The organism is Roseibium sp. (genome assembly GCF_965232425.1).
GTDB lineage: Bacteria > Pseudomonadota > Alphaproteobacteria > Rhizobiales > Stappiaceae > Roseibium.
The window spans coordinates 6083635-6139440 of the sequence record NZ_OZ246971.1; the positions used below are offsets into that span (position 1 = coordinate 6083635).

Annotated in this window: 55 protein-coding genes and 1 riboswitch (2 of these 56 cut by a window edge); of the genes, 21 read left to right on the plus strand and 34 right to left on the minus strand. The window is 59.8% G+C overall.

The features are described 5' to 3' along the window. The 6 genes from ACO08A_RS27755 to ACO08A_RS27780 all read right to left on the minus strand — a co-directional run. Nucleotides 1–715, minus strand: the 5' portion of a protein-coding gene (locus ACO08A_RS27755) for a PQQ-binding-like beta-propeller repeat protein (RefSeq protein ID WP_422039079.1). 638 nt of this gene lie to the left of the window's left edge; 715 of the gene's 1353 nt are visible here — the first part of the coding sequence; its start codon is at nucleotides 713–715; its stop codon lies off the left edge, out of view. Beyond that, nucleotides 712–1392, minus strand: coding sequence for a tetratricopeptide repeat protein (locus tag ACO08A_RS27760; protein WP_422039080.1), 681 nt, complete (start codon nucleotides 1390–1392; stop codon nucleotides 712–714). The genes ACO08A_RS27755 and ACO08A_RS27760 overlap by 4 nt, the downstream gene beginning before the upstream one ends. A gap of 194 nt (nucleotides 1393–1586) precedes the next feature. Continuing rightward, nucleotides 1587–2168, minus strand: a complete 582-nt coding sequence (locus ACO08A_RS27765; RefSeq protein WP_422039081.1) for an NnrU family protein — start codon at nucleotides 2166–2168, stop codon at nucleotides 1587–1589. A gap of 158 nt (nucleotides 2169–2326) precedes the next feature. After that, nucleotides 2327–2737, minus strand: coding sequence for a Fur family transcriptional regulator (locus tag ACO08A_RS27770; RefSeq protein ID WP_422039082.1), 411 nt, complete (start codon nucleotides 2735–2737; stop codon nucleotides 2327–2329). 37 nt (nucleotides 2738–2774) lie between these two features. Further along, nucleotides 2775–3593, minus strand: coding sequence for a metal ABC transporter permease (locus tag ACO08A_RS27775; RefSeq protein WP_422039083.1), 819 nt, complete (start codon nucleotides 3591–3593; stop codon nucleotides 2775–2777). Then, nucleotides 3583–4443, minus strand: a complete 861-nt coding sequence (locus ACO08A_RS27780; protein ID WP_422039084.1) for an ATP-binding cassette domain-containing protein — start codon at nucleotides 4441–4443, stop codon at nucleotides 3583–3585. Before ACO08A_RS27780 ends, ACO08A_RS27775 begins: the two co-directional genes overlap by 11 nt. A 178-nt stretch (nucleotides 4444–4621) precedes the next feature. Between ACO08A_RS27780 and ACO08A_RS27785 the strand changes: the two genes are divergently transcribed. Both ACO08A_RS27785 and pcaF read left to right on the plus strand, forming a co-directional pair. Beyond that, nucleotides 4622–6010 (plus strand): mannose-1-phosphate guanylyltransferase/mannose-6-phosphate isomerase, encoded by a 1389-nt coding sequence (locus ACO08A_RS27785; protein WP_422039085.1) that lies wholly within the window; start codon nucleotides 4622–4624, stop codon nucleotides 6008–6010. Nucleotides 6011–6106: 96 nt separating this feature from the next. After that, nucleotides 6107–7312, plus strand: a complete 1206-nt coding sequence (gene pcaF / locus ACO08A_RS27790; protein ID WP_422039087.1) for a 3-oxoadipyl-CoA thiolase — start codon at nucleotides 6107–6109, stop codon at nucleotides 7310–7312. On the opposite strand, the gene ACO08A_RS27795 is transcribed toward pcaF, so the two are convergent. From ACO08A_RS27795 to puuE, 4 genes are all read right to left on the minus strand, one after another. Beyond that, nucleotides 7279–7671, minus strand: coding sequence for a hypothetical protein (locus ACO08A_RS27795; protein ID WP_422039088.1), 393 nt, complete (start codon nucleotides 7669–7671; stop codon nucleotides 7279–7281). The genes pcaF and ACO08A_RS27795 overlap by 34 nt on opposite strands. A gap of 182 nt (nucleotides 7672–7853) precedes the next feature. Then, nucleotides 7854–8237: a winged helix-turn-helix domain-containing protein gene (locus tag ACO08A_RS27800; protein ID WP_422039089.1), complete on the minus strand. Its 384-nt coding sequence runs from the start codon at nucleotides 8235–8237 to the stop codon at nucleotides 7854–7856. Nucleotide 8238: 1 nt separating this feature from the next. After that, nucleotides 8239–8814 (minus strand): hypothetical protein, encoded by a 576-nt coding sequence (locus ACO08A_RS27805; protein WP_422039090.1) that lies wholly within the window; start codon nucleotides 8812–8814, stop codon nucleotides 8239–8241. A 517-nt stretch (nucleotides 8815–9331) separates the two neighbouring features. Next, nucleotides 9332–10243, minus strand: coding sequence for an allantoinase PuuE (puuE, locus tag ACO08A_RS27810; protein WP_422039091.1), 912 nt, complete (start codon nucleotides 10241–10243; stop codon nucleotides 9332–9334). 328 nt (nucleotides 10244–10571) lie between these two features. Between puuE and ACO08A_RS27815 the strand changes: the two genes are divergently transcribed. Further along, nucleotides 10572–10700, plus strand: coding sequence for a hypothetical protein (locus ACO08A_RS27815; RefSeq protein ID WP_421982567.1), 129 nt, complete (start codon nucleotides 10572–10574; stop codon nucleotides 10698–10700). Nucleotides 10701–10705: 5 nt separating this feature from the next. Here ACO08A_RS27815 and ACO08A_RS27820 read toward each other — a convergent pair whose 3' ends face one another. Next, entirely contained in the window at nucleotides 10706–11092 is a 387-nt protein-coding gene (locus tag ACO08A_RS27820) for a hypothetical protein (RefSeq protein ID WP_422039092.1), read from the minus strand. Nucleotides 11093–11407: 315 nt separating this feature from the next. Here ACO08A_RS27820 and ACO08A_RS27825 point away from each other — a divergent pair, with 315 nt between their 5' ends. The 5 genes from ACO08A_RS27825 to ACO08A_RS27845 all read left to right on the plus strand — a co-directional run bounded on the left by ACO08A_RS27825 (nucleotide 11408) and on the right by ACO08A_RS27845 (nucleotide 19869). Next, nucleotides 11408–11959, plus strand: a complete 552-nt coding sequence (locus ACO08A_RS27825; protein WP_422039094.1) for a PadR family transcriptional regulator — start codon at nucleotides 11408–11410, stop codon at nucleotides 11957–11959. A 24-nt stretch (nucleotides 11960–11983) separates the two neighbouring features. Continuing rightward, entirely contained in the window at nucleotides 11984–13087 is a 1104-nt protein-coding gene (locus ACO08A_RS27830) for an efflux RND transporter periplasmic adaptor subunit (RefSeq protein WP_422039095.1), read from the plus strand. Next, nucleotides 13084–17052, plus strand: coding sequence for an efflux RND transporter permease subunit (locus ACO08A_RS27835; RefSeq protein ID WP_422039096.1), 3969 nt, complete (start codon nucleotides 13084–13086; stop codon nucleotides 17050–17052). Before ACO08A_RS27830 ends, ACO08A_RS27835 begins: the two co-directional genes overlap by 4 nt. Before the next feature lie 833 nt (nucleotides 17053–17885). Next, nucleotides 17886–18794 (plus strand): fatty acid desaturase family protein, encoded by a 909-nt coding sequence (locus ACO08A_RS27840; protein ID WP_422039097.1) that lies wholly within the window; start codon nucleotides 17886–17888, stop codon nucleotides 18792–18794. A gap of 124 nt (nucleotides 18795–18918) precedes the next feature. Next, nucleotides 18919–19869 (plus strand): GNAT family N-acetyltransferase, encoded by a 951-nt coding sequence (locus ACO08A_RS27845; RefSeq protein ID WP_422039098.1) that lies wholly within the window; start codon nucleotides 18919–18921, stop codon nucleotides 19867–19869. Between the two features lie 12 nt (nucleotides 19870–19881). Here ACO08A_RS27845 and ACO08A_RS27850 read toward each other — a convergent pair whose 3' ends face one another. From ACO08A_RS27850 to ACO08A_RS27885, 8 genes are all read right to left on the minus strand, one after another. After that, the gene (locus tag ACO08A_RS27850) at nucleotides 19882–20406 is read right to left on the minus strand and encodes a GNAT family N-acetyltransferase (protein ID WP_422039099.1); all 525 of its coding nucleotides are present in this window, start codon (nucleotides 20404–20406) and stop codon (nucleotides 19882–19884) included. A gap of 119 nt (nucleotides 20407–20525) precedes the next feature. After that, nucleotides 20526–21179: a GntR family transcriptional regulator gene (locus ACO08A_RS27855; protein WP_422039100.1), complete on the minus strand. Its 654-nt coding sequence runs from the start codon at nucleotides 21177–21179 to the stop codon at nucleotides 20526–20528. A gap of 115 nt (nucleotides 21180–21294) precedes the next feature. Next, nucleotides 21295–22098: an aspartate dehydrogenase gene (locus tag ACO08A_RS27860; protein ID WP_422039101.1), complete on the minus strand. Its 804-nt coding sequence runs from the start codon at nucleotides 22096–22098 to the stop codon at nucleotides 21295–21297. 445 nt (nucleotides 22099–22543) lie between these two features. Next, a complete protein-coding gene (locus tag ACO08A_RS27865; RefSeq protein ID WP_422039102.1) occupies nucleotides 22544–23566 on the minus strand; it encodes a helix-turn-helix domain-containing protein in 1023 nt (340 codons plus the stop codon). A gap of 100 nt (nucleotides 23567–23666) precedes the next feature. After that, on the minus strand, nucleotides 23667–24479 hold the full coding sequence (gene ehuA / locus ACO08A_RS27870) for an ectoine/hydroxyectoine ABC transporter ATP-binding protein EhuA (RefSeq protein WP_422039103.1): 813 nt from the start codon (nucleotides 24477–24479) through the stop codon (nucleotides 23667–23669). Beyond that, nucleotides 24479–25147, minus strand: coding sequence for an ectoine/hydroxyectoine ABC transporter permease subunit EhuD (gene ehuD / locus ACO08A_RS27875; protein ID WP_422039104.1), 669 nt, complete (start codon nucleotides 25145–25147; stop codon nucleotides 24479–24481). Before ehuD ends, ehuA begins: the two co-directional genes overlap by 1 nt. A gap of 4 nt (nucleotides 25148–25151) precedes the next feature. Next, a complete protein-coding gene (ehuC, locus tag ACO08A_RS27880; protein WP_422039105.1) occupies nucleotides 25152–25817 on the minus strand; it encodes an ectoine/hydroxyectoine ABC transporter permease subunit EhuC in 666 nt (221 codons plus the stop codon). Between the two features lie 54 nt (nucleotides 25818–25871). After that, on the minus strand, nucleotides 25872–26714 hold the full coding sequence (locus ACO08A_RS27885; protein ID WP_422039106.1) for a transporter substrate-binding domain-containing protein: 843 nt from the start codon (nucleotides 26712–26714) through the stop codon (nucleotides 25872–25874). A gap of 366 nt (nucleotides 26715–27080) precedes the next feature. On the opposite strand from ACO08A_RS27885, the gene ACO08A_RS27890 reads away from it, so the two are divergent. The 4 genes from ACO08A_RS27890 (at nucleotide 27081) to ACO08A_RS27905 (ending at nucleotide 31112) form a co-directional block, all read left to right on the plus strand. Beyond that, a complete protein-coding gene (locus tag ACO08A_RS27890) occupies nucleotides 27081–28238 on the plus strand; it encodes a M24 family metallopeptidase (RefSeq protein ID WP_422039108.1) in 1158 nt (385 codons plus the stop codon). Between the two features lie 50 nt (nucleotides 28239–28288). Then, the gene (locus ACO08A_RS27895; RefSeq protein ID WP_422039109.1) at nucleotides 28289–29440 is read left to right on the plus strand and encodes a M24 family metallopeptidase; all 1152 of its coding nucleotides are present in this window, start codon (nucleotides 28289–28291) and stop codon (nucleotides 29438–29440) included. 61 nt (nucleotides 29441–29501) lie between these two features. Continuing rightward, nucleotides 29502–29705 carry a hypothetical protein gene (locus tag ACO08A_RS27900; protein ID WP_421982550.1) on the plus strand — a complete coding sequence of 68 codons (204 nt, stop codon included), beginning with the start codon at nucleotides 29502–29504 and terminating at the stop codon, nucleotides 29703–29705. After that, complete coding sequence (locus ACO08A_RS27905; RefSeq protein WP_422039110.1) at nucleotides 29706–31112, plus strand: amidase; 1407 nt, start codon at nucleotides 29706–29708, stop codon at nucleotides 31110–31112. It abuts the gene before it with no gap. A 9-nt stretch (nucleotides 31113–31121) separates the two neighbouring features. On the opposite strand, the gene ACO08A_RS27910 is transcribed toward ACO08A_RS27905, so the two are convergent. The 4 genes from ACO08A_RS27910 to ACO08A_RS27925 form a co-directional block, all read right to left on the minus strand. Further along, entirely contained in the window at nucleotides 31122–31871 is a 750-nt protein-coding gene (locus tag ACO08A_RS27910) for an SDR family oxidoreductase (RefSeq protein WP_422039111.1), read from the minus strand. Between the two features lie 101 nt (nucleotides 31872–31972). Continuing rightward, nucleotides 31973–32779 carry a CDP-alcohol phosphatidyltransferase family protein gene (locus ACO08A_RS27915; protein ID WP_421984456.1) on the minus strand — a complete coding sequence of 269 codons (807 nt, stop codon included), beginning with the start codon at nucleotides 32777–32779 and terminating at the stop codon, nucleotides 31973–31975. A 74-nt stretch (nucleotides 32780–32853) separates the two neighbouring features. Further along, nucleotides 32854–33558 (minus strand): phosphatidylserine decarboxylase, encoded by a 705-nt coding sequence (locus tag ACO08A_RS27920; RefSeq protein WP_422039112.1) that lies wholly within the window; start codon nucleotides 33556–33558, stop codon nucleotides 32854–32856. Nucleotides 33559–33737: 179 nt separating this feature from the next. Beyond that, on the minus strand, nucleotides 33738–34655 hold the full coding sequence (locus ACO08A_RS27925; RefSeq protein WP_422039113.1) for a LysR family transcriptional regulator: 918 nt from the start codon (nucleotides 34653–34655) through the stop codon (nucleotides 33738–33740). 95 nt (nucleotides 34656–34750) lie between these two features. Here ACO08A_RS27925 and ACO08A_RS27930 point away from each other — a divergent pair, with 95 nt between their 5' ends. Next, nucleotides 34751–34942, plus strand: coding sequence for a hypothetical protein (locus tag ACO08A_RS27930; protein WP_422039114.1), 192 nt, complete (start codon nucleotides 34751–34753; stop codon nucleotides 34940–34942). Nucleotides 34943–35018: 76 nt separating this feature from the next. Continuing rightward, a riboswitch (FMN riboswitch) is annotated at nucleotides 35019–35162 on the plus strand. 70 nt (nucleotides 35163–35232) lie between these two features. Then, a complete protein-coding gene (locus ACO08A_RS27935; RefSeq protein WP_422039115.1) occupies nucleotides 35233–35667 on the plus strand; it encodes a 6,7-dimethyl-8-ribityllumazine synthase in 435 nt (144 codons plus the stop codon). Between the two features lie 43 nt (nucleotides 35668–35710). On the opposite strand, the gene ACO08A_RS27940 is transcribed toward ACO08A_RS27935, so the two are convergent. The 3 genes from ACO08A_RS27940 to ACO08A_RS27950 form a co-directional block, all read right to left on the minus strand. Further along, nucleotides 35711–37663: an ABCB family ABC transporter ATP-binding protein/permease gene (locus ACO08A_RS27940; protein WP_422039116.1), complete on the minus strand. Its 1953-nt coding sequence runs from the start codon at nucleotides 37661–37663 to the stop codon at nucleotides 35711–35713. A gap of 37 nt (nucleotides 37664–37700) precedes the next feature. Continuing rightward, entirely contained in the window at nucleotides 37701–38093 is a 393-nt protein-coding gene (locus ACO08A_RS27945; protein ID WP_422039117.1) for an ArsR/SmtB family transcription factor, read from the minus strand. Nucleotides 38094–38229: 136 nt separating this feature from the next. After that, entirely contained in the window at nucleotides 38230–39972 is a 1743-nt protein-coding gene (locus tag ACO08A_RS27950) for a LysM peptidoglycan-binding domain-containing protein (RefSeq protein ID WP_422039118.1), read from the minus strand. Nucleotides 39973–40161: 189 nt separating this feature from the next. Here ACO08A_RS27950 and ACO08A_RS27955 point away from each other — a divergent pair, with 189 nt between their 5' ends. Together ACO08A_RS27955 and ACO08A_RS27960 are read left to right on the plus strand one after the other, a co-directional pair. After that, nucleotides 40162–40797, plus strand: a complete 636-nt coding sequence (locus tag ACO08A_RS27955) for a TIGR00730 family Rossman fold protein (RefSeq protein WP_422039119.1) — start codon at nucleotides 40162–40164, stop codon at nucleotides 40795–40797. A gap of 149 nt (nucleotides 40798–40946) precedes the next feature. Next, nucleotides 40947–42188: a GGDEF domain-containing response regulator gene (locus ACO08A_RS27960; RefSeq protein ID WP_422039120.1), complete on the plus strand. Its 1242-nt coding sequence runs from the start codon at nucleotides 40947–40949 to the stop codon at nucleotides 42186–42188. Between the two features lie 30 nt (nucleotides 42189–42218). On the opposite strand, the gene rarD is transcribed toward ACO08A_RS27960, so the two are convergent. From rarD to cysS, 4 genes are read right to left on the minus strand one after another with little or no spacing between them, the layout of a single operon-like run. After that, nucleotides 42219–43130 (minus strand): EamA family transporter RarD, encoded by a 912-nt coding sequence (rarD, locus tag ACO08A_RS27965; protein WP_422039121.1) that lies wholly within the window; start codon nucleotides 43128–43130, stop codon nucleotides 42219–42221. Nucleotides 43131–43157: 27 nt separating this feature from the next. Continuing rightward, on the minus strand, nucleotides 43158–44753 hold the full coding sequence (gene cimA, locus ACO08A_RS27970; protein WP_422039122.1) for a citramalate synthase: 1596 nt from the start codon (nucleotides 44751–44753) through the stop codon (nucleotides 43158–43160). A 28-nt stretch (nucleotides 44754–44781) separates the two neighbouring features. Further along, complete coding sequence (locus ACO08A_RS27975; RefSeq protein WP_422039123.1) at nucleotides 44782–45303, minus strand: GFA family protein; 522 nt, start codon at nucleotides 45301–45303, stop codon at nucleotides 44782–44784. Beyond that, complete coding sequence (gene cysS, locus ACO08A_RS27980) at nucleotides 45300–46715, minus strand: cysteine--tRNA ligase (RefSeq protein ID WP_422039125.1); 1416 nt, start codon at nucleotides 46713–46715, stop codon at nucleotides 45300–45302. Before cysS ends, ACO08A_RS27975 begins: the two co-directional genes overlap by 4 nt. Nucleotides 46716–46990: 275 nt before the next feature. Here cysS and ACO08A_RS27985 point away from each other — a divergent pair, with 275 nt between their 5' ends. The 3 genes from ACO08A_RS27985 to ACO08A_RS27995 all read left to right on the plus strand — a co-directional run bounded on the left by ACO08A_RS27985 (nucleotide 46991) and on the right by ACO08A_RS27995 (nucleotide 49392). Further along, a complete protein-coding gene (locus ACO08A_RS27985; RefSeq protein ID WP_422039126.1) occupies nucleotides 46991–48649 on the plus strand; it encodes a L,D-transpeptidase family protein in 1659 nt (552 codons plus the stop codon). A 139-nt stretch (nucleotides 48650–48788) separates the two neighbouring features. Further along, nucleotides 48789–48977, plus strand: a complete 189-nt coding sequence (locus ACO08A_RS27990; RefSeq protein WP_421982534.1) for a sugar transporter — start codon at nucleotides 48789–48791, stop codon at nucleotides 48975–48977. Between the two features lie 73 nt (nucleotides 48978–49050). Next, on the plus strand, nucleotides 49051–49392 hold the full coding sequence (locus ACO08A_RS27995; RefSeq protein WP_422039127.1) for an ArsR/SmtB family transcription factor: 342 nt from the start codon (nucleotides 49051–49053) through the stop codon (nucleotides 49390–49392). Nucleotides 49393–49684: 292 nt separating this feature from the next. On the opposite strand, the gene ACO08A_RS28000 is transcribed toward ACO08A_RS27995, so the two are convergent. Next, complete coding sequence (locus ACO08A_RS28000) at nucleotides 49685–50200, minus strand: CreA family protein (RefSeq protein WP_422039128.1); 516 nt, start codon at nucleotides 50198–50200, stop codon at nucleotides 49685–49687. Nucleotides 50201–50349: 149 nt separating this feature from the next. Further along, nucleotides 50350–51582: an MBL fold metallo-hydrolase gene (locus ACO08A_RS28005; RefSeq protein WP_422039130.1), complete on the minus strand. Its 1233-nt coding sequence runs from the start codon at nucleotides 51580–51582 to the stop codon at nucleotides 50350–50352. 370 nt (nucleotides 51583–51952) lie between these two features. Between ACO08A_RS28005 and ACO08A_RS28010 the strand changes: the two genes are divergently transcribed. Together ACO08A_RS28010 and ACO08A_RS28015 are read left to right on the plus strand one after the other, a co-directional pair. Beyond that, nucleotides 51953–52453: a MarR family winged helix-turn-helix transcriptional regulator gene (locus tag ACO08A_RS28010; protein WP_422039132.1), complete on the plus strand. Its 501-nt coding sequence runs from the start codon at nucleotides 51953–51955 to the stop codon at nucleotides 52451–52453. A gap of 148 nt (nucleotides 52454–52601) precedes the next feature. Beyond that, nucleotides 52602–53918 (plus strand): DUF2865 domain-containing protein, encoded by a 1317-nt coding sequence (locus ACO08A_RS28015; RefSeq protein ID WP_422041828.1) that lies wholly within the window; start codon nucleotides 52602–52604, stop codon nucleotides 53916–53918. On the opposite strand, the gene gltX is transcribed toward ACO08A_RS28015, so the two are convergent. Both gltX and ACO08A_RS28025 read right to left on the minus strand, forming a co-directional pair. Beyond that, nucleotides 53881–55242: a glutamate--tRNA ligase gene (gene gltX / locus ACO08A_RS28020; protein WP_422039133.1), complete on the minus strand. Its 1362-nt coding sequence runs from the start codon at nucleotides 55240–55242 to the stop codon at nucleotides 53881–53883. The genes ACO08A_RS28015 and gltX overlap by 38 nt on opposite strands. A 49-nt stretch (nucleotides 55243–55291) precedes the next feature. After that, a protein-coding gene (locus ACO08A_RS28025) for an MFS transporter (RefSeq protein ID WP_422039134.1) crosses the window boundary here: on the minus strand, nucleotides 55292–55806 show its 3' end. It continues 706 nt past the right edge of the window; 515 of the gene's 1221 nt are visible here — the last part of the coding sequence; the start codon falls outside the window, past its right edge; its stop codon occupies nucleotides 55292–55294.

The window sequence follows — 55806 nt, forward strand, 5'->3', positions numbered from 1 at the left end:
AGGTCCACGCAACCGCTCCGTCAGACTGCGACAGGGCATAGACTTCATTCGATTGCGAAACCACGAAGACATGACCGGCACCGGCGACCGGTGCACCGCGCGCAGGCGTGTCCAGATCCGCCGTCCACAGGACCTGTCCGGAGCCGGCATCAAGCGCGATCAGCTGACGATAACTTGTCGCGGCATAGACCACCCCGTCCGCGACGGTCACACCGCCACCGGGGCCCACATCGCGCTCGCCTTCGGGCCGCAGGTTCTGGGTCCAGACGCGTCCGCCACCGGTCGACAGCGCAACAACTTCGCCGTTGGGCTTGTAAATGTAGATCTTGCTGCCGTCGCTCACGGGACGCGCGGACAGTCTGAGCGCAGCGGAGGTCAGTCCCCGCCCGGATGTTCCGACGTTGGAGCGCCAGGACTGGCTGCCGGACACCGAGACCGCGACATTCCCCGGATCGTTGGTCAGCCCGCCACCGCTGGTCGTCCAGGTCTGGCCACCGGTGGCCGGACCGACCTTCGCGGTCTGGCCAAGTGCACGGGCCGCGGGATCAGCACCGTCAAAAACGGGCTGACGCTCACCTGGCAGGATCTTTTCGCGGGAAAACGGATTGATGGAATCGCCAAATTCGCTCACCGAACCGCATCCGGTCAGCGTGAGGGAAAGTGCGAAGAGACCCAGCAGGGTGTTTCTACGGGCTGCGACTGCTGCAAAGATCACTGGTTGCTTCCTTCGCCGGCCGTTGCACCGCCGTCATTTGCGCGGATCACCTCACCCAGAAGCGACGCCCTGCGGCTCACGTCAACCGGCGTTTCCGGATCGTCTTCAAGCGCGGTAATCCAGCGGCTGGCGGTTTCAAAGTCGCCGTTTTTCCAGGCGCTCAAGGCAAGCAGTTCGCGCGCGGCTGCCCGAAACGGACCGGTGTCTCCGGTCAGGCCTTCGACCCGGTCAGCGACTGCAGTGTAGTCTTCCGTATCCACGGCCACATAACCTGCCCGCAGCGCGGCGACGTTCCGCATCGCCTCCATGAGCGTGTTGTCGCGTGAAAGGGCGTCAAATGCATCGAGCGCTTCCTGAGACTGTCCGGAGTTGGCCAGATCCGTGGCTCTGCGAAACTTCGCTAGCGCAGGATAACCGCCGACGGTGTTCTCAAGTTCACTATAGATTTCAGCGGCTTCCTGGTATTGCTGCTGTTCAGACAGCGCGACGGCATCGAAGAACTTGTCCCCGGCGTTTTGCGACTGCGTTTCTTCATATCCCAGCCAGAAGCGGTATCCGGCCGTCCCGACAACAATCAGCACCGCGACGCCGATAATCCACATACCGAACTTGTTCCAAAGCCGGCGGTATTTCTCCTGGCGGATGTCCTCGTCGACTTCACGAAAAATATCAGACATGCGTGTCTATTTCCTGCATTGATCTCAGCGGCCCGTTCACGTGCTGAGCTACCACCCTGTTTCGAGTGGCGCACATTATCCATTTGATCCGTCTTGGGCAATTCCCTGCTGGGGCTTTAAGCCCCCCTTCATGGCGCAAGTGGGGCAATCCGTCCCGAATTGACAAAATCCCGAGGGATTTTTGTCGCGCAAGCCTATCCGACAGGGACACCAATCAGGAGTACATGCAGCTTCCAGACAAAAAGGCCGTACAACGCCAGTCCGATGAGAATCACCCAGACGTCGGAATAGCGGCCTGGCTCCCCCGCAGTGACAGGCCCCTGGCTCGCAAGCGGTCCGCGCCGCTTTACCGAAATGCGATCGAGCACCGCCCACAGGAAAAATCCTCCGAACAGCAAGACCGACGCCAGGTCCCCGTTCGCCAGAAGGTGGGACAGCGCCCAGAGCTTCACCGCGACCAGCATGGGGTGCTTGAGGACTTTCTTGATCTTGCAAGGCACGTAGGCCGCAACGAGGAAAATGAACACCGGGACCATGAGCAGCATGGTCACGTGGCGGAGCCACAGCGGCGGGTCGTAGAGCACGGGCGCCCCTTCGAAGCGGGCGTCTCCGTAGCCGTAGATCGTCAGGGCCAACCCGGCGAAAGACACCAGACTGAAAAGGCCCTTGTAGCCGTTTTCGCCCAGTTTCCCGACCAGGTTGCCGCGCAAGGCCGGCAACATGGGCACGGCATGAATTCCCAAGAACAAAACCAAACCGGCCAGCAGCAGAGCCATACCGTTCTCCCTCAGTTTGCCCGCCAACCGTCAAATGAAGGGCTGGTCAGTTTCCCGCGTTCGCGGACCATAAGAGGCGAACGCCCGGCCTGCAACATGGCCGGGCGTTTGATCGCAAAATTCAACTTTCGAGCATGCAGAAAGGGGCTTGTCCGGGTTCAGACGGCCGCCTCGAGACACTTGCCGCAGGTTCCGCGCAGTTCGATCGTCATGCGGGCAAGCTTGAAGTTCTGTGTCCCGGTCCACTCCTGCAGCGCCCTGATCGCTTCGTCGGGGGTGAATTCGCGGACATCACCGCACTGTTCGCAAATGGCAAAGGCCGCCGTCCCGTGGGCTGAACACCCGGTATGTGCACAGGCAACAAAGGCATTCAGACTTTCAAGCCGATGAACCATGCCGTATTCGACCAGCTTGTCGAGCGCCCTGTAGACCTGTAGCGGGGCGCGGAACCCGCTTTCACGAAGCAGATCCAGGATCGCATAGGCCGTCAGCGGTCCGCCCGCGTCGGACAGGGAACCGAACACAAGCGACTGGTTTTTCGTCAATTCGGGATGCGTATGCGCAGACACGGACGGTCTCCTGATTGCTTTGGGCCGGGACGCGATATCATCGGTCTGGACCTGTTTTTATTTTTCTCACAAGTCCCCCCGCCGGGACAAGGCTGACGACGAACAGCAACAACGCCGCGACGACGATGGACGGTCCGGACGGCGTGTCATAGGTCAGGGAGCCATAGAGCCCGCCGACAACGGAGACCGCTCCGAGCACCGCAGCAAGACAGGCCATCTGCTCCGGAGACGCGGACATCCTGCGTGCAGCGGCGGCCGGAATGATCAAGAGCGCAGTGATCAGCAATGCACCGACAATCTTGAGCGAGATCGCGATCACAACCGCCGTGAGCAGCATGAATACCAGCTCCATCCTTTCGGGTTCCAGGCCTTCTCCTCCGGCAAGGTCCGGGTTGACCGTCGCCGCGAACAGCCGTCGCCACACTACAACCAGGACGAACAGAACAAAAGCACCACCACCATATATCATGGCAATGTCGACGCGGGTCACTGCGAGGATGTCTCCGAAAAGGAGGCCGAGGAGATCGACGCGCACCCACGTCATGAACGCCAGACAAACAAGGCCAAGCGCGAGCGCGGAATGCGACAACAGCCCGAGCAACGCGTCCGACGAGAGGATCTCGCTTCGGCGCAGGGACAGAAGGATCAAGGCAAGTGCGACCGATGTGCCGCCGACGGCCAGCGTCGTGTTCAGGTCAAACAGCAGCGAGAGCGCGACGCCCAGCAACGCCGCGTGAGACAGGGTATCGCCGAAATAGGCCATGCGCCGCCAGATGACGAAACAGCCAAGAGGGCCAGCCACAAGGGCAACGCCCACGCCGGCGACGAGCGCTCGCGTGAAAAAGTCATCCAGCATGCGTGGTTCCGCCCGGCGTTTCGCGCATCTTCCCGGAAACGTCGGCCTGCCCGTGATCATGGTCATGATGTTCGCCGGGACAGTCTTCGCATACGCTTCCGTCCGCATGCCTGACCGATCCGTCGGGCAGATGGACGTGATCATGCTTGTGCTCATAGACCGCGAGCTCGGCGCTTGCTCTGGTCCCGAACAGGGCCTGATAATTGTTGTCCTTGCTTACGTCCGACGGCGTGCCCCGGCAGCACACATGCCCGTTCAGGCAGATCACCTGGTCGGCCGCTGCCATAACCACGTGAAGATCGTGCGAAATCATCAGGATGCCGCATCCGAGCGCATCCCTGATCTGTGAAATGAGGGCGTAAATAGCGATCTCACCGGCATAATCGACACCCTGGACAGGTTCGTCCAGCACAAGAAGATCCGGTTTTCGGGCAATCGCCCTGGCCAGCATGACGCGCTGCAGCTCGCCGCCCGACAGGGTGCGCATCTCGGCGTTGAGCAAATGCTTCGCACCGGTCTGTTCAAGAGCCTGGAAACACGCGTCATCGGTCAGGGCATTGGTCAGGCGCATGAAGCGTCGAACCGTCAGAGGCAATGTCCAGTCAATTGCAAGTTTCTGCGGCACATAGCCGACCTTCAGCCCCTTCTTGCGCCGGCTTGACCCTTCCGAGGGCTTCAATATGCCGAGCGTCATTTTCGCGGTCGTCGATTTGCCGGATCCGTTCGGCCCGATCAGGGTCACGATTTCACCCGGAGAAACCGACAGGTCGACACCCCTTACGAGCCAGCTTCCACCTCTGCGTACCCCTGCCCTCTCGAGGTCCGCCAACTTGTCGTTTTCAAGCACCATTTCACAAGCCTGTACCGAATATGCCGGATTTTCCAGCAGAAAACCGGAAGTCGCGTTATATTATTACATGAACTTCAGTCAAGCCAGAATCCCGTCCGCCGATCGCCAACGTTAATCAAATCGGATGCATTGACGTGTATAAGCGGACACGCTTTCGTTTCTGTACAGGGTTCGCTCGATGATTTTTCCATGCATTTTGTCCGGCGGTGTCGGCTCACGCCTTTGGCCGCTTTCGCGCAAGGACCGGCCCAAGCAGTTCCTGCCCCTGTTTGAGGGTGAGAGCCTTTTCCAGAAAACTTGCAAAAGGGTGCGCCAGCCCGGGTTTGCCGATCCGATCGTGATCGGCAGCAATACCCACCGGTTCCAGATGGGCGAACAGCTCGCGGAACTCGGAATGGCGGCAACCAGCATCCTGCTTGAACCGGTCGGCCGGAACACGGCACCACCTGCGCTCATGGCCGCGATCATCGCCGCGGAGGCCGACCCGGATGCACTTATTCTCCTGCTGCCCTCAGATCATCTGATCCGCAAGGAAGACGTCTTTCTCGGCACCGTGCGTGCGGCTGAAGGCGCTGCCCGGGACGGATCGATTGTCACATTCGGCATCACGCCCACAGAGCCGAACACAGGCTACGGATACATCAAGGTCGCGCCCGGCGAGGCTCCTGTGCGGTCTGTCGAAAAATTCGTCGAGAAACCGGACATTGATCGCGCAAAAGCTTTCCTTGAGGACGGCAGCTATGTCTGGAACGCAGGCATCTTCCTTTATTCCGCGGACACCATGATCACCGCGTTCAAGACCCATCAGCCAAAGCTGTTCCAGGCCGTCAGCGACGTCATGGAGACCCGGCGCAGCGACCTGGACTTCACACGGCTTGACGAAGCCAGCTTCGAAAAGCTCGACGATATCTCCATCGATTACGCCATCATGGAAAAGGCGCAGAACGTTTCCTGTGCACCGGTGGCTCCCGAATGGGACGACCTCGGGTCCTGGTCCGCCATCTGGACCGTGCTCGACAAGGACGAACGCGGCAACTCCGGGCTCGGCGACACGCGCTTTCTGGAAAGCAACAACTGCCTCGCCTATTCACAGCAGGGTCTTGTGTCGGTGATCGGGCTCGAAGACGTAATGGTGATCGCAACCAGCGACAGCGTGCTCGTCGCCCACAAGGACAGCGCGCAGGACGTCAAGAAGGTGGTCGATCAGCTGAAGGCCGAAGGCCGCGACGAGGTCGACCGTCATACGCGCGCCTACAAGCCGTGGGGATACACGGAGCGCATCAACGCCGGCGACCGCTTTGCCGTTCAATCGATGATGATCAAGCCCGGACAACGGGTCAGTCTGCAAAGCCATCTGCATCGTACCGAGCACTGGATCGTGGTGTCGGGAACCGTTGAAATCACGATTGACGGCCAGACCAGCCTGCTGACGGAAAACCAGTCCGCCTACGTCCCGCTCGGCGCGCGGCACACCTTGCACAATCCTGGCAAGATCCCCGTGCGGATGATCGAGGTTCAATCCGGCACCTATCTTGCCGAAGACGACATCGTCCGCCACACGGACTGAGCGACGCTTCGGACATTCGCGGGAACTGCACTTGCAATCGATGCAAAGGTTGTCCAAGACCTTGTTCCAGAAACCGCGTTTTCCGGGACCATCGACATGCATCACGTCTTTCTTTGCGACTACGTCCGAACGCCGATCGGACGCTACGGCGGCGGATTGTCCTCGGTCCGCGCCGATGACCTCGGCGCCATTCCGATCGAATCGCTCATGGAGCGGAACCGGGACATGGACTGGGCGCAGCTCGATGACGTCTTTTTCGGGTGCGCCAACCAGGCCGGCGAAGACAATCGCAACGTTGCAAGAATGTCGGCTCTCCTGGCCGGACTGCCCGACACGGTGCCCGGATTGACTTTCAACCGGCTGTGCGGATCCGGCATGGACGCCGTGATGACGGCCGCAAGGGCCATCAAGGCCGGTGAAATGGACGTCGCGATTGCAGGCGGTGTGGAAAGCATGTCACGGGCACCGCTGGTCATGCCGAAGGCCGATACCGCGTTTTCACGAAAAGCCGAGATCTACGACACGACGATCGGCTGGCGCTTCGTCAATCCGCTCCTGAAACGTCAATACGGCATCGATTCCATGCCCGAAACGGCCGAGAATGTCGCCGAAGACTTCTCCGTGTCGCGCTCGGATCAGGACGATTTCGCCTTCAACAGTCAGCGGAAGGCCGAAACTGCGCAGAAAAACGGCCGTCTGGCTGAAGAGATCGTTCCTGTCATGATCCCTCAAAGAAAGGGCGATCCGGTTCTGATCTCGCAGGACGAGCACCCCAGACACGGCACGACGCGCGAAGCGCTCGCAGCACTCAAGACGCCGTTCCGGGAAAACGGGACCGTGACCGCAGGGAACGCGTCTGGTGTCAACGATGGTGCCGCCGCTCTCTTGCTGGCTTCCGAGACTGCGGTCGGCAAGTACAACCTGTCTCCCGTTGCCCGTTTCCTAGGTGGCGCGACCGCGGGTGTACCGCCCAGGATCATGGGCATCGGCCCTGCCCCGGCAACACGCAAGCTCTGCCAGCGTCTTGGCCTGTCACCGGGTGAATTCGACGTCGTGGAACTGAACGAGGCATTCGCCGCTCAGGCCATCGCCGTGTGCCGGGATCTCGGCTTGCCCGAAGACAGCGACACGCTCAACCCGAATGGCGGCGCCATCGCGCTTGGGCATCCGCTCGGCATGTCCGGGGCGCGTATTACAGGCTCAGCCGCGTTTGAACTGAAAAACCGCGGCGGCAAGCTGGCCCTCGCGACCATGTGCATCGGTGTCGGTCAAGGCATCGCACTCGCCATGGCATCCGCTTGACCGAAGGCCAGCTGCCGTTCCGTCTCCGCTCGCGGTGTCAGCCCAGACGCGCCCTGCGCGCGCTTGGAGATGTCATCATTGAACTTGTCCAGCCGATCAGCAAGTCGCTCGAACACCAGCGAAGGCATGCGCATCGCCGTGACATACATGGTTACGAATTCGTCGCAGGCCGCGCGCCAGTTGTAGTCGCGCAACTCCCGATACGCACCGGTTGCCAGCATTTTGACCTCGCGCGCGTCTTCCACCAGAGGGCGAGCGATCTTCTCCGCGCGCCCGGGATCGGTTGCAATCCAGGCCGCGGAGAACAGTGAAACGCAAGCAAAAACAATTATATGAAAATTCTTCAACACGAACCGCATCTCAACCTCAAGCTTTAATTAACAAAATGTTAAGCTCTTGCGGTGGTATGCGATACACGCGAAACAGGCAATACGAATTGCTCAGTTTTAAGTTGTATTTTAGCTGGTAAGGTTAACTTTACGCGCGACATCGGGCGGGCGCACCAGGGCACACCCGCCGATCACGCTAACCGTCAGTTCATTCACTCGGGACGCGTGGACGCAGACCGGATTTTTTCCTTGGTCTCATCGTCGAGCCTGTAGCCCATTCCGACCAGCCAGCTGATGTTCACACCATGCGGTTTCAGCTTCTTGCGAAGCAGGCAAATGTGCACCCGTATGTTTTCCAGTTCCGGTCCGCCATCATCACGGTCCGCGTAGAGGAACGCATGCATCTGCTCTCTGTTGGCGAAGTTCCGCTTCAACAGAAATCTCAGGATGCGGGTCTGGATGCGCGTCAGATCCCAATCCGGTGGAAAGACGACCTGCTGGTCCGCGATCAATCGCTCCAACTCGGCAATCCTGGCCTCTTTTTGCTCGAGTTGTTCGCGCAGGTGTACAATTTCGTAGTCAAGCGCAAGGCTCATATCAAAGCCCCCCGCAGTTCTTCGTGGCAACGCAGTCAGTTCGCGCTGCCAGCGTTGACGTTCCGACGAGGATCATGCTTTCCGGACAGATCCTGTTTTGCCCACAGTCTTTCAATGTCTGCCGCATTAGTGGTTTCATGGAGTTTCGTTCTCTCTTTGCCGCGACATTCGGCTCATCCGCCTGGCGGAACTCGCCGGCACAGATGTCGCGATCTTCGGTTCTGTTTTCTTTGAGAAACGCTGTTTGATCCATTCTGGAGTGACGCGAGGTACGTGCGTCAAACAGCGACGACGCGCGTGCCTTACAGGACACATCATCTTCTTCGGAGATGCGTCTTGCGGAACCAGTTTCAGAGGGCTTGACCTTGTTATCTTTCAAAGCCGCCGTTGCTGCCTCAAGCGGAGATCCGCTTTCTGCAATCCCGGCCGGCGAAAGACCATCGAAGCAATCCCGGTAGACACACACATTCCGGAAAAGCGGGGATCCCGCGTGTTTCAGCACACGAAGCCGATAGTCAAATACGCTGTCTGCCACAGTACGTATCGTTGAGAGATTCACAGTCTGTTTGCCCGACATCCACCTGGTTCAACACAAGCCGGCGAACCGGCCTTGCATTTGAGCGAACCGACGGGCCCCAAACCCATCCGTTCTACTCCCCCACCGTCTGCAAAACCCGCAAGGCGCAATTCCCTTCCCGGGAAAACGTCGAAATTCACAGCTTTTCGTATCATTTTGATACAAACTTCAGAACATTCAACGATTTCAGGACCATGTATTTCGTTGCCGCCGGGCCAGGATGCCGGCTCGGCGACGGGCCGCGCGTCAGCCGAGGTCAATTCGGCCATGTGCGGATTGCCTGACGGCAAACCGCGCCAAAAGTTCTGCCCAGCCGGACGCAAAACGTTAAGCATCCTGCAAGATTACAAGCAGATTTAAATCTTAAGGTTAAATTTAACGAACTGTTTACTTACGTTACGAAATGCGATTTCTAGACGTTGTTGCGAGCAGAAATTTTCATTGCCCCGTCAGCCGCCCGGGAAACGGCTGTCGGGGTTAATTTATTTCAGGCGTAGTACCCGCCTGCCTGATGCCTTTAGACGCGTCCATGATGCGCGTGCCAGTGCCAGGCGATGTCGATGCGGCGCGTAATCCAGACATCGGCATGACTGGCGATGTAGTCGAGGAAACCAGCCAGCGCCGCAACACGGCCCGGCCGGCCGACCAGCCGGCAATGAAGGCCGACATTCAGCATCTTCGGCGTTCCGCGCCGGCCTTCGTCATAGAGCGTGTCGAAAGCGTCTTTCAGATAGGCAAAAAACTGGTCGCCCGAGTTGAAGCCCTGCGCCGACGCAAACCGCATGTCATTTGTATCGAGCGCATAGGGTATGACGAGATGATCCCCGTCGGGCCCGTCCACCCAGTAGGGCAGATCGTCCGCGTAACTGTCGGAATCGTAGAGAAAACCGCCCTCCTCCAGCACCAGCTTCTGTGTTTGCATGGAACACCGGCCGGTGTACCAGCCGAGCGGGCGCGCACCGGTCACCTCCTCGTGGACCCGGATCGCTTCGCGGATCTGACGGCGTTCCTCGGCTTCCTCCATGTCACCGTGCTCGATCCACTTCAGACCGTGCGATGCGATTTCCCAATCGGCCTCCTTCATGGCTGCGACCGCCTCGCTGTTGCGCATCAGCGCGGTTGCCACGCCGAAAACGGTGACCGGGAGGTTTCGCTCGGTGAACAGGCGCCATAACCGCCAGAATCCCGCTCGCGATCCGTATTCGTAGATGGATTCCATGTTCCAGTGCCGCCTGCCCGGCCAGGGCTGGGCGCCAACAATTTCCGACAGGAAGGCTTCGGATGCGGAATCGCCGTGGAGAACATTGTTCTCGCCGCCTTCCTCGTAGTTCAGGACGAACTGGACCGCGAGTTTCGCACCACCTGGCCACTTCGGATCTGGAGGGGTCCGCCCGTACCCGACCATGTCGCGTGGATAGGTGTCATTCATGTCTTGCTCCATCATTGCCGCCATGGATTGAAACGGCCGGTGTCCGGATCGCCCGTGACGCGAAACGCGCGATGCCCGAGATCAAGCCCAAGATCGCTGGCCGTTCCCGCTGGCAATCCTGACGCGATTGAAAATTGCCACTCAAATCAGGTGCTTTCAAAAGACCGCAACATGTGATCAAGCGCAACCTATCGCCCGCGCAGGCGGTAAAAAAAGCGCGATCGGTAAAATTTTATACACGTGATTATCGGCGTTTTAGAGCCTTGCAACTTATCCAGTGTCTCGCGGACAGTGCTGGGGGACGGCCACGATCGCAAGGATTAATGTGATGAAACTGTCATCAGCAGGCCTGCTCCTGTTGCTCACGGCCGCCGCCATGACCCTTTTTTCAGATACCCGCCCCACCCGCTCGGCAGATGCAAGCGCGATCGCCTTTGTTCACATTCCCGGAATGTAGATGTTTCAATGCGTTGCGCCACGGGCCCGGCTGCGGTTCGGTGCGGCGCTCACATAGGCGGGTGCTCTCTGCGGGCCCGCTGTCCAGGCAAGGAAAGGTTTGCCGCCTCGTGGGCCACCGCTCCGATTATTCCTGCCGACAAGCATGATCGCCGAACCGATGACTACGGAACCGAGCGTGATGACAAGCGCGAACGCCAGCATCAGAACGGGCAGAACCGGGTCTTCCGCTCCGGCGACGAGAACACGCAGGTTGCCGATATTGGTCCAGAAGATGCCGCCCATGACCAGCATGGCGACACCGACGCCTGCCACACCATTGATCGCGATGAGCCGCATAAGCGGATCCTGGCTCAGATTGCGCGTCGCGCTTGCCTGTTGCTGGTCCGGCATCTTCAACTCCCATGCGGCTTGCCGTTTACCGGAAAGAAGATAAAGCACGGGGCGCAAGCGGCAAGGTGACAAAATGCACAGGCCCCTTGCCCCCTGCCTGTCCGGCCGCCTGCGAGGATTGACGCAATTCGTCACAGCTCCAAATAATTGTGCAGCGCACCCTTGATTCATTTCAGGATGATATATATTAGTCCGATATATCGAACCAACATATACCCCTTTTCTGCGCCACAGCCGGAGATAACATCCGGCGACGAGTTTGCCGCGTAGACAAGCCGTCAATCCGAAGGGACGCCTTCGGGAACGGAGAGACCGATGAGTGTACGCAGTCTGTGCCTGGCGATCCTGTCTTTCGGCGACGCGACCGGATACGAGATCCGCAAGGAGTCTACCGACGGACGGTTCAGCTATTTCGATGACGCGAGTTTCGGTTCGATTTATCCCGCACTTGCACGACTGGAATCGGAGGGTCTCGTTACCGTCCGCGAAGAACCGCAGGCGGGAAAGCCTGCCCGGAAGGTTTATTCCATCACGGAGGCGGGCCATGCGGAACTCATCGACTATCTTTGCGAACCGCAGGCTCCCGACACGTTCAAGTCCCCGTTTTTGCTGATCGCCCTCAATGCTGCCCAGTTGCCACCCGACGTCATCCGCCGTGCGCTTGAAAGGCGCAAGGCGCAGGTGCTCGAGGAACTGCGCCTGCTGACGGAATCCGATGAAGAATGCAGCCACCCTGGTTCCAACTGGACCAGGAGCTACGGCATCGCCTGCATGAATTGCACGCTGGCCTACCTTGAAGAACACGGAAATGCGCTCGTGAAGATTGCAGAAGACGCGGCAAAGCCCGTGTCGGACGCCGCCGAGTAAGTTTGAGTTTCGGAGTGAAGACCCATGAAAGTTAAGTTGTCCTATATCATGGCGGTGGGCCTTGCCGCAGGCATAGGCTACTGGATGTCGGGCGGCACCGTTGTCATTGGCGGTGTCGGCGACGGCGAGAACGCAGTGCCGCCGCCGGCGGAACGCGTTGCCGAAAACGCAGACACCACGTTCCGGGTGCAGGTTCTGAAGCTGACGGCACAGGACCGCCAGGCCATTCTGGAAGTCCGTGGACGCACCGAGGCAGAGGCCAAGGTTGCCGTCATGTCGGAGACCAAGGACGACGTGGTCAGGCGCCCCGCACGCGAAGGGGCACGTGTTGCCGCCGGCGATGTCCTGTGCGAACTGGATCGCGGTTCGCGCGAAGCCGGCGTGCTGGAAGCGAAGGCTCTGCTCGCACAGGCCGAACTCGACCACTCTGCCGCGACGAAACTTGCCGACAAGGGCTTCACGGCGCAAACCCGGGCGGCTGCGACCCAGGCCGGTCTCGATGCGGCGCGCGCGCGTGTCAAAGAGGCGGAACTGGAGCTTGAACGCACGGTCATCCGGTCGCCGATCGATGGCGTCATCGAAAGCCCGATGGCGGAAATCGGAGCCCAGCTGGACAATGGCGGCATTTGCGCAACCGTCGTGAATTCCGATCCGATGATTGCAATCGGGCAGGTCTCCGAACTCAATATCGGCCAGATCTCCATCGGCATGCCGGCTGAAGTCAGGCTCGTCACCGGAGAAACAATGACGGGCAAGGTCCGCTACGTCTCTCCCTCCTCGGAGCCCGATACACGCACGTTCCGTGTCGAGGTCGAGCTGCCGAACCCGGAGGGCATTGCACGCGACGGTGTGACCGCCGTGACGCGCCTGGCGTTGCCGATCGAAAAGGCACACAAGATCTCGCCTGCCATCCTGACCCTGAGCGATGCGGGGATCGTCGGTGTGCGCGCCGTTGTCGAGGACGACAAGACCGCATTCTACCCGGTCAAGGTGCTCGGTGGCGAAAGTGACGGCCTGTGGGTCGGCGGACTTCCGGAGGAAGTGACCGTGATCGTGGTCGGACAGGAATATGTCGGTGACGGCGAGACCGTCCAGCCGGTCTTTGAAACTGCGGGGCTCACCCAATGATAAACATGCTTGAAGGCGTCCTGAGACGTCCCAAGACGGTCTTCGTGCTGATGCTGGCACTCCTGGTTGCCGGGGTCTTCAGCTATATCAGCATTCCGAAGGAAGACAGTCCCGACATCGACGTTCCGGTCTTCTATGTGTCCATCGTTCAGCAGGGGATCTCCCCCGAGGACGCCGAAAGGCTTCTCGTGCGCCCGATGGAAACGGAGCTTCGCGGTCTCGACGGCTTGAAGGAAATCACGGCAATCGCGTCGGAAAGCCATGCCGGGATCATTCTGGAATTCGACATCTCCTTCGACAAGGACGAAGCGCTCGCCGATGTCCGCGACAAGGTGGATGCCGCCAAGGGCGAACTGCCCGCGGACGCCGAAGAACCGACTATTTCGGAAACAAACTTCGCGCTCGTACCGACGATCACGATTGCGCTCTCGGGCAGCGTGCCAGAACGCACGCTCTATCAGCATGCGCGCCGCCTGAAGGATCAGGTCGAGGCGATCGACACCGTGCGCTCGGCCGACCTGACAGGTCACCGGGAAGAACAGCTCGAAGTTCTGATCGATTCGGAAAAACTGGGATCCTACGCCATCACCCAGCAGGAACTCCTGACCTCGCTGTCGAACAACAACCAGCTTGTGCCGGCCGGTTACATCGACGGCGGCCAGGGGCGTTTCAACGTCAAGGTTCCGGGCCTCGTCGAGAATGCGCTCGACGTCTATTCCCTGCCGATCAAGCAGGCCGGTGAAGGTGTCGTCACCCTGAGCGACGTCGCCGAGATCCGGCGCACGTTCAAGGATGCCGATTCCTACACGCGCGTGAACGGCAGCCCGGCCATCGCGCTGAACGTCACCAAGCGCATCGGCACCAACATCATCGAGAACAACCTCGCCATCCGCGCGGTTGTCGACGAAGCGACGAAGGACTGGCCGGAGACGATCCAGGTCGATTACATGATCGACATGTCCTCGAACATCTTCGAGGTGCTCGGTTCGCTTCAGTCGTCGATCCTGACGGCGATCTTCCTCGTGATGATCCTGGTGCTGGCGGCCCTTGGCCTGCGTTCGGCCCTGCTTGTCGGTCTCGCTATCCCGACCTCCTTCATGGTCGGCTTCCTGATCCTGTCGGGTCTCGGCTACACCGTGAACATCATGGTCATGTTCGGGCTCGTGCTGACGGTCGGGATGCTCGTCGACGGCGCGATCGTCATGGTCGAATATGCCGACCGCAAGGTGAGCGAGGGCATGGAGGACCGTGAAGCCTACATTCGCGCTGCGCGCCTGATGTTCTGGCCGATCGTTTCCTCGACAGCGACCACCCTCGTTGCATTCCTGCCCATGCTGCTTTGGCCCGGCGTTGCCGGCGAGTTCATGAGCTACCTGCCGATCATGGTCATCATCGTTCTGACCGCGGCGCTCCTCACCGCGATGGTGTTCCTGCCGGTGACGGGCGGCATCTTCGCGATGGTGACGCACTGGATCGAACGCAGAGCGGCCTTTGTTCTTGCGGTCCTGTTTGGTGCGATCGCCGCTGTTGCGACGCTGGGATCTTTCGGTGCCGCTCCCGGTTCGCCAGCCTTCCTTGAGGCGCTTGCCGCTTCTCCCATGGCTGTACCGGCGGCAGGTGCTGCCGGTCTGGTCACGCTCATCGTTGCCTATCTCATTCTGCGACCGTTCGTGCGCTGGAGGCGCGAACGCGCGGCAACTCAGGTCGAAGAGGAAAACCGGAAACCCGCCAAACAATACCGCTCCGTGACGTTTGTCTCGCTGATCTTTGAAGTAATTGCGGTCGGTTTCGCGGCCTATTTCGCCTATTTCCTGGCGACAACGCGTCCGCCGGTCGTCACCGACACGATCAACTCCGTGTTCGCATCGATCGCGGGTCTCGGGCATCCGTTCACGGTGTTTTCCCATCCGATCGCACTCAACACGGGGTTCTTCCTGGTTGTCTTCGCGCTTGCGCTCATTGCCGTTTGGGCGGCCTACAAGGCCATCTCGCCGCTGGTCCATTCAATTGAGTGGGTCTTCGACGGCCTGCGCAAGCGGCTCGGGTTCGGTACGCGAAACGGAAGCAGCGAAAGCGACAAGCCCGAGGAACTCCGCTTCGAGGCCAGCACCGTCAAGGGCTTTACCGGTCTCTATGTCCGGCATCTGAAACTGCTGGCGGGCAACCCGCTCGGCAACATCCTGACGCTGGTCGCGGTTCTGGGAACCTCCTTCCTGATCTTCACGTCTTTCGCGTCTAATCCGACCGGTGTCGAGTTCTTCGTCGACGAGGAGCCCGACCAGGCCGTCGTCATGGTGTCCGCGCGCGGCAACATGTCCGCAGCGGAGTCGCTTGAGATCGTCAAGCGGGTCGAAGCGGAAGTGCTCAAGACGGCCGGCATCCAGAATGTCATCACCTCCGCCTATCCTCCGGGAGGCGGAAGCGGCCCCGATTTCATCGGCGGCGTTCAGGACAAGCCGGGCGATCTCATCGGCGAAATGACGCTGGAACTGGCTAAATACTGCTGCCGCCGGAAGGCCTCGGAGATCTTTGCCGAGATCCGCGACAGGTCCGCGGACATCCCCGGAATCCGCGTGGAGACGCGCAAGATCGAGGGCGGTCCCCCGACAGGCAAGGACATCCAGCTTGAGGTCACGTCCACCGATTATGACACCATGGTGGAGCAGGTTGCGCGTATCCGGACGCATCTGGACACGATGGATCACCTGATCGACCAGGAGGACGACCGTCCCCTGCCCGGCATCGAATGGCAGATCGACATCGACCGTGAACAGGCCGGGCGCTACCAGGCCGGTATCGGCTCGGTTGGCAACATGGTCCAGCTGGTCACCAACGGCGTTCTGATCGGCAACTACCGGCCGACGGATTCCGAGGACGAGGTCGACATCCGCGTCCGGCTTCCAGCCGACGAGCGGACGCTCGACCGCTTCGACCAGCTGCGTCTGCAGACGCCGCTCGGTCTCGTTCCGATCGCGAACTTCATCGACCGGTCGCCGGAGCCGAAAGTGTCTTCGATCACCCGCCGCGACGGCCTCTATTCGATGATGCTGAAGGCAACCGTCGACAAGACGGCGGTCGACGCGGACGGCAAGCCGCTGACGGTCGACGCGAAGGTCCAGGAACTCAGCGAATGGCTGGATACCCAGACCTTCCCGGACAATGTCTATCTGCAATTCCGGGGTGCGGACGAGGACCAGAAGGAATCGGGTGAATTCCTGATGCGGGCCATGATGGCCTCGCTGTTCCTGATGTTCCTGATCCTGCTGACCCAGTTCAACTCGTTCTACCAGACCTTCCTGACCCTCTCCACGGTGGTCATGTCGGTGATGGGCGTGTTGCTCGGCATGATGCTGACGGGCCAGAAGTTCTCGATCATCATGACCGGAACCGGTGTCGTGGCGCTTGCCGGGATCGTGGTGAACAACGCCATCGTTCTGATCGATACCTACAACCGCTTCCGGCATGACGGCTTCGATCCGCTCGATGCGATCCTGAAGACGTCCGGTCAGCGTATCCGTCCGATCCTGCTGACGACGGTGACGACGATCGTCGGCCTGGTGCCCATGGCGACCGCCGTCAATCTGGACTTCTTCTCCAAGACGATCGCGGTCGGCGGGATTACGGCGATCTGGTGGATCCAGCTGTCGACGGCAGTGATTTCGGGTCTCGCCTTCTCGACGATCCTGACGCTTATCCTGATCCCGGTCATGATTGCCCTGCCCAACACCTGGGCACGGAGCTACACCGCGACCTGGAACTGGTTTGCGGGCCGCGCGACGGCACGCCGTGAAAGAGCAGCGGCCAGAACAGCGGAAGTCGAACCGGAAACGGATGCGGATCAGGACGTCGAGTGGACCGACCCGGATCTGGAGAAGGAACGTCCGGCCGCCAAGGTTGTCTCGATGCCCAAACCGGCACCGCCCAAGGTGCCGCCGCAGGACGAACAGCCGCTCGCGGCCGAGTGATCCGAGGCCATACCGAATAAGATCAAAAGGCCGCGCTCCGCGCGGTCTTTTTTGTTGCTGAATCCAAGCAAACTCCAAACGTCATTCCGGACAAGTGAGGCAATGACGAGCGCCGATCTGGAATCCAGAAATCAGCGTGAGCGAAGCGAACACTCTTGTCGAAACCACCGGAACAAGCCGCGCCTTCGGCGCGAAATACATCTGGTTTCCGGATCGGTGCGCAGCTGACGCTGCACTTGTCCGGAATGACGGTTTCTTCCAGCCGTTTGTCATCCCGGACGCAGCGCAGCGGAGATCTGGGATCCACTCGTTTCCAGAGCCCTCGAGTGGAACACCGAAAAGCGAACACAATCGCCCGATGCGGCAAGCCGACAGGCGAGTAGGCCCCGGATCCGCGCTGACGCTTGTCCGGGGTGACGCAGACGCGGTTGGACGGCAAAAATGTTCACCTTGCGCATGCATGCGCTCAAGCCTCTCCCTCATCCTGAGGAAGTGCGCGAGCGCTGTCTCGAAGGATGAGGTCGTGCGGAAGTAAGGTTGGCCCCGAGAGCTCGGCCTCTTCCCGTCACCCCGGACGCAGTGCAGCGGAGATCCGGGATCCACTCGTTTCCAGAGCGTCTGTCGTTCGACCGAAAGCAGGACCGCCGCGCCCTGCCCGCAACACGCAATTGGACGCAAAGTGGATTGGATCCCCGATCAAGTCGGGGATGACACCCGGGAGGAGGCGAAGCCAATACCTGCCGAGTGGCATCGACGCATTTGACGCGACAAGGTGACGAGGGCGCGCCACGCTCACGCTCTTTCCATGCCGTCACATGTGATATGAAAACCTGATGGATCATCGATCATTTCTTGCCGGTCTGACGGCGGCGCAGAGAACCGAACTGACGGAAACGTCGGACCGCAAGGGCCTTGCAGCGCTTGCGGTTCATTTCGGATCGATTGCGATTTTGGGAACAATGATCGCGCTGGAAGTCCCCGGCTGGGCCTTGCTGATGGTTCCACAGGGCATCCTGATCATGTTCCTGTTCACCACGCTCCACGAGACCGTCCACAGAACCGCTTTTCGGTCGGCGTGGCTCAACGACCTTGTTGCAAGGATCTGCGGTTTCCTCATCCTGGTGCCGGCGGACTGGTTCCGGTATTTCCATTTCGCCCACCACCGGCATACCCAGGACCCGGAAAATGACCCGGAACTTGCCGGAGCAAAGCCTGAGACGTTTCGGCAGTATATCGTTCATGTCAGCGGTCTGCCGACCTGGTGGAGCGAACTGAAAACGCTCTTCCGGAACGCCTCGGGCCGCTGCACCGATCCGTTTGTCCCCGCAAACGGGAAGAAAAAAGTCCGGCGTGAGGCGGCACGATCGATTGTCCTCTATGCAGCGCTGGCCGCGCTGTCATTCATGGCGGCGTCGGACGTTCTCCTGTTTGTCTGGGTTGTCCCCTGCCTCCTCGGGCAGCCTTTCCTGCGTCTATATCTTCTTGCCGAACATGGCCGCTGTGCCTTTGTCGCGAACATGCTGGAAAACAGCCGGACAACTCATACCAACAGGCTTGTCCGTACACTCGCCTGGAACATGCCCTACCATGCGGAGCATCATAGCTATCCCACGGTTCCATTTCACAGGCTCCCCGATCTGCACCGGCTCACGAAAGCACATCTCGGTGCGACCTCCGAAAGCTACCGATCCTTCCACAAGGACTATCTGGGCAGTCTGAAAGACCTGCCCGGTACCGGCTGACCTGCCCCACCCCTTCCCTTTGGTGGATTTCGATATTTCCCGGCCGTTGAATGTGTTTCGGGCCGCTTGCCATTTCCGCGCGCCGATCATATAGTTGCATTATACAACTATATTCAGGTAACCCATGACCGACATCTCCACCTCGCTCGTTCAGGACATCCGCTCCGCCTCCCGTCAGCTTGTCCGGGAGTTCGGGTTTCTCGACAAGACGATCGCGGGCACGGACCTTTCGGGCTCGGGCGTTCACGCGATCATGGAAATCGGGCTGCACCCCGGCGTGACGGCCAAGGATCTGGCAACCCGGCTGAAGCTCGAAAAATCCACGATCAGCCGGCTTCTCAAAGCGCTGGAAATCCGCGGTGACATCCTCCAGACGCGCTCCGAACAAGATGGCCGCGTCTTCGGCCTGAGCCTCACAAATTCCGGCTGGAAAACCTTCGCCGAGATCGACACATTCGGCGATCAGCAGGCCCGCACGGCCCTGTCGAGGGTTAGAAACGGCTCGGCGCGCTCGATTGCCGATGCCCTGACCACCTACGCCGATGCCCTGGCCGACTCGGATCAGAGCGCCAACAAGACGGGGCACCGCTTTGAGATCCTCGAAGGCTATCAGACAGGAATGATCGGTGACATAGCCGCGCTGCATGCCAGGACGCATGGCGCGATTGTCGGCATGGGACCGACCTTCGAGAGTGTCGTCTCCCAGGCAATGGCCGACTTCATGCAGCGCGTCGGCAGCCCGCTGAACAACAGCTGGAGCATTCTGGAAAACGGCGAGATCATCGGCTCGATCAGCATCGACGGTGAGGACCTGGACGGCAACATTGCCCACCTGCGCTGGTTCATCCTGTCGGAGAAACTTCGCGGCCTCGGCCTTGGCAAAACACTGCTGCTCAAGGCCCTCGACCACTGCGACGCACACGGCTTCGACGAGATTCACCTCTGGACACTGAAGGGTCTCGATGCAGCCCGAAGCCTCTACGAGCGGAACGGCTTTATCCTTGCCGACGAATATGTCGGCGATCAATGGGGCAAGTCTGTCACCGAACAGATGTTCGTTCGCAAGCGGTGCTGAAATACACGCATCTCAATCAGACCAAAGAGATGGATCATTCCAGGCATCGGGAACAATCAGGCGTCCGGTGATGACGGTGCTGCCGTCATCAAGTCGTACGGACTGCCAGGCATCCTTCCACTCAGAAGGGATCGGACAGGGTGTTTCGACAAGGTGATCAGGCTTGAACCCGAAACGGGCGTAATATTTCGGATCACCGAGAACAAACACGCAGCCAACCGCCGTTTTCAGGTGATCGAAACCTGACCGCACCAATGCGGAACCGATCCCGCTTTGCTGAAGTTCAGGTGTCACGCAGAGCGGACCGAGCAAGGCAACGCCGAAGTCACCGGGCTCCACCGTGCACCGTGTGAAAATGACATGCCCGGCAAGTGCCCCGCCGGAAACGGCCACGAGCGACGTCACCGGTGCAGTGCCACCAAGCAGGCTCGAGACCAGGGGAAACAAGTCTTCGTCCGGAAAAGCGTCGACATAGAGTTGGCGCAGAGGTTCCAGGTCGCGCGTTTCTGTGCATCTGAACTCGATTTCGGGCGTCACTCGCTGCTCCCGCTTTTCCCTCGGCGGTCACTTGCCGCCGGACGCTTGAAACACTGCAGGCTTTCCCGCCGGACTTCATTGACACCTGTCAAGCGACGCAGATGCCACCGCACACGCGCTCAAGAGGAGGCGCCGGAAGCGGCGTTCCGCTGCCTGATGGATGAGAGGACCAATGCCAGATGGGCCTTGTGAATTTCAGCGGCGAGTTTCACGTCCCGAAGCGCAATCGCACGGCGGATCATCGAGATCTCGTCAATCAGCGCCTGCACCTGTTCGGCAAAATCCAGTTCGTCCAGGAGCAGAAACCAGAACCTGGCGGACTCGAAGAAAAGCTTCTCGTTTATCTCGCGCAACACGTCATTCTTGACCAGTCCGTGCAGGATCGTATTCAGCTGGATGTTGATCTGGGCGAATTCTCGCTTGTCTCGGCTCTCAAGCAACCCGGCGCATGCAGTCACCAGATCGGCAAGTTTCGCCTCCAGCCCATCGGGTATGGGCAGTCTCGCGCTGTCGGAAAGCGCATCCATCAGCCGCATGCGCACCACGTAGACATCCTGCATCCGCTTCAGGTCAATGCTTGTGACGGCAGTGCCCTGTCCGTGCCTGCTCTCTATGAGGCCATCGCGTTCGAGGCGCTGCAAGACGGCACGCATGGGTGTCCTGCTGACACCGAATTCAGCTGCCAGTTCCCGTTCGTTCAAACGCGCTTCCGGCGCATAGTCCAGCATACAGACCCGCATGCGCAGAGTTTCGAAAATGTCTTCTTTCGTCATCGGGTACCAGAGCTGCTTTCGTCAATCCGGGTCATGAGGTTGCCGCCGGAAAATGTGCCTGAACCGGAAACGGCCCCTGCCTGCTGCAAGCATTGCATGTTCCTTTTCGATAGCGTCAAGTGCCTATTCTCATGACCGCATGCAGATCCTTCAAAAGTGCGATGACGCTCTGCGGCGTGATCCTGCCGGTTGCCGGATTTTCGGCACTCGGACGGTTCTGGATCTGCATCGTGAAATCGGAACTGTCGGAGGCGACCCGGACCGTGTGCAGGTTTCGGCTCAAGGCCGGGTCCGCCCACACTTCCATGCGCGTCCGGTCCGGGCCGATCCCGGCAAGGCTGAGCGCGGCTGCCACATTCACGTTCGCCGGAAACGCGCGCGCGACTTCCGTAACCGATCCGGCCAGAATGCAGGTGGCTTCGGAGAGCGCACTCAAATCGAGTCCCGCCTTTTGAATGTACGGAGCGTTCACCAGACCTGCGACGGGCTTGCGGGTCTCGATCGTGATTGACGTGATGGTGCCCTGGTTGACGGCCTTGATGGCATCCAGGCCGAGCATTGCCCCGGATGGGACGAGAATGCGCCCGCCTGCCCCGGACGCCAGATCAATCAGGTCCTCCCGCCCGAGCAACTGGCTTGCCGACAGGACAACCAGTACCTTGCCGTTTTCAAGAACGGGCCGGGCCAGACTGTCGAAACGTGCCGGCGGTAAAGCTTCAACGACAAGATCGCACGCATCCGCGAGCTCATAGAACGTCATGTTGCGTAGCGGGAGATACAATTCACGAGCCACCTCCGCAGCCCGCTCGGCGTTCCGGACCGAAATGCCGGCGAGGTCGCATCCGGGGATGCCACCTTCGGCCAGCGTTCTTGCGACAGCAAGTCCGATCGCTCCCGTCCCGGCGATACCGATTTTCATGCGGCTTACTCCTGTTCGGCAAAAACATGGCCCTGATCTCGGTCGCAACAGCCTGATTCCGAGCGGGCTAGGTGATGGACTCATAAATGAGGCCGAAATGGTTTGAGGCGGATTGCTTCTCCTCAAGGAGCGGAAGCGCAGGAAATGTGGTTCATTTTCGAGCCTTTCGCGACGTTGGGGAGAAGCAATCCGGCCAAATCCGAAGGACATGGAAATGGCTTCACCCCGTGTCGTCAGCGTGCTTGACCGGGCAGGAAGCCCGCTCTACACACCCTTCCGGACGGGATTTCGCAATTTCGCATGCCATTTCAGTCTCATTTATGAGTCCATCACCTACCTGGCTGCCAGCGTGCGTCGAGTGGCCTGGTTGTGCAACAGGTATCGCCCTAGAGACTTCGTCGCTACCATTGCCGTATTTGTGCGCCCTGGTTCCAGATGGACGGTATCATGCGGCCAGCGTATCCGATGCTGCCACCGGAAAGGAGCACTTGCTGCGTGTCTCGGAAGGCAGCTCACCAAACTGTTTGCGGTAGTAGGTCGTGAACCTGCTCCAGTCCCAGAACCCCTCTTCAGCCGCAATGTCTCCTATGCTGGTATCGGCATAGGCTTTGTCATGCAGTTTGCGGCGTGAATTGTTCAGACGAACAATCCGCGCATATTTTGCCGGTCCCACATTAATCAGCTCGGCAAAGGCCTTTTCGATCGAGCGCCGTGAACCAAGCCGGGACAACTCGCACGAACTCAAGAAATCCAATTCCCCGTCATGTGTCAAAAGCGCGTGTCTCACCGCCTGGTAAAGCTCAAGTGCACGCGGCTTCTGATGAGTGAAAAATGCCTGCTTCGACAACCATTCAAAAGTCAGACCGGTTGCCAGTGTCGCCAACAAGCTGTTTCCAAATGCTTGCCGGCGCTTGACACTTCCGGGTAGCAGCGAAGCCTCCAGCGCAACACGGCAGACGTCCCTCAGCCGGTTCGCTAAAAACGTCGTTTTCAGAAACTCACCATGTGCGACCTCGCCATTCAGCCAGTCCGCAATTTCCGGCGGAACATCCGTTAATTCGCGAAAGATCCTCTTGCTGACCTTGACGGTCAATTGCGTGCTCTCGGCCGGAGAAATCAGAACACTCCTGTCTTCGCCGGATTGCAGGAGAACCCAGTCTTTTGCCTTGGTCACACCGTTGTAGGAGAGATCAGGACGCCGCGAGTCGACACACATGCTGAAGGTCAGCATGTCGTTTTGCAGATCGATCTCCTTTTCAATCGTCCGGTTACACCACTCAAGACAAAACGAGATACCCGGAAAGTGGACGTCCAACAGCCGGCCTGCAAAATGGCCTTCACCGAGCTGCACTATTCTTGCCGTGTCAGGGCAGCATGACGTGAATTGTTCCAAATCACGCGTCTCAAGTCTCTGCAATACGGCGTCAAGGGCCCGAACCTTGCAGGTTTCAGTGATTTTGACAGCCATTCGAGCCTCCCTTCTCCCGGGACCTGAGTTGTCCGACGATCAATGCCATGGCTTTCCGCTCCTTCCGTGAGCCCGTTTTCCCGTTTCAATTCCCGGCTGGTCAGTCCGCGGATTTCACGGCACTCAGAAACTGCTGCGTACGTTCCCTTTTCGGATTGTCGAAGAGCTCGTCCGGCGTTCCCTGCTCTTCGATCCTCCCGCCGAAAAAGAAGCAGACGCGGTCGGAGATATCGCGCGCAAACCCCATCTGGTGGGTCACCATGAGCATGGTCAGGCTGTGTTCCGAAACGAGCTTGCGGATGACGTTGGTCACCTCTCCAATCACTTCCGGGTCAAGGGCCGACGTGACCTCGTCGAAGAGCATGACCTTGGGGCGCATGGCGAGCGCGCGCGCGATCGCCACCCGCTGTTGCTGTCCGCCAGAAAGCCGCGAGGGGTGCTGATCGCGTTTTTCGATCATGCCGACCATCTGGAGCAGTTCTTCGGAACGCTCGCGCGCGGCCCGTTTCGTCAATCCAAGGACCTGGACAGGACCCTCCATGCAGTTCTGCAGCGCCGTCATGTGCGGAAACAGATTGAAATGCTGGAAGCACATGCCGATGGGCTCACGCGCCTTGCGAAGGTATCGACGGTCAGCGGGCACGAGCGTCCCGTTTTTTGCCATGTGCGTGAGCGGCCTGCCATCCAGGTAGATCACGCCCTTGTTGATCTGTTCCAGCATCAACATGCGCAAGACCGTGGTTTTGCCGGACCCGGAAGGACCGATGATCGAAACCATTTCGCCTTCGGCAATGTCGAGATTCAGGTCTTCCAGAACTGTCAGCGCACCATATTTCTTGGTGACGTTCCTGAACCGGACCATGGGAACATCCGTTTCATCCAGTTCGAGCGGATAGGCAGTCAGATTGTCCATCAGTCAATTCCAATCCTGCGGCGCACCCAGTTTTCGAACAGCCTGATCAGGCCTGCTGAAGGCAGAGAAATCGCCAGGAAAATGATGCCGACGAGCGTGAACGGTTCCAGGAAACGGTAGTTCTCGGAGCCAATCGCATTGGCGGTGTGCATGAGTTCAGCGACCCCGATGACAGAGAGCATCGGCGTGTCCTTGAATATTCCGACCAGATAATTGCCCATCCCTGCGACAGAAGGCGGAAGGGCTTGCGGAATGATGACGCGGACATAGGTCTGGCGCATGGACATGCTCAAGGACATGCACGCCTCCCATTGGCCTTTTGGAACGGCCTCCAGCCCGCCCCGGTAGACCTCCGAGAGATACGCGGAATAATGCAGACCAATCGCAATCATGCCCGCGGTCCAGGGATCCAGCCGAATGCCGAATTGCGGTCCGACATAGAACACAAAGAAAATCTGCAGCACGAGTGGCGTGGATCTGATGAACTCGACCGCCTCGCGCACAATCCAGGTGACTGTCCTGACAGGTGTTCGCTGCGCGAGGGCTAGGATCAACCCGAGGATGACTGCGATGGTGTAGCCGGCGCCGGCCGCCATCAGCGTGTTGCCCGTCGCGACAATGAGCCGGGGCAAGATTTCCCAGGCAAAATCCCATCGCCAGTCGAACATCGCCTCAGGCCTTTCCGATCCGGCGCGCCATCGACACCTCGATGTGCCGCATCGCGGGCGTCAAGAGGAACCGTGCGAAGATGTAGTAGAGGACCAAAGCGGTCCCGAACGCCTGTATGGAGAGAAAGGTCGTGCTGTTGACCTGTTTCGCCTCGAACATGAGATCGGTCACGGATATCAACGAAACCAGGGCTGTGGCCTTGAGCAGTTCAATCAGCAGGTTTCCCCATCCCGGCAGCATGATCACCAGCGCTTGCGGGAGAATGATGCGCCACATGCGCCGCGCCGGTGACATGGACAGCGCATAGGCCGCTTCCCATTGCCCCTTCGGAACGGACCGGACAGCGCCCCGGACAAGTTCTGCGCCATAGGCTCCGAGGTTCATGCCAACGGCCAGGAAACCCGCCGTGAATTTCTCCAGCGTCAGACCAAACAGCGGCAGGACGAAGAAGATCCAGTAGAGCTGGACCAGCAGCGAGGTGCCACGGAAGAGTTCGATGTAGAGGGTCGCGACACCGCGGGCTGCCCAGTGGCGCGCCAGCTTGAGGAGCCCGAAGGCCAAGGCAATGGCGATCGCCAGCGCAGCGGACAGCACGAACTGCGCGAGCGTCACGACCGACCCGTCCAGAAATCGGCCGCCGAATTCAGCAAGAAAATCCGAGTAGGACATGCGAACTCCGATTGTCGGTGCGAACAGGCGGGGCAACCGCCCCGCCCTTTCAGATCATCGGTTCGCGCAAATCCACTCGGTCTTCACGCTCGGGTCCGGCAACTGGGTCTTTCCATATTTGAAGGGTGCCACCGCCTGAAGCATCGCATTGCTTCCAAGATAGTCGGCCTGTGCCGCGTTGAAGGCTTTCAGGAAATCACCGTCGTCCGACCGGAACCCGATCCCCACCCAGTTCTTTGTCCAGTCCGGAAGTTCATTGGGGTCGGTCACTTCAAGCTTGCCGCCGGACTGCTCGGCAAGGCCAAGCAATGTGAAATAGGTCGCAGCGCCGGCATCCGCCCGGCCGGCTCGCATGGCGGCGAGGATTTCGGTTGGCCCGGGCACCTGCATGATACGGGTCTCATCGACGCCTTCCTTCTTGGCCGCCTCAACCGTGTTGTAGCCGGCTCCCGTGACCATGAGCGATCCGCTGTCCTTGATATCGGCATAGCTCTTGATGTTCTTGGGATTGCCTGCCTCGACCAGGAAAGCGTCGCCGAAGATGCCCATAGGTTCAGAGAACGAGATGTTTTCACATCGGCTGCCGATGATGTACATGCCGCCAGTGATGATGTCGAAGCGGCCTGCCTTCAGGCCCGGGATCAGTCCACCCCACTCGGTGACGACAGGTTCGATATTCTCATATCCCATCGCCTTCAAGACACCGAGCGCGTGAACATTGGCAAATCCCAGCGGCTCGTTGCCATCGCCCGGATAGGCCCAGGGGATTTCGTTTGCAAACCCGATGCGGATCGTTTCGCCCGCATCAATGCGGTCCTGAATCGGGCCGGCCGAGGCCACAGACACCGCTCCAATCAGCATGATGGCGGCGGAAATCGACTTTCCAATCTTTGTCATAGGTCTGTTCCCTTATGTGAGGGTGTTTGATCCCTCAATGGCATAAAGGTATACCAATTATTCGCCTCTTTGCAACAGACGGCCCTGCAAATCTGATTTTTCGTCTTTTTCTGATAAATTTTGTGTTTCTTGTGAGAATTTCTCTTGTATGCTCATCCCTTAAAATTTAAAGGTACACCAAATAAGGGGCAACCATCTTTGCGCTCGCGCTTCCGCCATCGACTTGAAAAGAGGGATACGCGCATGTCACATGCTCTCCGCACTGTGCTTGACGCCAGCCGGACCGTTCGGTTGTCTGCCTTTCAAGGCCGCGAGCGGACTGCCTGCCCGAAAGCCTTCGGAAATTGCCGGACAAGGGGAGCCTGAATGCTGGACCACGCAAAGCAGAAGACCGCGGAACTGCAGCAGCGCATGGGCGATGCAGGGATCGACCTTGCGGTATTCACTGACGAAAGCTCAATCGCATATCTGGCCGGTTTCTGGGGCTATCTTGGCATCGAATTCGGCCGCCCGACCCTGCTGGTTGTCCGCCGGACCGGCGCGCCGACCGTCATCACTCCCCTGATGGAAAGCGAAATGGTCGCGGCGATGACCTGGGTCGAGGATATCAGGACCTGGGAAGATGCCGGTCAGCGAAGCTGGGCGCGTGCCCTTTCGGAAACGTTGGGCAGTGCCCCAAAGGAAATCTGGATCGAGCGGAACTCCATACCGGCGATTGTCCGAAACTTTCTTGATGACACCTATCCGGATTGTCTGATCAGGGACATATCAGCGCTGCTGGGAGACATGCGCATGATCAAGACCGGGCTCGAAATCGGCGTCATGAAGGAAGCCGGGCAGATTGCCGGCGCGATGATGCTGGCGGCGCACGAGTCGCTGCGCGAAGGCGCGCAGGAGTATGAATCGGCGCTTGCGGTTATTGAAGCCGGGTCGCGAAAAGCAGCGGGATTTCTGACAGACAAGGGTTGGGACCGGTTCGTGTCGCCCATGATCCACAATCTGCAGATCCTGCAAAGCGGTTCGGACACGTCCATGGTGCACAGGCGGGCGGGCGTCAGGGCTTACCAGAAATACGATCCGGTCTATTTCTGCTTTTGCAACATGGCCCAGTTCAAACAATACAAGCTCGGTTTCGACCGGATGTTTCATGTCGGCGATGTTACCGACGAAGCGCGCGACGTGCAGGAGGCCGCCATCGCGGCGCAGCAGGCAGCCATCGCAGCTATGCGTCCCGGCGTTTTTGCCGAAGAGGTCGCCATGGCCGCCAACGATGTTTACCGCCAGCGCGGGTATCAGACGGGTTATCGCACCGGCAGGTCAATCGGCGTCGCCTACCTCGAGGCGCCTGAATTGAAGGAAGGGGACAAGACGGTCCTCAAGCCCGGAATGACCTTCGCCGTGGACGGCGGTATTTCGATCGACGGCCTCACTGCCGGCCGCATCGGCGATTCCGTTGTCGTCACTGAAACCGGAGCCGACTACATCACGGACTATCCGCGCCGGATTCTGCTCAGCAGACATTGATACCCATGCACGGCCTTTCCTCACAATCGACGGATCAGGATTTACATGCGATGGCTGACACCAAACCGTTTCCGGAAAGTGAACTTGGACACCGTCTCCAACGCGCCTGCGTCGCGCTTGCCGAAAACGATCTCGACGGTATCCTCATATCCGTTCCGGAGAGCATCTACTGGCTGACTGGACTGGACCACTGGGGGTTCTTCGCGGCGCATGTCCTTGTCCTCAACCGTAGCGGTGACATGGCGTTGTGCTGCCGGGCCATGGAAAAAATCACCGTTCACAATCAGGTCGAAAACGCTGCCTTCTACGGACACCCGGACAACGAAGAGCTTTCGGATGCCGTTCTCAGGGCGGTCGCGGATCTCGGCCTGACGGGCGGACGTGTCGGAATTGAAAAACGAAGCCTGTTTCTGACGCCCCGCCATGCGGAACTCATTCAGCAAGGAGATGCCCACTGGGTGGATGCGTCGGGCATCATCGACGATCTTCGGCAGGTCAAATCGACGCTGGAAATGGAGTACACGCGGAAAGCGGCCCGCGCCGCCGACCTCGGCACCCTGGCTGCCATCGAGGCCGTGCGCAACGGGGCCAGCGATTACGAAATCGCTGCGGCCTATCACGACCGGATGATCCGCGAAGGCAGCGAATATCCCGGCTTCGGGCCCTTTATCAGACCCACGACACGGCTTGGCGAAGAGCACACCACCTGGCGCGGAGATGTCTTCCGGAACGGCGACGCCGTCTTCCTGGAGACCTGTGCCGCCTTCCGCAAGTATCAGGCCCCTATGGGACGGCTCGCCTATATCGGCAGCGCCCCTGACGGTGCAGAAAGGTCAGCCGAAATCGCGATCGACGGAATGAAGGCGATTTGCGCCGCTTTGAAGCCGGGCGCCAAGGCCGGCGATGCCTATGGTGCGTGGCGTGAGGTTGCCGCTGCGGCCGGTCTTCATGACTATAAGCGTCATCATTGCGGCTACATGGTCGGCATCGGGTTTCCGCCAAGCTGGACAGGAGGTTCCATGGTTACATCACTCTTTCCCAACTCCGAGCGCAGGCTGGAAACGGGCATGGTTTTCCACGCACACAGCTGGTTCACCAACACGGATGTTGTCGACTACTTCATCTCCAACACTGTTCTTCTGACCGAGAACGGCGCTGAAATACTCACCAACAAAACGCCCGAGACCCTGATAATCCGGTGAGCGACTTGCTTCCGCGATTTGCCGAGGTGCGGCGTCCGACCGGCCTGAAAGGAGACCCGAGATGAAACCGCTGCAGAAACAGACTTTGCAAGGTGTCTTCGACCAGATGGCCAGCCATGACTGGTCCGATGCGGAACTGAATGAACTGATCGACCCGCAGATGGGCGTCATCACCGGCTTTCAGAACCTGCTTGAGGAACTGGAGGTTCTTCGGAAGACGGATCTCGGCACAACGCCTCCGGCGCTCGGTGTGCAGAAACGATAGATGACACCGCATCCCGCCTTTGAAGATATTCGGTCCCTGAGAACTTTGCTGACCGCCGGCAAGATTTCACCGCCGGAACTCGTCTCCGTTTTCGCCGAGCGCATCGAGCGGCACAATGCCGTTTCCCGGGCATTCATCACGGTGACAGCAGCTGATGCTGCGGAATGCGCAGCGTCGTTGTCTGCGAACGACCTGTCACGCTCGCCGCTGGCCGGCATTCCCTACGCCAGCAAGGATCTCATCGACATTGCCGGTGTCAGGACGACCGCGGGATCGCGCGTTTTTTATGACAGGGTTGCCAGGGAAGACGCATTCGTGACCGCACAGCTGCGCAGCGCCGGTGCGTTAAGCATGGGCAAAACCAACCTTCATGAATTCGCCTATGGTGCGACCGGCGAAAACGAGGTCTACGGCACGTGCGTCAACGCCTATGACACAACGCGCTTGGCCGGCGGTTCCTCGAGCGGTTCGGCGGCAGCGGTTGCCTTCGGTCTTGTTCCGGCTGCCCTTGGCACGGATACCGGCGGATCCGTGCGCGCACCTGCCGCGCTGAACGGTCTTGTCGGGCTCAAACCGACAATCGGCCGGGTTCCGACCCATGGGGTCGTGCCTTACAGCTGGACCCTCGACCATGTCGGTCTCATCACGCGAACCGTCGCCGACAGCGCCGATTTGCTTGAAGTGATCTCCGGCTACGATCCCAGGGATCCCGGATCCGTCAACTTACCGCGCGAATCTTATTCCGATGCGATTGGAGCGGATGTTTCCGGCATCAGGGTCGGCATACCTTCCGATTTTTTCTTCGACCGGTGCGATCCGCAGATACTGGCGGCGCTGGAACGGGTGAAAGAGCATCTGGCCCGCCGGGGCGCGGTGCTTGTGCCCGTGTCGTTTCCAGACATGGCTCAGACGCGAACCGTGTCTCTTACCGTTCAGATGCCGGAAGCGCTCAGCGCGCATTCCGCGTATCTGGAAACGCGCGGTGATCTTTACAGCGCGGACTTTCGGGCAGGCCTTGCCGTCGGCCAGTGCATCCTCGCGGAGCACTACGTGAAGGCCAAAAGGTTCATTGAAACGTACCGGCAGCAGACCAATGCACTTTTCGATCAGGCCGACGTCATCCTGACGCCCGCGACACCTGAAATCGCGCAAAAGGTCGGAACCGTCAGCACCCGGCGAGATGGCGTCGACGAGGCGATCGGCAATGCGATCACGCGCTATACGAGTTTTTTCAACATGACCGGGCACCCTGCCCTGACGATGCCCTGCGGCATGCACACGGAGGGACTCCCCATCGGTTTGCAACTCATCGGACGTTACTTTGAGGAAAAAACCATGTTCCGCGTTGCGTTCGACATCGAACGCAACGAAGCCTTTTCCATACCGCTGCCGGCGGTCGACGCCTGACCCGGAGCTCTATGCCTTCGTGATGGAATTGCCGCCGTCGCAGAGCAGCGCAGAGCCTGTGACAAAGGACCCCGCGTCGCTCAGCAGAAAGAGTGCGGCGCGTGCGATCTCCTCCGGCCCGGCCATGCGCTTCAGGGCATGCAGTCCGGCGACATAGTCGTGAAAGGCCGGATCATCTCCTGCCATTTCAGTTTTGGTCCCGCCCGGCAGCAGGGAATTGACGCGGATGTTCTGAGGACCGCACTCCACGGCCAGCACCTGCGTTAGTCCGGTGAGCCCCGCCTTGGAGGCGGCATAGGCCGACATGCCCGGCAGGCCGATGGTATGGCCGACGAACGTCGATGTGAACACGATCGAACCGCCCCCCGATCCGGCCATGGCCGGGATCTGGTGCCTTGCGGCGAGGAAGGCGCTGGTGAGGTTGGTCGCGAGGACCTGGTTCCAGTTTTCAAGGCTGAGCTCGGAAACCGGTCCCATGTCGCCGAGCATTCCAGCGTTGTTGAACGCGCCGTCCAGCCGGCCGAAGCTTTCCAGGGCCGCGTTGACGGACGCTTCGGCAAAGCCGGGGTCGGCAACATCGCCGGCGAACACCTTGATGCGGGATGCAGCCTCCGGCAGGGTGGCCCTGACCTCGTCAAGCTTGTCCTTGCGCCTTGCCGCCAGAACGAGATTGGCGCCCTCCTCCGCAAATATCCGCGCCGCCGCTGCCCCGATACCGCTGCTGGCACCCGTGATCAGAATTGTCTTTCCGCGTAACACTTCAAGCTCCTCTTGGTTGTGAGGCGCTCTAAGTGAACCTGAAAGTTTGCGGATGAAACCCGATTTGCGAGACCGCTCCGGCTTAGGGTGCGAACCCTAACTCAGCCGCCGTGGTCCTTGTCCCGGTCGGCTATGTTGTCGAGATCAGTGTCGCATTCGTCGCCGTCGTCATCGAGGGCCATGTTCTCGTCCGCCATGACGAGCTTGCGGTGTGCACGCCATGAAACCGGGATCGTCAGGAGATAAAGGACGGCGGCACCCGCCACCATCCGGAAAGGATAGCTGACGGTGAGCGCCACGATCAGGACGGCCGCCACGATCAGGGGCAGAACGTAGTCGCGCCGTACGCGCGTGCCGAGCGTCTTGCCGGAAAAGGTCGGCAGCCTGCTGATCACCAGAAACGCAATGCCGACCGTATAGGCCGCAACAAATGCGGCATCGGCGAACCAGTGCGGGAACAGTCCGAGAAAGTCGAGGTAAAGCGGCAGCAGGACCGTCAGTGCACCGGCCGGCGCGGGAACACCGGTGAAGAAACGCGACGTCCAGGCGGGCTTGTTCGGGTCGTCCAGAGCAACGTTGAAACGGGCCAGGCGCAGGGCCATCGAGATTGCGAAGATCAGGGCAGCGATCCAGCCGAGATTCCCGGCATCCTTGAGCAGCCAGAGATACAGCATGAGCGCCGGAACAACGCCGAAGTTCACGAAGTCGGACAGAGAATCCAGCTCCGCGCCGAAGCGTGAGGTGCCCTTCATGAGGCGCGCGACGCGGCCGTCCAGCCCATCCAGGACAGCAGCGAGAATGACGGCCCCGACCGCAAATTCCCAGCGGCCGTCGAAGGCCATGCGCACGGCCGTCAATCCCGAACACAGCGCCAGCAGCGTGACCATGTTCGGCACGATGAGACGCATCGGAACGCGGCGGAACCGGGGCGTCTGACGGCTCTTGTCGGCGCTACTGTCCTTGCTCTCGGCCACCTTATACCTCAACTCACACGCGTCAGGGGCTGCGCCGGGGCCTGGGGCTGCGCAAGATCCGCGAGGATCGTTTCACCCGCAATCATGGTTTGTCCGAGCGCCACTTTCGGCTGTGTACCGGCGGGGAAGTAGACATCCAGGCGCGAACCGAAGCGGATCAGGCCGAACCGGTCGCCGCCGGTGATCGTTTCGCCTTCACGCACGAAACACACGATCCTGCGTGCCACCAGTCCGGCAATCTGCACCACGCCGATCCTGACTTCGCCGGTATCGATGACAAGTCCGTTGCGCTCATTGTCCTCGCTGGCCTTGTCGAGTTCGGCATTCAGAAACTTGCCGGCCCTGTAGGCGACGCGTTCGATCTTGCCGCCAACCGGGGCGCGGTTCACATGGCAGTTGAAAACGTTCATGAAGATCGAGACGCGCATCAAAGGTTCGCTGCCGATCTCAAGTTCCTGCGGCGGCCTGACGAGGCCGACATGGCTGACGACACCATCCGCCGGTGAAATGACAAGACCGTCTCCGACCGGCGTGACCCGTTTCGGGTCGCGGAAGAAATAGCAGATCCACCCGGTGATGAAGAGCCCGATCCAGAAGAGCGGATCGACAAACCAACCGACAACCAGGGTCGCGACAAGCGATATGGCAATAAACGGCCAGCCCTCCCGATGGATCGGGACCATGGCTTTGGTGACGGTATCGACAATCGACATCAAGTTCTTCCGAATTCAGGGTGAGGACATACCTGCTACAGCGCGCTGAAAGCCGTCGCAGGATAGGCACCCGTTGCGCTTCAATACTCCCCCGCTTCTAGAGGCTTTTTGGCGCGATGAGAACCTGCCGGGACTGATTTTCCTGCTGTTTTGTGCAGCCAACACGCGGAATGTGCGGGTTATTCCGCCGCCTTGCGGTAGTCCATTTCCCAGTAAGCCGGCCGGCCGTATTTGGAGATCAGGAAATCTACCAGTTTCGTGACCTTGGGCGGAATGAACTTTGCGGGCGGATAAACGGCATAGATGTTGCCAGTCCGGGCCACGGGATAGTTCTCCATCACGGCGACGAGCCTGCCGTCCCGGAGATCTTCCCACACATGCGCAAGCGACTTGACCGTGAGGCCGAGCCCGTAGATCGCTGCATCGTAGGCAAAATCGCCGCTATCGCCGGAAATGACAGGCTCTTCCAGATGATAGGCGACCTCCCCTTCCGGCCCTTCGAAGTACCAGACGGGCATCGGATCGAAACCGACGCAGTCGTGGTTGCGCAGATCTTCCGGCGAACGGGGAATGCCCTTGCGTTCGAGATATTCCGGGCTGGCACAAAGCACGCGCGGATTGCCGCCGAGCTTGCGGGCAATCAGGCTGGAATCGGGCAGCGGCGCACCCCGGATCGCCATGTCGTAACCTTCGGCGACCAGATCGACGATGCGGTCCGTCATGTCGACCTCCAACCTCAATTCGGGATAAAGCTCCCTGAATTCAGGAAGATAAGGCAGGATGTGTTTTCGTCCGAAGAAGACGTTCAGCGACATGCGCAGCATGCCGCGCGGGGCATCTTCGGCGGCGTCGATCAACGCCCGCGCGCGGTCCATCTCGCCGAGAGCATTGCTTGTGTGACGCAGAAAGACCTGCCCGGCCTCGGTCAGGCCCGTGCGCCGCGTGGTTCTGGCAACCAGCTGGGAACCGAGTTCCTTTTCCAGATTGCTCAACCGGCTGCTGGCAGCCGACGGTGACAGGCCGAACTCCCTGCCTGCCGCGGACAGGCTGCCGAGTTCGGCCACACGTTTGAAGAACTTCAGATCATCGAGTCGCATTATTCGAAACTTTCGAAAGATATCTTCCAGATTACCCCAATTCTTCGAAAGTTCGCAATATGAGATAAAGCCTCCACAGACAAAAGGAGCCTGTCATGATCCACACCGGCAACATCTACGAAACCCGCGCCCGTGCTGCCCGCAACAAGGAGCTGAGGGGTCTGGCAAGGGCTGTCACGAACTTTCTCTTCGGAAGTGCTGCAGACCGGCAGGCCGGGAGAAAAGCGCCTGCAAACGACATCGGCATTGCCGACGAAACTGCACGGACAACCGACCGCGCGGCCTGACCGGCAAAAAGCCCTTAGGTCACCGCACTTTTTGAAATTCAACGCTTGTCTTGAGGCGGGCCGCCTGCAACAAAGGCGGCATTCTCAGGGCGGGGTGGAAGTCCCCACCGGCGGTATGCAGTGCGCTGCAAGCCCGCGAGCGCCTTCCACGTGGAAGGGTCAAGCAGATCAGGTGAGATGCCTGGGCCGACGGTTACAGTCCGGATGAAAGAGAAACAGCGCTCGGATCGCCATGCTCCGGGCCGCTCGTGATCGCCTTGGGTGACGTGTCGCAAACAGGGAGATCACCAATGACACACACCCGCTACGCCTTCATCAAGGCCGGTTGGCATTCCGACATCGTCGACCAGGCACTTGAGGGCTTTCAACAGATCATTCCCGCCGAAAACGTCGACGTGTTCGATGTTCCCGGTGCATTCGAAATGCCGCTCGCGGCGAAGAGCCTTGCGAAAACCGGCAAGTATGCAGCAATCGCCGCGGCGGCGCTCGTCGTCGACGGCGGCATCTACAGGCACGACTTCGTCGCGCAGGCTGTCGTGACAGGGCTGATGCAGGCAGGCCTCGAAACGGATGTTCCGGTCCTGTCCGTCTCTCTGACACCGCATCATTTCCAGGAAACGGATCATCACACGGCAATCTACCGTGAGCATTTCGTGCTGAAGGGGCGCGAAGCGGCCAAGGCCGCTCTTCAGATCAGCACGTTCCGGCAACAGTTAAGCGCCTGAACCGGTCGCGGAGAGGGGCAGAACGCCCCTCCTCCGGATCCCGCTATTTCGCCGGGATGTAGTCCGCGGTTCTGCCGCGTGTAACGATCCCCAGCTCGTCGTTTTCCCGCGCCGCGCGCAAACGTTCCTCGGCCTCGTCGGCTTCGCGCTGACGCGCCCACATCGACGCGTAAAGACCGTTCATGTCGAGGAGCTCGGTATGCGTGCCACGCTCCGCGATTTCGCCCGCTTCAAGCACGATGATCTGATCGGCGTTCACCACCGTCGACAGACGGTGTGCAATCACCAGCGTGGTGCGGTTCTGCGCAACCTGATCGAGAGCGGACTGGATCTCCCGTTCCGTATGCGTATCAAGCGCCGACGTGGCCTCGTCGAGAATGAGGATCGGCGGCGATTTCAGGATCGTGCGCGCAATCGCGACCCGCTGTTTCTCACCCCCGGACAGTTTCAGCCCGCGCTCTCCAACCTCCGATGCATAGCCGTTCGGCAACTTTTCGATGAAATCGTGGATCTGCGCCATCCGGGCAGCTTCTCGCACCTCTTCATCGGTTGCATCGGGCCGTCCGTAGCGGATGTTGTAGGCAATGGTGTCGTTGAAGAGAACCGTGTCCTGCGGCACCATTCCGATGACGTGGCGCACACTTGCCTGCGTCACATCCCGCACGTCCTGACCGTCGATTTCAACCGCGCCGCCGGTCACATCGTAGAACCGGAACAGCAGGCGCGAGATGGTCGACTTGCCCGCGCCGGAAGGTCCGACAATGGCAATCGTCTTGCCGGCCGGCACCTCGAAGTCGACGCCTTTCAGGATCGGGCGATCCGGATCGTAGTGAAACTTCACATCCTTAAAGGCAATCTTGCCGCCAGCGGCCTTCAGCGGCTCGGCGCCGTCCTTGTCCTCAATCTCGGCCGGAACGAGCAAAAGGTCGAACATGGATTCGATGTCTGCAAGACCCTGCCGGATTTCCCTGTAAAGAAAACCGATGAAATTGAGCGGAATGGAGATCTGCATCAACAGCGCGTTTATCAGGACAAAGTCGCCGATGTTCTGTTCGCCGGCCATCACGGCTCTTGCCGAAAGCGCCATGCAGACCGCCATGCCGATGCCCAGGATCACGGCCTGCCCCAGGTTGAGCCACGCCAGGGAGGTCCAGGTCTTGGTCGCCGCCTTTTCGTATTTCGCCATGGAGACGTCAAAGCGGGCGGCCTCCATCTTTTCATTGCCGAAATACTTGACCGTCTCGAAATTCAGGAGACTGTCGATCGCCTTGGAGTTCGCATCGGTATCGCTCTCGTTCATTTCCCGGCGGATGCCGATCCGCCAGTTCGAGCATTTGATCGTGAACCAGACATAGGCAACGATCATCACCGCCACGATGACGAGATACATGAAGCCGAACTGATACCAGATGACCGCCGCCATGATGGCGAATTCAAAAACGGTCGGGATGCCGTTGAGGATCGTGAACCGGACGATGGATTCGATCCCCTTGACGCCGCGTTCGATCACACGGCTGAGACCACCCGTCCGCCGCGCCAGGTGAAACCTCAGGGAAAGCTGGTGCAGATGCCGGAAGGTCAGGATGGCAAGCTGGCGCACCGCATGCTGTCCGACACGCGCAAACAGCGCATCGCGGAGCTGGTTGAACGCGACCGCCAGAAAGCGGGCGGCATTGTAGGCCAGAACAAGCATGACGGGCGCGACAAGAAAGGCAGGCAGTCCCGTTTCCGTTCCCGTCAGGGCATCTGTCGACCAGGCGAAGAAATAGGGTGAAAAGACCGTCACGATCTTTGCAATGATCAGTGCAAACAGCGCCAGCAGAACGCGTCTTTTCAGATCGGGCCGGTCCGACGGCCAGATGTAGGGCCACAAGTTGCTCAGCGTCGACAGCGTGTTGCCCTCATCGGCGCTGACAACCTTTTGTGTCCGGGAGTTCTGGCTGCCGCCGGCCGCATCGGAGGACCGCTGCGCCGAGGTGGCTGATTGATCTGTCAATTCTGTCTCCGGGGCCACAGAAAGCGACCCGTTTTCTTTAGTCGATCTTGGTTTTTGCCGAATGCAGGGCAAGATCCGCAGGCGACTGCAGGGCGTTCAGTTCTTTCCAGAAGTCTCCGGAGAAAGCTTCTGCCCGGCGCAGCATGTCGTGATTGAGGAAATAGTGGCAATTGCGGCCCCTCGCGTCGCAGACCAGAAGCCCGGCATCCTTAAGTACCTGCAGATGCTGCGAAACGGTCGACTGGGCCAGCGGCAGGTGGTCGACGATCTCACCGCAGCAGGCCTCGTCGCGCATCGCCAGCTGCTTTATGATTGCGAGCCGGGCCGGATGCCCGAGCGCGCGGAAAATCGCCGCGAGTTCCTCGCAGTTTGACAAGCATGCCGAAGCGGGTCCGCAGGACTTTTCTGACGGTTGCCCCGTCTCGCTCATCAAACCGCTCCTTTTTCACGAAACCGTGTTTCATCGTAGATATGCGATGAATTTGCCAAAAAGCAAGTGGTTCAAACGAAATTGGCAGGCAGGCCGAAGAGGCCCCCTGCCAATAATCCTCAGGCCCGGATTGCCGTTAGCCCCTGTTGGACGCGTCCTGTTCCCGGTCCGGCCAGTTCACGTCGCCCTCGGGTGTGAGAAAGACCTGGCCCGGATAAATCAGGTCGGGGTCCCGGATCTGGTCCTGGTTTGCCTGGTAGATCGTCGTGTAACGCACGCCATCGCCATAAAGACGCCGCGAGATGCGCCACAGATTGTCGCCCTTGCGGATGATGACGACCGGAAGCGACTTCTGGACATCAGCGCCCTGACTGCCCTGGCCGCTTCCCGACCCCGTCGCGACCACCTTGGTCAGAACGATCTGCTTGTCCTGTTCCTTCTCGAACGTCACTGCCGCACGTGCATCCACGCCATCGCCATCCTGCGCGATCAGGTCGGCCCGGACCTCTACATTGCCTTCCGGCACATTCGTGGTGCCCTGCACCAGCCAACGGCCGCTGGAATTGACCTTGGCTTCTCCCTGGTATTCTTCACCGACATAGACGCGCACCGAGGACCCCGGCTTTCCGGTTCCGGCAACATAGACCTTGTCCGGTTCGGATTCGACGGCTTCCACCGTGACAGAAGGTTCCCCACCCGCGGTGGCCTGCTGTTGCGGCTGCACTGCCGGTGCGCCTGCTGCCTGAGCCGTCTGCTCCTGCTGCACACTATTTCCGCTGGCGTCGCCGGCAGCGGTCTGTGTTTCGACCGGCTGGGCAGCTTGCGCTTGAGCGGTTACCGCAGATTCGTCTTGAGATGCCCCGGTCTGCGCGCTTTGCGCCGTTTCCGTTGCCGTCGTGTCGGATGCGGTTATGTCGCTGGCCGACACGGCGGTTTGCCCCGCGCTCAGGGCCGCCGTTTCGGTGGCCTCGCCTTGCGCCGGTGCATCGGCCGTCTTGCCGGGTGCCTGGCCATTGTCGCTGGTTCCGGCGGCGGATTGCGGTTGCGCCGCCGTTTCCGTCGTCGTCGCCGGCGCGGATCCAGCGTCTGCCCTGGCGGTCTGTTCCGCATCGGTAGCTCCACCGGCCGTGGACGCGTTGCTGTTCTCGCCGGCCGGCAATGCGGCAACGACAGTGCCGTCATTTTGTGTGTCGCCGGCGCCCGACAAGTTCTGTTCCGCGCCATCTTGCGCTGGAAGTTGTGCGATCAGGTCATCGGTTGCGGGCTTTTGCAGGATGTTGGAGGGCGCGTCCGGGGAGTTCAGGACCACGAGCGGCTGCTCCTTGCCACCTTCGGGAACGGAGACAATGAGACGCTGCTCGGATTCCTCGATCGACGTGCCCTTCTCGTCGTGAACCTCGAGACCGACATCGTAATCGCCGGGCTTGAGCGGTTCTTCCAGAATGATTGTCCACTCGCCCGCCTGGTTGGCAATGCTCTTGCCGACGACTTCGCCATTGGCGGTCAGCGCAACCATGGCGCCGGCATCGGAGCGGCCGGCAACAACCGTTTCACCGGTGGGTTCGACACCGACGACATCGAAGCTCGGCCCTTTCACCGGCGGGATCGGGACCGCGTCGGGTTCGGCCTCTGCCTGTTCAGACTGAGCGACCGGTTCCGCGTCGCCCGCGCCCTGCCCGGCATCGTTCGTTGCCGGTGTTGCGGCCTGCACTTCCTTCTTTTCGGATTTGGCGTCCGTATTTGTCGAATTCTGCGCGGTATCGACGGCGTCCGCTTCCGGTGCGAAAAAGACGTCCTTGTAGACGTAAGCGCCGGCGATCGCCGCTATCGCGAGCGGTACCGCAACAACTGCAATGCGGACCAGAGTGTTCTTGTTCATTGTTTTCCCGTCAGAAGGCTTGCGCGCATGCCGCACTGCGTCAAATGCAGGTCGTGGTCTGGCGCAGCATCTGCCCCTGTCACATTTAATTAGCTACCCATCCATAGCCCCCTTTTGAGGGCACGGCAAGAAATCCCGCTTGTTTCCCAAAGGTCTCAAAACAGAATGCTTGACCTTTAGGGGATCTGAATGCCACATCTTTGCGTCATGAATACGGTTTCTCAAAATCAACTTACAAGCGTCTGTGTCTATTGCGGTTCCAGCTTCGGCTCCGACCCGGCGCACGAAGCAGCGGCAACACGGCTTGGCCAAATCATCGCCGAGGCGGGGCTGCGCCTCGTTTATGGCGGCGGGTCCGTCGGTCTCATGGGCACGGTCGCAAACGCCGCCCTCGAATCGGGCGGAGCCGTGACCGGAATCATTCCGCGTTTCCTGGAAAAGCGGGAGGTGATGCTGGAGACGCTGGAAGACCTCGTCATCACAGAGGACATGCACGAGCGCAAGCACCTGATGTTCCAGAAGTCAGATGCCTTCATCGCGCTGCCGGGCGGCATCGGCACGCTTGAAGAAGCCGTCGAAATGATGACCTGGGCGCAGCTCGGCCAGCATAAGAAGCCGGTCGCCCTGGCCAATATCAACGGCTTCTGGTCCCCCTTGCTGGAACTGCTCGATCACATGCGTGCGCAAGGATACATCCGGCCGGATACGGAAGTTCCCTATCTGGTGGCGAAAAAGGTCGAGGACATCCTGCCGATGCTGCGGGCCTCCGTCGCAGGCCGCGTGCCTGAAGAAGCGGATGGCCTGGCGAAGGTGACGGATTTCTGAGCCACCCTCACCGCGGTCGTTGCCGGGCGGCCGGTCCCGGTCATCCAGCACACGCTACATAATATCTGAATACCATTTCCGTACCGGAAGTTGAAGTCGCCCCCGCACAATAGTAAACTCCTTGAAACCCGCCCGCCCCGGACGTTCCCATGCAAACCACCCTCCTCGTTGAAGACGCATCGTTTTTTGAAAAGGCGATCGTCAAGAAATTGCATGATGTCGGCCGCCATCAGATCATGGTCGCGCGCAACTATGCCGAGGCGGAAAGCTGCCTGAACCTGCCGATCGGTGAACCGGACCTCGCTCTTGTCGACCTGACCCTGCCGGACGCGCCCGACGGCGAGATCGTTGACCTGTGCGACGAATGGAACATTCCGACGATCGTGTTCACGAGCCGGTTCGATCCGAAAATACGCAAGAAAATGCTTCAGAAGGGCGTGATTGACTACGTTCTGAAGGATTCACCGGGAAGCCTTGATTACGTCGCGGACCTGATCCGGCGCCTGTCGAAAAACCCCGGCATCGGCATCCTTGTGCTGGATGACGCAAGCGTTGAAAGACAGGCGATCGCGCAAATCGTTTCCAAACACATGTACAAGGTCTACCAGGCGGCAAGCACCGACGAGGCGCTCAACTGCCTGAAAGAAAACAACGACATAAAGCTGGTCCTGGCCGACTATTTCCTGCCGGGCAAGGACGGGTTCGCGTTTCTGAAGGCGGTCAGGCGGAACCACAGTGCGGAACAGGTCGGCATCATCGGCATGTCGGCCGTGACGAATTCCGACAACCGGGTCCGGTTTCTGAAATACGGCGCTGCGGATTTTGTCGACAAGAACTGTTCCCCCGAGGAACTGCTCCTCAGGGTTTCGCAGAACCTCGCCTATATCTACCGGATCGAGGAACTGAACAATCTGGCCATGAGGGATGCTCTGACCGGGCTCTACAACCGGCGTTTTCTGCTGGAGGACCAGGCAAAGGCAATCCAGTCCTGGGTTCCGGATGCCGGCACGAAAAACTGGCTTGTGCTCATGGATCTCGATGCATTCAAAAGCGTCAACGACAATCACGGACATGATTTCGGAGACGCCGTCCTGAAGAGCTTCGCGCGGCACCTGTCCAGATTCGCCAGCAACGACGATTTCGCCATCCGCCTCGGCGGCGACGAATTCTGCGTGCTGCTGCGCAACCAGTCGGAACAGGCCGCGCAGGACCGGCTGACCGAACTTCTCGACGACGTTCAAAACACACCCGTGGAGCACAGGGGCCAAAAGCTGAACATCAAGACGAGTGTCGGCCTTGCACCCTTGCTCGGCGGAAACCTGTCGGAAAGCCTGAAGGTGGCCGACCTCAATCTCTATTCCGCAAAGCGCGCGTCCCGCGCCATGCCGTGACCCTTTCCGAGAGCGCCATGGCCCGAAAGGTCAGCGTGCACGCCTGTAGCGTTTCCAGCTGTCCAGCGTGAAGACGGCCAGGGCCGTCCAGATCATTGCGAAGGCAAGCAGCTTCGTCTGATCGAGCGGTTCATTCCAGACATAGACTGCCATCAGAAAGTGCAGCGACGGCGCCAGGTATTGCATCAGGCCCAGCATGAACAGCGGGAGGCGGCGCGCGGCAGCGGAGAACAGTGTCAGCGGCAGAGCGGTGACGATGCCTGTGCCGATGAGGGCGATCAGCACCGGAATGTCGCCCAGGACGAATGCATCCGCCCCCGTGCCGAGGCTGTAAAGCAGGTAGGCTGCCGCCAGGGGAAACAGCAGGAGGGTTTCGACGAACATGCCCGGCGTCGCCTTGATCGGCGTCACCTTGCGGACATAGCCATAGCCGGCGAAGCTGAAGGCCAGGATCAGCGAGACCCACGGAACGCCGCCCGCAAGGATTGCCTGGATCAGAACGGCCAGGGCAGCGATCGCGACCGCAAACCCCTGCCCCATCGAAAGCCGCTCGTGGAGCACGACGAGGCCGACCAGAATGCTCACCAGCGGGTTGATGAAGTACCCGAGGGAGACGTCGAGAACGCGCTCCTGCTCGATGGCCCACACGAAGACAAGCCAGTTCACACCAATGAACGTGGCCGAAGCCATCAGGCGCACGAGGATCGCAGGCTGTCCCAGAGCTTCGCTGACCTCCTGCCAGCGCCCACGCAGATAGAGGAACAGGCCCACGAACAGGATCGACCAGACGATCCGATGCGACACGACGATATCGGCGGGAACGGAATCGGTAAGCTTGTAGTAGGCGGGAAAGAAGCCCCACATGACATAGGCCGAGAGCCCGAAGAAAAGACCCTGCCGAAACTCCGCCTGTGCCTCGGCTTCAGAGACCGGCTGCGACATGTATTCCGCCTTTCTGACGCCCGAAGATCAGACGCTGTCCGCTTTCAGAAGCGCGAATGTGATGGAGTCCACCAGGGCCTGGAAGGACGCGTCGACGATGTTCGGCGAGACGCCGATGGTAAACCAGCGGCGCTGTGTGCGCGCGTCATGGCTTTCTATCAGTACACGGGTGACCGCGCCCGTGCCGCCGTTCAGGATACGCACCTTGTAGTCGACCAGTTCCAGACCGGCGATCGCTTCCTGGTACTTGCCGAGATCCTTGCGCAGCGCCATGTCGAGCGCGTTGACCGGACCGTTGCCTTCGGCCACCGACATGCGGGTTTCACCGTCAATATCGACCTTGACGACAGCCTCGGACACCGTGATGAGATCCCCGATCGCGTTAAAGCGGCGTTCGACCATGACCTTGAATGAGCTGACTTCGAAATAGCGTGGGACTTCGCCCAGCTCGCGGCGCGCCAGCAACTCGAACGAGGCATCCGCGGCCTCGTAGGCATACCCCTCGGACTCCCGTTCCTTCACCAGGGCAAGAAGCCGGTCAAGTTTGGGATCCGCCTTGTCGACCTCGATGCCGACACGTGCCAGTTCGCCCAGCAGATTGCTCTTGCCTGCCTGATCGGAGACGAGCACTCGGCGCTGGTTGCCGACGACCTCCGGAGCGACGTGCTCATAGGTCTGGGGATCCTTCAGGATTGCAGACGCGTGAATGCCCGCCTTGGTGGCAAAGGCCGTTTCTCCGACATAGGGCGCCTGCCTGTCGGGCGAACGGTTCAGGATTTCGTCAAACGCGTGCGAGACCGAGGTGATGTCTTCGAGCTGTTGGCCACTGACGCCGATTTCGAAACGGTCCGAAAACGCGCTCTTGAGCTTCAGCGTCGGGATCAGGGTGACCAGATTGGCATTGCCGCAGCGTTCCCCGAGACCATTCAGCGTCCCCTGTATCTGACGCACGCCCGCGTCGACGGCCGCAAGCGAATTTGCGACCGCCTGCCCGGTGTCGTCATGGGTATGAATGCCGAGATGCGTGCCGGGAACCACTTCCTGTACCTTGGAGACGATGTGGTAGATCTCGTCCGGCAGGGTGCCGCCGTTGGTGTCGCACAGGACGACCCATCGCGCCCCTGCCTGATAGGCCGTGCGCGCGCAATCGAGGGCATAGTCCGGATTGGCCTTGTAACCGTCGAAGAAATGCTCGCAGTCGATCATGGCTTCCTTGCCGGCGGCAACAGCGGCCTCGACCGTGTCATGGATGGAATCGAGGTTTTCCTCGTTGGTGCAGCCCAGCGCGACCTCGACATGATAGTCCCAGGCTTTTGCGACAAAACAGCAGGCATCCGATTTGCTCGCCAGCACTTGCTGCAGACCAGGGTCATTCGCGGCCGACCGGCCGACCCGCTTGGTCATACCGAAGGCCGTGAAAAGCGCCTTCTGCGTCCGTTTCTCGCTGAAAAACTCGGTATCGCCGGGATTTGCGCCCGGATAGCCGCCTTCGACATAATCGACGCCGAGCCGCTCCAGCAACTCGGCGATGACGATTTTCTCGTTCACCGAAAAATCGATACCGCTGGTCTGCGCCCCGTCGCGCAGCGTCGTGTCAAAAAGATAAAGGCGTTCCTTGGTCATCGGTGTTTCCTCGCCGTCATTCGACTGGCTATTTTGTTTTTTCCGGCGAGACCGGCGCAGCGGGTTGAGCCACGGGCCAGGTTTCGGTGTCGTGATCGGGATGCTGGTTTGAAACGATCGTGTCCAGAAAGACAGCCGTTTCGACGTCATCCTCGGTCCGGCGTTCAGGGATTGCCGCCATGGTGTCGGTGTAAGGCAGCTTGGCCTCAACGCCGTATTGAATCACCGGCGCGATCCCTTCCGGATTGTCGAAAGCGCCAATGGCGATGCCGACGTCCCCGGGAGCTTCATAGGTCAGCGGCGTCCCGCATTCGCGGCAGAAGCCGCGGGCGACATGATTGGAGCTCTGGAAGCGACTGGGCTCTCCCCTTGTCCATATCAACGTCGCGGGTGCGCGAATGCCGACGAGCGGCGCATAGAAGGCGCCGAAGGCCTTCTGGCACATGCGGCAATGGCAGATTGACGCTGTCCCCAATTCGCCTTCGACGCGAAAACGAACCGCGCCACACTGACAGCCGCCCGTGTGGACGCGCGTTTCGGGTCCGCTCATCGCTTGACCTCCCAGGACGTGACCCGTTCGCCCGTCGCTGAGTCTTTTGAATCCTTTAGAAGAATTCCCTGAGACATCAGTTCATCACGGATCCGGTCGGCTTCGGGCCAGTTCTTCGCTTTGAGCGCCTCCAGACGTCTTGTGACCTCGGCTTCGATCGCGGCATCGTCCACGCCGCTCAGGTCCGCCGCGACCGGACGCAGCCCCATGAGCGCGGCCGAGGCGGAATAGACGCCCATTTTGCCGCTGTCCCGCGCCGCCTCGCCCGCCAGCGCGTGAAGCGCCTGGATGGCAGCCGATGTGTTCAGATCGTCCTTCAGCGCTGCCAGCACGTCTGGCGAAGGCTCTGCGTCCGTTTCGATAGGATCCGGCCATTTCGACAACAGGTTCTCGGCCTCTTCCAGTTTTCTGACGGAAAAGTCGATCGGCTCCCGGTAGTTCGTCATCAGCATGGCAAGTCGCAGCACTTCACCCGGCCATGTCCGGCCACCGAAATTCTCGGTTTCCAGGAGTTCCTGGATGGTGAAGAAATTGCCTTCCGACTTGGACATCTTCCTTCCTTCCACCTGAAGGAAACCGTTGTGCATCCAGTAGTTGGCCATGGTCTTCGTGTCATGCGCGCAGCAGGACTGGGCGATCTCGTTTTCATGATGCGGGAAGATCAGGTCGAGCCCGCCGCCATGAATGTCGAACACCTCGCCGAGGTGATGCGCGCTCATGACCGAGCATTCGATATGCCATCCCGGACGGCCGCGTCCCCACGGGCTGTCCCAGCCCGGTTCGTCGTCGGAGGAAAGCTTCCAGAGCACGAAGTCTCCCGGGTTCTTCTTGTGTGCATCGACCGCGATACGGGCACCGGCAATCTGCTCGTCCAGCTTGCGCTTGGACAGGCCGCCATAGTCCGGCATGGACGCCGTGTCGAAGAGAACTTCTCCCTCGGCCCTGTAGGCATGTCCCTTGTCGATCAACTGCCCGATCATCGCGATCATACCGTCAATGTGCTGAGTCGCCCGCGGTTCATGATCGGGTGGAAGCACGTTCAGCGCCGCGATGTCCTTGTGAAACTGGTCCGCCGTCCGCTGCGTGACCCTGGCGATCGCATCGTTGAGCGGAAGGCCTGGATGATCCCGCAGCGCGCGGGCATTTATCTTGTCATCCACATCGGTGATGTTGCGCGCATAGGTGACGTGGTCCGGCCCGTAGACATGCTGCAGGAGGCGGTAAAGCACGTCGAACACGATCACCGGTCGTGCGTTTCCAATATGCGCAAAGTCGTAGACTGTCGGGCCGCAGACATATAGGCGCACGTTCTCGTCATCGATGGCCCGGAAATCTTCCTTTTCGCGGGTCAGCGTGTTGGTGAACTTCAAGCCCTTGTTCGTGCCGGATTTTTCAGTCTCAGCGGCGCTCATGTCAAACGGTCTCCTGGCCGGCTGACCGGGCGATCCGTCTCAGGAGAATTTTTGCCAAGAGGGAACGGCCACAGCCAGCGGTGTCGCTAGCTGCAAATAATGGTGATCGAAATGATGTTCCGTGTGGCCGTCATCATGCGGGCTTTATGGACCGGAAAGCAGGACGCGGTCAAGGCTGCATTTCGACCCGAACCGCGCCGGGAAAAGCGCGGCGTTGGCGCATCCTCCCACATCGACTAGACTTTGCATCAAGGGAATCAGAGGGGGATTTCACCATGGTTGTGCCGCGTTCAAAATATCCGTTTTCATACGCCGCCGCCCTGGCGAGCGCTGTCTTGCTGTCTGTCTCGCTGCCGGAGACGAGTGCTCTCGCGCAATCGACAGACGCCTCGGCCCCTGTCGCCGAACAATCGGCTCCTGAACCGCAGACGCCGATCGCCGTCGCCATCATGGCGTCGATGTCACAAACCGTTCCGGAAGGGCTGCAAGCCTACTATGCCGAACGGGTCTACGCTCCGGTCTGGTTCGATCAAAACGGCCTTAGGGAAAACGCGCACCTGGCAATTGCGGCAATGGCCGAGGCCAACGATCACGCTCTCAATCCGAACAACTACAATCCCCTCGGCCTGGCGCAGCAGACCGAAACGGCGCAGACGCCGGAAGAATGGGCGGCGTTCGACCTGGAACTATCCCGCCAGTTCCTGCGCTATGCGACCCATCTTTCTTCAGGCCGGGTCCAGCCCAACAAGATCAACAAGGCCCTGAACCTCTTTCCCGACCGGCCTGATCCGAAGTCCCTGTTCGAAAATGCCGAAAAGTCGGTCGATTTCAGCGCCTTCCTCGACAGTCTGGCGCCCCAGTCGGACAATTACGCACGGCTGAAACGCCGGCTCGCCCAATACAGGCAGAAAGCGGAAACCGGCGGGTTCACATCCGTGCCAGATGGCGAGGTGCTCAAACCCGGCATGACCGATCCGCGCGTCACCGTCCTGCGTGCACGGCTTATGGAAGAAGATATCCCGGGAGCCGAAGACCATACGGGTGAGGTCTATGACGGTGCGATCGTCGAAGCGGTGAAAATTTTCCAGGAACACCACGGCCTGGCCACCGACGGCGTGATTGGCAAAAACACCCTCGCGCGCCTCAACATCCCGCTCCAGGACAAGCTCGTGCAGATGGAGCTCAACATGGAGCGCAGACGCTGGATGCGCGACTATCTCGGGGAGTTCTATGTCTTTGTGAACCTTGCGGACCAGAACCTGAAGGTGGTGCGCGACGGAAAGACGATCCTCACGACGCGAGTCGTTGTCGGCAAACCCTATCATGCGACGCCGGTCTTTTCCGATCAGCTTGAATATGTGGAGATCAATCCGTTCTGGAATGTTCCCTACTCGATCGCAACGAAAGAGTACCTGCCCAAGCTGAAACAGAATCCGTCAGCGCTCAGCCGCCAGAACATCAGGGTGTTTCAGGACGGAAACGAGGTCGCCGCAACACGGGTGGCCTGGAACAGCTATTCGGGAGGCAACTTCCCGTTCCGCCTGCGCCAGGATCCGGGTGACGGCAATGCGCTCGGCCGCATCAAGTTCATGTTCCCGAACGAATTCAACATCTACATCCACGACACACCGTCCAAGTCCCTGTTTTCGCAGGCCGAGCGTGCCTACAGCCACGGCTGTATCCGCGCCTCGAACCCGTTCGCGCTCGCTGATGTGCTGCTTGCAGACAACAACTCCACCCCAGGGCATTGGGAAGGAATTCGAGACACCCAGAAACGGACGGTGATCAAGCCGGTCGTGCCGATCGAGGTGCACCTCACCTATCTGACCGCCTGGATGAACAAGGACGGGTCAACCCACTTCCGGAAAGACATTTATGGCCGCGACGAGGTGCTTCTTGACGCGCTCAGAAAGGCGATGACGGACAACCTATAGAAGTTAAGTCGCCGTTTCTATTTGTCTTTTCTTCCTGTTTAGACAAATGAACGGACGCTGAACGTACCGCTCAGTATCAGTTCAAGCGGTGCACCTTAGTCTCCGGGCAATCGATACAGATTGTCTTCAGGAGACCCCGATGTTGAACCGCGTATTTGTCCTGCTTTTCCTGGCCCTCGTTCTGGGTGGTCCCTTCGCCGCGCTTATCGCAATTACGGATGGAACCAAGGCGTTCGGCAGCGAATTGCAGCAAAAGAGCATGTGCCTGGCGACCGGCACCGGGTGCGGCGACGGCAACATTCTGGTGACGGTGGCAGGCCGAATCTAAACCAACCTCAGCAACGTGTGGTGCAATTGACCTCAGACTTGAAGTTTTCACGCGTGTTTGGCACAGTCACCTGATGGACTACAAAGCACTTGAAGATAAGGCAGAATCCGCGGCCGACTTTCTGAAGATGATGGCGTCGGCACCCAGGCTGCTTCTGATGTGCCTCGTCCTTGAAGAGGAGCGCTGCGTCAGCGAACTTGCCGAGGCCACCGGCATGAGGATGCCGACCGTTTCACAACAGCTTTCACTCCTGCGCGCCCAGGGACTGGTCTCGACCCGCCGGGAAGGCACCACGATCTATTACCGCCTCTCAAGCGAGCCGGTCAAAGACGTCATGGCAATGCTTTACAAGCATTTCTGCGCCGATACAGACCTTCCAGTCGCAAAGCACCTGGAAACGCTCGACGCGGACTAGGGTGCGGACCCATAAATGAAGTCAATTTGGTTTGGATCGTTTTGACCAGCTGCGAGGAGCGAAAGCGCAGGAAATGTGGTTCATTTTCAAGCCTTTCGCGACGCAGCAGATGGCCAAAACGGCCAAATCCGAAGGACGGCAAAATGGCTTCACCTCGCAGCGTCACCGCGCTTGACCGGGCACAAAGCCCGCTCTACGCACGCTTCCTCGCGAGATTTTGCCATTTATGCCGCCAAATCGGCTTCATTTATGGGTCCGTACCCTAGGTGTGCTTTCCACTCAGCCTTTTCCCTCAATCCGTCAGATAGTCACCGCACTTGGGCGGGGCCTGGTCTCCCCAGGGCATCAGCGGCACTGTCGACGTGGAATTCTTCGGGCTGCCTTCAATCAGCTTGTCTGAGTAGACAAGATAAACCAGCACGTTCCGCTTCACGTCGCAGCCGCGCACGATCTGCATTTTCTTGAAGACAAGAGACCGCCGCTGGCGGAACATCTCTTCACCCTGCTCGAATTTCTCCTTGATGGTCACCGGACCGACCTGACGGCAGGCCAGGGACACGTCGGAAACCTCTTCCGCGACACCAAGCCAGCCGGACACGCCGCCTTTTTCCGGGACGGTGAAATGGCAGGCGACGCCGTCCACCAACGGATCGTCGATCGCATAGGTCGCGAGCTTGTGGTCCGGTGTCAGAAACTTCCAGACGGTCGATTTCTTGAAAATCAGGTCCGGCTCATCCGCCGAAAAGGCCGGTGCCGCGCCGAGCAAGCCGATAACCAGCGCAAGAATTCCGGCGATAGAAAAACGCATCGATTTCCCTCCGAATGCAGATCGGACTGACATGTGGTATCGATGCCAGTTCAATCAAGCAACCCGGTTGCAGTCAACAAAACAAGACGCACGCCGCGAGGGCGTGCGTTGCAAGATGTGTTCAATGTGAGCGATGAAATGCGCCCGCGTTACCGGGCCGCTTCCATGAGGATCTTCGGTTCGGACTCGCTGTCGGTCTCGTCCGCGTCCGCCGTGTTGTCCGGCCCCCCGTCATCGCCCAATCTGACAATATCCTCCGAGGACAGGTCCAGCGGCTCTTCTTCCTCCTGAGAGCCCCCGCCGTCACCTTCCAGTAGCGACGCGGCAAAATCGTTGTCCGAAACAAGTTCCGTCGCGGCTCTGTCGATCGGATTCTCGGGGACTTCAGCCGCATCTTCGCTGTCTTCTTCGACAGCGGGCGGAACCGGTTCGATACCGGCAAGCGCATCCTTCAGGTCGGCACATCTCTCGCGCGTCCAGATTTGCGGCTGGTCCAGTCCGAGTGCCTCGTCATAAGCGCGTGCGACATTGATCGGCAGGTTGAGCTCAAAGTCCGTTTTCGAAGCGAACTGCGACGCCAACGCATCATTCACCGCCGCGAAAGTATCCTTGAGCCCGAGATTCTGTTCGACGCATGCCGCTGCCGCGTCCCGCAACGTCGTGACGAAGTCGCGTGTGGTTTCAATGGCCTGAGCCACTGCCGTCGCGCCGATGGCCACCCTGCCCCTGCCGGGCATCAGCGTCGTCGGGCGGAATGCCGCGATCCGGTCAAGCGCCCTGGTCCAATCCCCCAGATGTGCATCGCCGCAATAGGGAATTGCCGATGTCTGCACAAGATCTCCGGTGAACATGACCGCGCTGCCCGGCACCCAGACAACGAGATCTCCCGTCGTGTGGCCCCGTCCGAGATGCATCAGACGAACGTCGATGCCGCCAAGGTCGATCGACATCGAGGAGGCGATGGTGAGACTCGGAAGACTGATGGTCGTCGTGGCAGGAAGCGCCTCGAACAAGTCGGGCATGCGCTCGCGGGCCACCAGAATTTCTTCCGCTCCGCGCGTGTCCATCATCCGCCTGGTCAGGTCGGACGCAACGATCTCACCGGCCTCGAATGAATTGGCGCCGAGTGAACTGTCTGCATGGAAATGCGTCAGAACCACCTGCTTGACCGGTTTGTCCGTAACGCCGCGGACTTTCTCCAGAACACGTTCGGCGTGTTCGGGCGTCGCCTGCGCATCAATGATAAGGACACCGCGCTCACCGACAATGACCCCGGTATTGGAACATCCGTCAGCGCTGTAGGCATAGCAACCACGACCCAGTTCCTCGAACCGTTCATTCGCTCCCGTCGGATTCTCGGAGTTGTTCGATTCGTTCGTCATTGCGGCCTCGCTTTCATGCCAGCTGTCTGGTTGACTTCCAGGAATTTCCGAATTGCCACACACTCTTTTTCTGTTGACCGTAGCGTCTCAGTTTCCGTCTCTGATTCGCAATTTTTCACGTCTGCATTCCTTAACTATTCCCTGTTTATCAACAGATAGGTCCGCCAATTCGTCCGCTCCAAGACTTGGCTAGCCGAAGCTCTGCGCAAATTTTGGCTTCAAAGTTGAACAATTTTCGAAGCAGCGCGGGTTGTCTTTCACCGGCGCCTTGTTCGTTTATACTTGCTAGTGACACAAAGTGGCCGGAACACGGCATGGATTTCTGCCAGCGGGATTTGGCGGATGAAACATTGCAGGGCTGGAATACATCATGTCGCGCAAAACAGGTTCCGACACCCGGACGATGCCGGACGGCTCAGGTGACAGGCCGATCCTGAAGCTGAGCCACTTCCTGCCGTATCAGCTCAATCATCTTGCCGAGACGGTCAGCCGTTCCTTTTCCAAGATCTATGCGGAGAAGTATGGAATCGGCATTCCGGAATGGCGCGTCATCGCCACGCTTGGCGAACACGAGGTCATGACGGCGCGCGATATCAGCACGGCGACGTCGATGCACAAGACCAAGGTCAGCCGCGCCGTCGCAGCGCTGGAAAAACGCGACTTTATCGCCCGGGACAGAAACCCGGACGACATGCGCGAACAGGCGCTCAGGCTCGCGCCTGCGGGAATCGCTCTTTACGAGGACATCATTCCGAAGGCTCTTGCCTATTCCGAGGATCTGCAGAATGCGCTGACGAGCGAGCAGAAACAGCTGCTTGCCTCCGTCTTTGACGAGTTGCACCGCGCCGTCCGCGAACGCGACGGGGACTGAGACTTCACCGGAACGTGTCCCGGGCGCATTAACCGAACGTGAGCGCTTTCGTTGCTATTGATGGGGACAAGGACGATACTTCTTTGGGTGAAAGACGGTTCAGGGACGAGCGATGGGGCGCCAGAAGAGAGCCAAATCCTTGCGGTTAGTGCGTGCAGTCTGTGTCGCCACAGCGCTGCTGCTGCCGTCCCATGCCGTCTACGCGGCGAGTTGCTCCGCCCTGAAATCCGAACTGCGGAAGCTGGAATCGTCAAACGGATCTCAATCGGCGGCCTCGCGCAAGTGGTCGAAGGCAAAGCGGCAGCAGGAAAAAGCGATCGCGGCGGCCTCGCGCGATGCAAGACATTTCGGATGCGCGCAGAACCGAACGGCGAAATGCACGGATCTCAACAGCAAGCTGAAACGGATGAACTCCAATCTCGCCGCGATCGAGCGTCAGCTCAAGCGATCCGGCGGGGGCGCTTCGGCGAAGAATACGAAACGCATAAGGCAGGTGCGCGCGGCGCTTGACCGTCAGGACTGCAACGCGCCGGCGAGAAACCGGCAGGCAAAGGCACAGGGCGATGCGGATCAGCCCAAGGCACAATCGTTCTTTTCCCGTCTCTTCAACGCAGGGCCGCGCGTGGAACAGACAGCGGCGCGGACCGGAGATCGCGAGATCGATACGGTCAGGCGCGCACGGCGCTCCGATGCGACGCGCCCGTCCCTTCCCTCGGGCGGTGTTTTCAGAACCCTTTGCGTGCGGACTTGCGACGGCTATTTCTTCCCGGTCAGTTTCTCGACCGACAAGAGCCAATTCGTGAATGACGCGGCCCGTTGCACGGAAATCTGTCCGGCTGCCCCGACCGAACTCTACGTTTACCGCAACCCGGGTGGAGACCAGTCGCAAATGATGTCGCTGGCCGGCATTCCGTATGCCGAGCAGCCGTTTGCGTTCCGCTACAAATCCGAATTCGTGGAAGGCTGCAGTTGCAGGCTTTCCAAGACCTCCAAGTCGCGATCTGCGTGGTCCGAGGTGAGTGTCTCGTCCGGAGGACGCCTGTTCTTTTCCGACATAAGCGCCGGTCTACCGAAGCGTTCTCTCCAACCCAGTCAGGGAGAAACATTCGAAACCGCGGACAAGGCGCCGGCGCTCCTTTCCAGACTTCCACTGAACGCCTCGCAGCTGCCGAGATACGAAGACCCGGGCACGCTTTTCAATCTCGAGAAGGGATTTGACGTCACCAAGGTTGCCGCATTCATTTCAAAGGGGTCCCTGTCCCCGGATGACGGTGCACGGCAGCGCGGTCCGTCCGCAGATGGGGACTTCCCGCTGCTTTCGCTCCGCAAGCAGAATGAAGAAGACGAGATAGAAGCCGTCTCGGTTTCACCGGTCTTCAAATCCGACGATCAGGGATTTCGACCGATGCCGGAAGGCACGCCTCCGGTCAGGGTAGTCGGTCCAGACTATTTTGTCGCCCAATAAGGGGCAGCAGCATCTTCATGTCCGGGCCGTGATCCATGCCGGTCAGAGCGCGCCGCAGAGGCATGAACAGCCCCCGGCCCTTTCGGCCCGTTTCCGATTTCAAGGCAGCCGTCCAGGTGCCCCAGGTCTCTTCAGTCACGTCGCCCTCGGGGAACAACTCCCGCGCCCGCGCGACAAAGTCCCGGTCCTCCTCATCGATGCGCGAGGCAACGGGACCCGTCACGACATTCCAGTAAAGCTCTGCGTCGCGGACAATTTCGCAATTGCCGCGCACCGTTTCCCAGAAGCCGGCACCACCGCCGACACCCAATTCGGCCAGGCGATCGCTGACGGCTTCGAAAGGCAGGTCGTGCACCAGCCGGGCATTGAGGCTCTTGAGTTCCTCGGGGTCGAACTTGGCCGACGATCTGGACACGCTGGACAGGTCGAACTTTTCGATCAGGGCATCCATATCGGAAAGCGGCTCTACCGCCTGGCTGGTCCCGGTCAGAACGGCCAGCGAGGCGACCGACATCGCTTCAAGGCCTGCCTCTCTCAACGACCCGATGGAAAGGGCTCCCTTGCGCTTTGAAAGCCCTTCGCCGTCGCGCGTTGTGAGGAGGTTGTGATGGCCGAAAACCGGCGCATCAGCTCCGAGCGCTTCGAAGATGGCGATCTGCACACCCGTGTTGGCAACATGGTCCTCACCGCGGATCACATGCGTCACGCCCATGTCGATATCATCGACAATGGATGGCAACGTGTAGAGATAGGTGCCATCCGCGCGGATCAGCACCGGGTCGGACAGCGATGCCAGATCGACAGACTGGCTGCCCCGGCACAGATCATCCCACGTGACATCCGTCCGTCTCGTTTCAAAGGGGTCGCCGTCGTGGTTCGGCAGAACGAAGCGCCAATGGGGTTTCCGGCCTTCAGCCTCGAACGCAGCCTGCTCTTCTTCGGACTGCTTCAGTCCGGCGCGGTCATAGACCGGAGGCCTGCCCAGCGCGCGCTGGCGCGAGCGGCGGCGCTCCAGTTCGTCCGGCGTTTCGTAGCAAGGATATAGAAGACCGGCGTCCTTCAGTTTCTGCGCGGCCGCGTCATAACTCGGCACCCGTTCCGACTGGCGCTCGATCACGTCCGGTGCAATACCGAGCCAGCGCAGATCCCTCTCGATGGAGTCCGCATATTCGGCCTTCGACCGCTCAAGATCGGTGTCGTCGAACCGCAGGATGAAGCGGCCATTCTGTTTCCTGGCGAATAGCCAGTTGAAGAGCGCGGGACGGCTGTTGCCGATGTGGATGTGGCCGGTCGGTGACGGCGCAAAACGAACAGTGACAGTCATGGCGCCTCAGTTAGCCCCTGAAACGGGGGACGGCAACCGAAAAGTGCGGTCAGTCCGCACCCGCCTGCCGGGCGCGGTAGGCGCGTGCCATCAGGGACAGGATCAGGACGAAGACGAGGCAATAAAGCCCCATGCCCATGATCTGAACATCCAGCGATACGCCGATGTCAATCAGCCAGCCAACCAGAAACGGCCCTGCAGCCGAGGCAAAGACCATGATGGAGAAGGCCATCGCGCGGATCGCCCCCATGTGGCGCGTGCCGTAAACCTCCGGCCAGAAGGAACCGACAAGCGTTCCGTTGAAACCGTTGCCGATGCCCACGAGCCCGAGAAAGACAAAAGCCGCGGCCTGTGCATGAATATTTGCCAGGACAAAGCAGGCAACGCACAGCGGCAAAAGCGTATAGGGCAGCAGCTTTCTTGCCGAGAACCTGTCGATCAGCGGACCGATCACCAGCGAGGCGGCCACCACGCCACCGGCCATGAACAGGAATGCGCTCACGAAAACTTCCAGCGACCAGCCCCGAAGCTCGACCAGATAGACCTGGTGAAACAGGATCGCGG

Coding starts and splice junctions, on each gene's coding strand:
- ACO08A_RS28005 (WP_422039130.1), bottom strand. CDS start 51,582: ATGACGAACGAATCGAACAACTCCGAGAATCCGACGGGAGCGAATGAA.
- ACO08A_RS27800 (WP_422039089.1), bottom strand. CDS start 8,237: ATGAGCCTTGCGCTTGACTACGAAATTGTACACCTGCGCGAACAACTC.
- ACO08A_RS27815 (WP_421982567.1), top strand. CDS start 10,572: ATGAAACTGTCATCAGCAGGCCTGCTCCTGTTGCTCACGGCCGCCGCC.
- ACO08A_RS27950 (WP_422039118.1), bottom strand. CDS start 39,972: ATGAACAAGAACACTCTGGTCCGCATTGCAGTTGTTGCGGTACCGCTC.
- ACO08A_RS27795 (WP_422039088.1), bottom strand. CDS start 7,671: ATGCGGTTCGTGTTGAAGAATTTTCATATAATTGTTTTTGCTTGCGTT.
- ACO08A_RS28010 (WP_422039132.1), top strand. CDS start 51,953: ATGTCGCGCAAAACAGGTTCCGACACCCGGACGATGCCGGACGGCTCA.
- pcaF (WP_422039087.1), top strand. CDS start 6,107: ATGCATCACGTCTTTCTTTGCGACTACGTCCGAACGCCGATCGGACGC.
- ACO08A_RS27920 (WP_422039112.1), bottom strand. CDS start 33,558: ATGTCGATTGTCGATACCGTCACCAAAGCCATGGTCCCGATCCATCGG.
- puuE (WP_422039091.1), bottom strand. CDS start 10,243: ATGAATGACACCTATCCACGCGACATGGTCGGGTACGGGCGGACCCCT.
- ACO08A_RS27860 (WP_422039101.1), bottom strand. CDS start 22,098: ATGAAAATCGGTATCGCCGGGACGGGAGCGATCGGACTTGCTGTCGCA.
- ehuD (WP_422039104.1), bottom strand. CDS start 25,147: ATGTTCGACTGGCGATGGGATTTTGCCTGGGAAATCTTGCCCCGGCTC.
- ACO08A_RS27840 (WP_422039097.1), top strand. CDS start 17,886: ATGGATCATCGATCATTTCTTGCCGGTCTGACGGCGGCGCAGAGAACC.
- ACO08A_RS27780 (WP_422039084.1), bottom strand. CDS start 4,443: ATGGTGCTTGAAAACGACAAGTTGGCGGACCTCGAGAGGGCAGGGGTA.
- rarD (WP_422039121.1), bottom strand. CDS start 43,130: ATGTCGCAGCCGGTCTCTGAAGCCGAGGCACAGGCGGAGTTTCGGCAG.
- ACO08A_RS27995 (WP_422039127.1), top strand. CDS start 49,051: ATGGACTACAAAGCACTTGAAGATAAGGCAGAATCCGCGGCCGACTTT.
- cysS (WP_422039125.1), bottom strand. CDS start 46,715: ATGAGCGCCGCTGAGACTGAAAAATCCGGCACGAACAAGGGCTTGAAG.
- ACO08A_RS27820 (WP_422039092.1), bottom strand. CDS start 11,092: ATGCCGGACCAGCAACAGGCAAGCGCGACGCGCAATCTGAGCCAGGAT.
- ACO08A_RS27835 (WP_422039096.1), top strand. CDS start 13,084: ATGATAAACATGCTTGAAGGCGTCCTGAGACGTCCCAAGACGGTCTTC.
- ACO08A_RS27975 (WP_422039123.1), bottom strand. CDS start 45,303: ATGAGCGGACCCGAAACGCGCGTCCACACGGGCGGCTGTCAGTGTGGC.
- ACO08A_RS27760 (WP_422039080.1), bottom strand. CDS start 1,392: ATGTCTGATATTTTTCGTGAAGTCGACGAGGACATCCGCCAGGAGAAA.
- ACO08A_RS27905 (WP_422039110.1), top strand. CDS start 29,706: ATGACACCGCATCCCGCCTTTGAAGATATTCGGTCCCTGAGAACTTTG.
- ACO08A_RS27935 (WP_422039115.1), top strand. CDS start 35,233: ATGACACACACCCGCTACGCCTTCATCAAGGCCGGTTGGCATTCCGAC.
- ACO08A_RS27865 (WP_422039102.1), bottom strand. CDS start 23,566: ATGGCTGTCAAAATCACTGAAACCTGCAAGGTTCGGGCCCTTGACGCC.
- ACO08A_RS27785 (WP_422039085.1), top strand. CDS start 4,622: ATGATTTTTCCATGCATTTTGTCCGGCGGTGTCGGCTCACGCCTTTGG.
- ACO08A_RS27960 (WP_422039120.1), top strand. CDS start 40,947: ATGCAAACCACCCTCCTCGTTGAAGACGCATCGTTTTTTGAAAAGGCG.
- ACO08A_RS27990 (WP_421982534.1), top strand. CDS start 48,789: ATGTTGAACCGCGTATTTGTCCTGCTTTTCCTGGCCCTCGTTCTGGGT.
- ACO08A_RS27945 (WP_422039117.1), bottom strand. CDS start 38,093: ATGAGCGAGACGGGGCAACCGTCAGAAAAGTCCTGCGGACCCGCTTCG.
- ACO08A_RS27915 (WP_421984456.1), bottom strand. CDS start 32,779: ATGCGTCTCATCGTGCCGAACATGGTCACGCTGCTGGCGCTGTGTTCG.
- ACO08A_RS27830 (WP_422039095.1), top strand. CDS start 11,984: ATGAAAGTTAAGTTGTCCTATATCATGGCGGTGGGCCTTGCCGCAGGC.
- cimA (WP_422039122.1), bottom strand. CDS start 44,753: ATGACCAAGGAACGCCTTTATCTTTTTGACACGACGCTGCGCGACGGG.
- gltX (WP_422039133.1), bottom strand. CDS start 55,242: ATGACTGTCACTGTTCGTTTTGCGCCGTCACCGACCGGCCACATCCAC.
- ACO08A_RS27775 (WP_422039083.1), bottom strand. CDS start 3,593: ATGCTGGATGACTTTTTCACGCGAGCGCTCGTCGCCGGCGTGGGCGTT.
- ACO08A_RS27845 (WP_422039098.1), top strand. CDS start 18,919: ATGACCGACATCTCCACCTCGCTCGTTCAGGACATCCGCTCCGCCTCC.
- ACO08A_RS27765 (WP_422039081.1), bottom strand. CDS start 2,168: ATGGCTCTGCTGCTGGCCGGTTTGGTTTTGTTCTTGGGAATTCATGCC.
- ACO08A_RS27930 (WP_422039114.1), top strand. CDS start 34,751: ATGATCCACACCGGCAACATCTACGAAACCCGCGCCCGTGCTGCCCGC.
- ACO08A_RS27900 (WP_421982550.1), top strand. CDS start 29,502: ATGAAACCGCTGCAGAAACAGACTTTGCAAGGTGTCTTCGACCAGATG.
- ACO08A_RS27895 (WP_422039109.1), top strand. CDS start 28,289: ATGGCTGACACCAAACCGTTTCCGGAAAGTGAACTTGGACACCGTCTC.
- ACO08A_RS27985 (WP_422039126.1), top strand. CDS start 46,991: ATGGTTGTGCCGCGTTCAAAATATCCGTTTTCATACGCCGCCGCCCTG.
- ACO08A_RS27925 (WP_422039113.1), bottom strand. CDS start 34,655: ATGCGACTCGATGATCTGAAGTTCTTCAAACGTGTGGCCGAACTCGGC.
- ACO08A_RS27805 (WP_422039090.1), bottom strand. CDS start 8,814: ATGTCGGGCAAACAGACTGTGAATCTCTCAACGATACGTACTGTGGCA.
- ACO08A_RS27885 (WP_422039106.1), bottom strand. CDS start 26,714: ATGACAAAGATTGGAAAGTCGATTTCCGCCGCCATCATGCTGATTGGA.
- ehuC (WP_422039105.1), bottom strand. CDS start 25,817: ATGTCCTACTCGGATTTTCTTGCTGAATTCGGCGGCCGATTTCTGGAC.
- ACO08A_RS27890 (WP_422039108.1), top strand. CDS start 27,081: ATGCTGGACCACGCAAAGCAGAAGACCGCGGAACTGCAGCAGCGCATG.
- ACO08A_RS27955 (WP_422039119.1), top strand. CDS start 40,162: ATGCCACATCTTTGCGTCATGAATACGGTTTCTCAAAATCAACTTACA.
- ACO08A_RS27855 (WP_422039100.1), bottom strand. CDS start 21,179: ATGACGAAAGAAGACATTTTCGAAACTCTGCGCATGCGGGTCTGTATG.
- ehuA (WP_422039103.1), bottom strand. CDS start 24,479: ATGGACAATCTGACTGCCTATCCGCTCGAACTGGATGAAACGGATGTT.
- ACO08A_RS27825 (WP_422039094.1), top strand. CDS start 11,408: ATGAGTGTACGCAGTCTGTGCCTGGCGATCCTGTCTTTCGGCGACGCG.
- ACO08A_RS28000 (WP_422039128.1), bottom strand. CDS start 50,200: ATGCGTTTTTCTATCGCCGGAATTCTTGCGCTGGTTATCGGCTTGCTC.